This is a genomic window from Actinopolymorpha cephalotaxi, assembly GCF_013408535.1.
In the GTDB taxonomy this organism is placed as follows: Bacteria; Actinomycetota; Actinomycetes; order Propionibacteriales; family Actinopolymorphaceae; genus Actinopolymorpha; species Actinopolymorpha cephalotaxi.
The window spans coordinates 4,710,729-4,768,399 of the sequence record NZ_JACBZA010000001.1 but is presented as its reverse complement, the minus strand read 5'-3'; the positions used below and the strand labels follow the sequence as shown (position 1 = coordinate 4,768,399).

Here is a 57,671-nt window from a genome sequence, read left to right as displayed (position 1 = left end):
AGTAGAGCGCACGCAACAGCCCGCTTGCGCAGATGCTCGGCACGGGAACGAACGTTCGCCGGGGCTCGCAGGTCGGCCCGGTCGGGTCGAAAAGGGCCCCAGATTCACGATCCTGGGGACCCAGTTCTTTTGAGGATTGGTCAGTGGGTGACTTCGACGGTGAGATCGTGTTCGGCGGCCGGATGGTCCGGGTCGAATGTCCGGGCCAGTCGTAGGCGGTAGGTCGTGACGCCTACGGCGCGGCCGATGATGACTAGCCTCTCCGGGGCGAGGGCCATGGGGGGGTGGCTCGGTGGTGCCGTCAGTGCCCTGGGTGGTAGCGGGTAGCTGGCCGATGTCGACACGAATCTCGGCCACCTCGGCTTCGCTCAGTGGTGTCGCCGTCCAGTCCAGCCCGGCGACTGCGTAGGACGGGAGAGATACCGCCTGCTCCTTGCCTACGGCCAAGGTCACGTGGGTGGGCAGGTCACCGGTGTCGATGGTCATTGTCAGGCTGGTCCGATGACAGGGCCTTCGTGCCAGCCGAAGCCGTCACGCCAGTAGTGCTGCATGGTGCCGTCAGTGCGGACTGCGACGCACTCGAGATTGCCGTGTGGTGAGCCGTAGCCTCCCTGCACGAGGGTCGCGCCGGACCGGGCGATGTTGTGGCCGAACAGCGGCCCGTTGTGCCATCCGCCCCCGTCACGCCACAGGTGCTGGAGCTGGCCACCGCTGACCGAGACGACGACTTCGAAGTTGCCGGCGAGTGGCGTCCAGTTGCTCCTATGTCAAGCGGCGGCCGTCACGGCCGGGTCGTGGTTGATGTTGGCGTCGGCTTGCAGGGCACGGTAGACGACGTCGGAGAGTCGTCGTTTGAGGGCACGGATCGACTCTGTCTTGGTATCGCCTTGAGTCCGTCGTCGTTGGAGAAACTCTCGTGCCTGTGGGTGGTAGTGGGCCTGGGTGATTGCGATGCGGTGCAGAGCGGCATTGAGTTGTCGGTTGCCGATGCGGGATAGCCGATGCCGTTCGTGGTTGCCGGACCAGACCGGGACGGGGGCGGTCCCGTTGTGGCGTGCGAAGGCGTGCCGGGAGCGGAACCGTGTGACGTCGGCGGTCTCTCCGATGATCTTTGCGGCGGTCAGGATCGCGCACCCGGGCAGCTCAAGCAGGTTCGGCGCCAGGCGGGATACCAGCGGTTCGAGTTCACGGTCGAGCGCACGGATCTGCGCGGTGAGGTCGCGGCAGCGGTCCACGAGGTCTCGGGCAAGTCGGGCCACCAGCCCATCGATGCCGATCAGGCGAGCGGTGACGCCGGCAAGGTTCTTCGGCCTCCACAAAGTGCGGGGCGGGAGCTGCCAGGACGGGTCGATCTCGTGGAGGTGCCAGCGAAGGCGGTTGATCACACGGGTCCGTTCGGCGACCATGTCGTCGCGGTGGCTTAACAGCAGCCTGACTTCGCGTGCAGGCCCGTCCAGACGCGCGGTCGGCAGGTTCGGCTCGCGTAGGGCCGCTCGCGCAACCGCCAATGCGTCGATCGGGTCGGACTTACCGTAGCTGCGGGCGCTGTCGCGGACATGAGCCATCAGCTTGGGAGGGACGCGCACGATGCGTTCCCCAGCACCGAGCAGGTCACGTTCGAGACGTCGGGACAGGTGTCGGCAGTCCTCAACCGCCCACATCCTCTCGTCGCCGAACTGCTCTGCCCACGTCAGCGTGGCCAGGTGATCGTCGGTGGTTGTTCCGGTCGTGCGCTGGCCGAGCTTACGACCGAGGTCGTCGACCGCGACGACGGTGTGGCTGCGCTTGTGAGCATCGATTCCGAGTACGACCATGGAACCTGTCTCCCTCTTCATTCGGTGATGGGTGACAGGACCGGCCGGTGGGCACAGCTCAGTTGGGGCGACGCCACGCTCCTATCAAGCCACGCCGGTCGGTCCAGCAGGTCCCGGCCGGCCGCACAACTGGACATGGCCACCAACGGCACAGAGTGGTGGAGCGAGCCAGCCGAGCCCTGCACGTCACCTTGACACTGAGCAAGGTGGTGTACGGCAGGCGCTTGTTGATGGGCGTGTCGTAGACGCGTAGAGCGGCGATCCCTGTCGACTACGTGGAAGCGCACCGCCGGCTTGTTGAACAGTCCGCGCTCGACTTCGCGGGTGTTCAGATCTTCGTGGATCAGCCAGCAGACACGGACACCTCTACCCCCACGCGCCGCAGTCCGCTGCTCGAAGTCCGTTGGTGTCAACGCTTCGCGGAAACTGACCCCGGGCGGGGGTTGCAGTGGTAAGTCACTTCGGCCTCAGCTTGAACATGACAAGGCTGATCCCGGTGGCGACGTAGAGGCTTCCGTCGTTCGCGGTGAGATTGCGAGACTCGTTGAGCATCGGAATCATCTCTACACACCGGCCGGTGGCGACGTCCCACAGCCGCACGGTCTTGTCCCAGCCGGCGGAGGCGAGTAGCCGTCGACCGTCGGGGCCGGTTCCGAACGCCACCGTGGTCACCTGCTCGGTGTGCTCGGCGAGGGGGTTGCCGAACGGTCTGCCTGTGTCGACGTTCCACAGGCGGACCGTCGCGTCCTGACCGGCGGAGGCGAGCAGTCGGATGCCGTCGGGGCCGGTCCCGAAGGCGACCGCGGTCACCGGTCGGATGTGTTCGACCAGGGGAGTGGCGAACGGTCTACCGGTGTCGACGTCCCACAGCCGCACGGTCTTGTCCCAGCCGGCGGAGGCGAGTAGCCGTCGACCGTCGGGGCCGGTTCCGAACGCCACCGCGGACACCCGTTCGGTGTGTTCGGCGAGAGGGTTGCCGAACGGTCGGCGAGTGTCGACGTCCCACAGTCGTATCGTTTTGTCGTTGCCGGCGGAGGCGAGCAGTCGTAGGCCGTCGGGGCCGGTCCCGAAGGCCACCGTGTTCACCTGTCGGGTGTGGCCGGTCAGGGCGGCACCGAACGGCTCGCCGGTGTCCACATCCCACAGCCGGACTGTCGTGTCCCAACTGGCGGAGGCGAGCAGGCGCCGGCCGTCGGGGCCGCTTCCGAAAGCTGCCGCCGTCACTTGCCGGGTGTGGCCGACCAGCGGCGAGCCGAACTGGCGGCCGCTGTTCGCGTGCCAGAGCCGGACCGTATTGTCCCAGCTGGCGGAGGCGAGTAGTGGTTGGCCGTGGGGGCCGGTTCCGACGGCTACCGCGTTCACCTGTCGGGTGTGCCCGGTCAGGGTGGTGTCGAACGGTTGCCGGCCGTTCGCTACGTCCCAGAGTCGTACTGTCATGTCCCAGCTGGCGGAGGCGAGCAGTGGTTGGCCGTCGGGGCCGGTTCCGACGGCTACCGCGTTCACCTGCTGCGTGTGGCCGGTCAGGGTGGTGCCGAACGGTTGCCGGCCGTTCGCTACGTCCCAGAGTCGTACTGTCATGTCCCAGCTGGCGGAGGCGAGTAGCGGTCGGCCGTCAGGGCCGGTTCCGAACGCCACCGAAGTAACAGGTGCGGTGTGGCCGACCAAGGGCCTCCCGAACGGTTCGCCGGTGTCCACGTCCCACAGTCGAACCCGCTTGTCACTGCTGGCGGAGGCGAGCAGTCGCCGGCCGTCGGGGCCGATTCCGAACGCCACCGCCTTCACCGGTGCGGTGTGGCCGGTCAAGGGCCTACCGAAGGGTCCACCGGTGTCCGCGTCCCACAGCCGGATCGTCTTGTCGTCGCCGGCGGAGGCGAGCAGCCGTCGGCCGTCGGGGCCGGTTCCGAAGGCCACCGCCATCACAGGTGCGTGGTGGCCGGTCAGGGGTTCACCGAACTGCCGGCCGGTGCCCGCATCCCAGAGCCGTATCGTCGTGTCCCAGCTCGCGGAGGCGAGTAGTTTCCGGCCGTTGGGTCCGGATTCGAAGGCCACCGAAGTGACAGGTGCGGTGTGGCCGGTCAGGAGAGTACCGAAGGGTTGTCCGGCGTCGACGTCCCACAGCCGGACCGTCATGTCCCAGCTGGCGGAGGCGAGCAGTCGCCGGCCGTCGGGGCCGGTTCCGAAAGCCACCGCGTTCACCTGTCGGGTATGGCCGGTCAGAGGAGTACCGAAAGATCGGCCGGTGTCGACGTCCCACAGCCGGACCGTCTTGTCGCTGCTGGCGGAGGCGAGTAGTCGCCGGCCGTCGGGGCCGGTTCCGACGGCCACTGCGTTCACCTGTCGGGTGTGGCCGAGCATTGTCCGATGCGGGGTACCCAGACTGTGCGCCCATTCGGGCTGCGAAAGCCCATGACGGGCGCTGTTGAATCTGTTCCGGAGATTCTCCAGCCCGAGGTGAGCTGCTGTGAGAGCGAGGAGGGCGAGCTTCTGATCGGCGGTGAGATCGACGGCGCGGTGGGTGCATGTACGTACGACGACCGCCGCCGGCGGGCGGTCGTATGTAGGCGTCGCCTCGACAATGGCTGCGAGCCGGGCGATATCTGCATTGGCCAAGTAGTCGGTGCGATCGAGTAGGTCGCCGAGTTCCGAAGCGCGGGCCGCATGTTCGGCCGCGTGATCTCGGGCGTACGCATCATGAGCCCACCCACCGCTGTCGTTCACGCGAGCGAGTAGCGCCCGGTACACCGCCTGATGGTCGGAGAAGCTGCGCTGTTGCAGCAGCTGGTCTGTAAGCGCCTGGTGGAACAGCCGGGTGGTACGGCCGGCCTGTTTGCCGGTTGTGCTCAGGAGATAGTCGGTGGCCGCGCTGTCGCGCAGCATGTCGATATCGTGCTGACTCACCTGATAGCCGAGCGCTGCGGTGAACCGCAGCCAAAGCTGGTCGCTGACGCCAGCCCCGTGGGCGAACGCCAGACCGGTGAGCAGTGCCTTGAGGTGGGCCTTCCGGTCGGATGGGAGGAGGTCGAGGTACTTGGTCAGTGCCTCTCCGACGCTGGTGGGCAGGTGGTCCGGATCGAACCCCGGCGCAAGAGGGTCGACGAGTTCGTCCTGCTGAGAGAGCAGGTCGGCGGTCAGTGCTGCGACGAGGAAGTTGTCGCCGGCCTGGGCCGCGATCAGTGCGGAGAGCCGTTCGCAGACTTCGGGATTCCGGCGATAGCCGGTCCAGGCGGCCTCTGGTGGGCCAGGACGCTTGACGCCTTCCTGGCCCAGCAGCGCGGTGGCGAAGTCGCGCAGCGCCTGCCGGTCGCGGTAGAGGGGGCCGTCGAGGTCGATCAGGTTCTGTGCCTTCTCGTCACGCACGCCCAGGCTTGACAGTAGGCCACCTGGCTCGTACCACTCGACGGCGGCCAGCGGGCGGGTGGCGACCACGACCCGCAGCCACGGCAGGCGGGCCAGCTCGACGAGCAGTCCAGCGATGGTCCGGCGATCAGCTTCACTGGCCGCCTCGTCTAGCGCGTCCACCATGACCGCCAGGCGCGCCGGCTCAGGAGACAGGCCGTCGAGTGCGGCCAGCAGGCCGATCGCGTGGTCGGGGGTCCTCAAGCCGTGAGCGTCTGATATCGCGTTGATGAACATCGGAGCGTCGGCTTCCCTGGCATGCACCACGACCCCGGAGGCGTGCGGAGAAACAGGCGGTGCGGCTTCGGCAGCCAGCGCGGCGCGGGACAGCACGGCGGACTTGCCGGCGCCGGGCTGGCCGGTGATGACCAGGACTCGTCCTGGTGACCGTCCATCTTCAAGCCAGCCGCGGACCTTCTCCAGTGCGTTCTTGCGCCCGCGGAACATGTCCCCGCCGGCGAGCCGGCCTCGCTGCCCCGCCGCCCGGGCCTGCACGTGCGAGCGGGCACCCTCGCCCGCGAACAGCCACGGTCGGCGAAGCGCGGGCCACACACTCTCGATCGTGGTCAGCGGCAAGAATCGATCGAACCTCCCGGCCTGGGCGCCTTCCACCAGAATCCCGGCCAGCGCCCCGTCCGGATCGACCACGGGCCCACCGCTGTGTCCTGGCAAGGTGCCGAGGTCTCGCCAGTCCAGCTGCACCGTTCCGGCGGTGGACGGGCCCGAGACGTCGAAGTCTCGCCACACCCCTTTCGGCACCTTCTCCGCCCGCGGGTAACCGAACACCTTGACTCTCGTGGGCATCCGCCGCCTCGCCGCCAGCCCGATCGAATCGGCGGGGGCTTCCCCATGCCGCAGCCGCAGTACCGCGAGATCGACCTGGGCAGGTTTCGGGAAAGGCACCAGGTCCACCGGCAGGTCATGGGACGCCGATGGAAACGCGACCATCAATTGTTGTCCCGAGACCGCCTGCTGCACGACGTGGGCGGCGGTCAACAGATGCTCCCCGTCCACCAGGACCGCTGATCCGGCACGACGTCCGCCGACCCACACCTCCGCAGTCGCGGCAACTACGGCATCGAGATCTGCCGTCATGACCGTCGTACGTCCGGTTCCGCCGGCGTCCCCGGTTCCGCCGGTGGCTCCGGCTTCCAGGCCAGTTTCAGCTTGAGGCTTCCCGACGCCGACGACTTCGCCACGAACCAGCCAACCTCACCGGACAGCCCGATCGAGATTTCCATCTCCACCGTGTCCGGTTGCAATCGCGCCCTCAGTGACCGGTACACCTGTTCGGCAGCGGCCCCGATCGCCTCCAGGTGCCCCGCCGTACCGGCCGCCAGTTCCCCTACGTCCGGCCGGCCACCATGGAGCTCCACCAGGTCAGCTTCCGCCGTTTCGAACAAGACCAGCGGTGGACCTTCACCGGACCGCTCGTCAGGTGCATCCTCGGCAATCGGCACGGCCACAAAGTCCGCCATCGGCACCCCCCGGGACACTGGCGTGTGGCTTTGCCTGTTCAGCTGGGCTCAGGCCAGCCATGCGCATTCTTGAACGTTAGCGGGGCGCCACCCGGACTGCAGTACTTCAAGCGGACTCATCGGAAATCGGCCGAACGGTCGAATGTGCGCGTGGCACGTACGGCGTCAACTGTCCGCGACCCGCCGCGCCCTCCCATACTCGGCGTGACTCTCCGACCCTCGTGCCACCCAAAGCGCCTGGCGGACAGCCAACCGCCGGTGTCGTCAGAACCTGTTTGGCGCCGACCGTCTGCCGTCGAGGCGGCGCAGGGCCGATCCGCTGAGCGACGCGATCTTCTCGAGTACCGCGAGGCAATGTGCGCTTGGAATACCCGACTGCGGCCAGCATGCACCGATCGCGCCGACCGGTTCGCCATCGATGATTGGGCACATCATCATGCTGTGGACCGGCGTTGGTAGATGTGCTACCTTCGCGGCCCGGCTGTCTTTGTGAATGTCAGGCGCCACCGCTGTTGTCGCATGAAGTATTGCCCAGCCGCTAAGGCATCTGTCTATCGGGAAACTCTGGTCAAGCCACAATGGGATGTCCGAGTCCACTGCCACGTGGCGGCATTGATCCTCTTCTTTGAGGACGAAGCATACACCTGAGGCGCCGGTGAGTTCCCGAGTGGAGTGACACACTTCAGCTTGTAGATCCTCATAGGATCCACACCTCTCGAAGCGTGTTTCAAGGTGACGGAATGGGTTCGCGCGATCCATGACAACCTCCCGTTCCTACTCGGAGTGTCGGTTGGAATAGCCGCTGCGCCGGATGTTGCGATCCGGCCGAACGTCCCATGCGGACATGCTTGGCGGGGCTCGCGCCGAGGGCACGGTCTTCATCGGCATTGTAGAAAGCCTTGCGACAGGGTCGCATCGTCTGGGCCCAACAGCCGTCAGTGACTTCACTTGACGACACAGTGACGCCTTGGACGCTGGCGGAGTCCCTTTGGTTGGGCGGGGACGTCACATCAACCAGGTCTGGCTCGCAGGTGGGAATCACTCCCATCAGACGGCCGGGCCATCAACCTGATGTAGTTCGACCGGCCCTGAACCGGCAGGCCCGGATGCGATGTTCCGCAGTCGGATAGCCGACCGTCAATTGGCATCCATGAACCTCAAGCTAGGCCAGTGGGAAGCGGACACGCATCGCGGCTCCCGCGTATTGCGCCAATCTTGAGCGCCCCCACGCGGACTCCCCGGAAACCGGTATGTCCAATCACGACTGGTTCGCTCATGAGGTTATTGACGGTACTTGACCGTCGTTTGACTTAGAAACCTTCTTAGCCCGCGATAGTCGCCCCCATATGTCGGCTGTGCCCGGCCTGGCGCCGGTGCGAGGTATGCCCCGCGATGAAGCGTCTGGCAACAAACCCGTCGCCGACCGGTCGGCGGACCTCAAGGGCTGAGGTCTACTCGAAGGAGATCGCCTCCTGCGAAGGTGAAGAGATGGTCACCATTTTCGCTGCACATCCCGGGCAGATCGTGGTCGAGGATGAAGAACCTGCTACGGCCTGAGGACCAGGAGGTCATGCCGAGATGACCCTGGCCCAAGCGGTTCCGCGGGGCTGTTCCCGCGTCGGGTGTGGTCACGTCATGAGTCAATGGCAGCGAGCGCCGATGAAGGAGGAGCGAGATGACGGAGGTCAGACAGCCACCGCAGCCGCGCATCGTGGTCGGTGTTGACGGCTCGGAGGTGTCTGTCGACGCGCTGCGTTGGGCACTGAGACAGGCCCAGATCAGCGGTGGGGTTGCGGAGGCGGTGTGCGTCTGGGACTTACCGACTGCCTACACGGTTGGGCCGACCGTGTTTACCGGCGAGGACTTCGCTGACGCTGCCGAGCGCTCGCTTGCTGCTGCCGTCGAACAGGTTGCTGCCGTATATCCCGATGTCCTGCTGGAGAGTCAGGTACAGCGTGGTCATGCCGCCGAAGTGCTGCTGGATCGGGCCAAGAACGCGGACCTGCTTGTGGTCGGCAGCCGTGGGCACGGTGGGTTCGTCGGTACGCTGTTGGGGTCGGTCAGCCTGCAGTGTGTCCAGCACGCGCCGTGCCCGGTCGTGGTGGTCCGCTCCGGAGCAACATGTCGATCCGATAGGTGACGGTCAGGGGGCCGGCATTGGACCGGGTCGTCAGCTATGCGCGTCGCAGGTCGTTTGGACGACTGCCTCCTGCGCCCGAATTGCGAGATTGCCGTTCTTGTTCCTTGGGTGCTCAAGGCTCGATGGGCGGGGTCCACGGAGACCATTCGCCCGTGTCCGGGTCCTGGATAAGCCAGTTGTCGGCGGGGCGGCTCGATGCCCACTTCAGGACGGCGTCCTTCTCGCGGCTTCGGAACGAGCTACCGATGTCCCCGCGTTCCCAGCGTGCCTCCCATCCCTGCCCGGGCTCGCTGCGGCGGATGCGGACGGTGCCTCCGGATCCAGTCATGAATTCCCCCAAGACACCAGTCTGCTCCTCTCAGGCGGGTATGAGGACGGACTCTTGCAGCGTGCCTCATATCTTTGAGGTGTGAGCGCTCACGAGCACTGGGTCAGCGTGTGGCCCCGTTTGCCGAACGCCAGTTCGCGCCGGCCAGCTCGGTCTACAAGTCGGCGATCCGCTTCTTCGCCGCGGCCGGCTCCGCCTTCTCCTTGCTCGTCAGACCAGCCACGAGCCCCTTGTCGATAAGTCTTGGTGTCGCCAGGCGTAGATCGACTGATGTCGAGCTCCACGAACCGTGGCGCATCCTTTGACGCTGGCGGCAAGGGATGCAGCTGCAACTACCTCGGCGGCAGAGCAGGCTCCGACGGCCAGGGCTCATACTGACTTACAAGAGTGTTTGTGCTCCACGCAATGACGGGCTGACGACGGATCCCATGCATGCGGCAAGGTCGTACAGATCTCGACGGACCAGTGTCCGATCATGGACAGGCCACCCATCGCCCATTCCCTGAGCGTGAGACCCGTACGACATTCACGGCTCACGCAAGGTTGGTCCTGAGCAGCCGGGCCTTGTGTGAGAAATTTGCAAGGTCAACCGGATTCGCCGGATGAGCCTTCGGCCACCTCCTTCGAACACCGCGCATGCAGTCAGCTTGGGGCCATGGGCGAATCGAGTAATCGGTGGATCCGGCCGACGCGCAGGGATCTGGTCAGCGCCGTGGTGTTGGGAGCGGTCGCCGCACCGTTGACCTACGCGGCCTCCGCACGACAGAAACAGGAGAACGAGGAACCCCTCGTTCACAGCGAGGACCTGGGCCTGGAGCTCGTCCAGTGGTCGCGGAAGATGCCGCCCACGCCTTCATTCCCGGCGAGGATCGACGCGTACGCCGCCTACGACGGGGGGACGACGTGTGGCACTGCGTCGAAGCCCGGCGTCGTCGACGTGAGGAACCTCATCCTCCGTACGTACGGCAACCGTGCCTGGAGCATCGGGCATCCCTGTACCGGTGGCGTCAGCGAGCACGCCGAGGGCCGTGCTTTGGACGTGGCGTTCAACGCGTACTCGCGCTCGTCCCGCAAGGCTGCCAACGACTTCTTCTGGTGGCTGCTGCGACCGGACAGCCACGGCAACCGGCACGCCATGGCCCGCCGGTTGGGAATCATGTACGCGATCTGGAACCGCAAGATGTGGCGCGCCTACCGTCCCAACGAGGGGTGGCTGCCGTACACGGGGACGTCGAACTCGCACACGAACCACTTCCACCTCAGCTTCAGCTGGGCCGGCGCACTCCGTCGCACGACCTGGTGGACCCTGCAGTAGTCCCGGATGCCATCTGCGTTCTACGGGCGAACTGGTCCCGCTGGTCGTTCACAAGAACGCGCGTCGGCAGCTAAGGCGTCGTGATCAGATCTCAGGGTCGAGGTCGCGCGGGACCTCGTCGGGGGCGATGTCGCGGGCGCGGAGCATTAGGACGGCCACATCGGCGCTGCCTACGACCTGGAGCTGGAAGCCGACGTCGGACCTCACCGCGGATGCACCGGCCGCATCTCCGCGACCGCGACCTCCGCCACCTCACGAGCCTGATGCGGACACGAGACCGACCGATGCGACCGAACCGCGCGCCGTTCCTTGCCTGCGGCGTAGTCGTGGCGGTATTGACACCAGCCGGCAAAGCTGCAGCTCGGCGCCCGGTTGGGGCCTTCCTGTAGAACCGTCGGCTCAGCCGACACTGGTTCGAATCCAGTACCTGCCACACGAAGATGCGGCCCCTGACCTGCGCAAACAGGTCCGGGGCCGTTGTCGTTGGCGCCAATCACATCGAGCCGGGATGTCGGCGGATTCTGTTCGGAGTCAAGCGAGTTCCGCGGCACCCTGACGCCCATCGAGAGCTGGTACGGCAGCATCCGCGAGGCGTATCGCTCCCCTCTGCGCTTCGCCAACTGGCAAGCCAGCGGCGAGCGCGGGTGTCCGGCGAAGATGGCCGGTCCGGGTGATCTGGCTAGCCCGAAGTTGGTCGATAGTGATCACTGCCCACATTGCCTACGGCGCATGAGTAACCTGAGGTCTTGATCATGACGATTGCTTCCGAGGCGGTGGCATGGACATCGGGTCGACGAGGACATCGAACGAACGGCAAGGCTCATCCGGACAGAAGGTCGTACTCCCGGCAGGGCGCAGTTCAGCCTCGCTGACCTCGGAGGAGTCCGATCGGGAGGCGCTCGACTGATGGAACTCAAAGCCGAGAAGCAGACACTGAAGGCGCTCCTGGCGGTCGACGAGCAGCAGTTCAGGATCCCTCCGTACCAGCGGCCGTACTCGTGGACCCGTGAGCAGGTCGACGACCTGTGGAACGACCTGAGCGAGAACGTGCAGGCAGGTCACTTCATCGGCTCGGTCGTTCTGGCGGCCGAAGATGATGCTCGGCCACTGGTCATCGACGGCCAACAACGACTGACCACGCTGATGCTGATACTGGGCGCTGTTCGCGACGCGTGTCATGCCCGTGGCATGACCAATGACGTCCAGCAGATCGAGAAGCGGTTCATCGCGGACGATCTTGCGAATGGCGACGCACAGTTCAAGTTCAGAACCGGGAACGCAAACTGGGCTGTGTTCCGCGACTTCACACTTCGGTCGGTTGGTGACCCGCTTCGCAAGACCGGGTCCGACGTTGGGGTGCTGGACAAGGATTTACGTGCGCGAAACAGGGCTCTGCTCAGCAATCGTGACCGGATCATCGCACTCCTCGCGTCCCACCTCGACCGTCTCCCTGAGCTTGGGCAGGAGAAGTGGCTTCGAGACTTCTGGAAGGGACTGCTAGGCAAGGTCGAGCTTGTAGTCATTGCGGTACGAGACCTGGGAGACGCGTTCCTACTATTTGAGACTCTCAACGACCGAGGTTTGCAATTGTCGGCAGCCGACCTGCTGAAGAGTCACATGCTTGGTGAGATCGCCAAGAGGTCCGCTGAGGAGGACGTCGACCAGGCCGCGTCGTCGTGGGACGAGATGCTGGACGACCTCGGCGCTGGTGTCGACGTCACACGGTTCCTTCGGCATTACCTCTTGGGCTACGTCCCGAAGGTGAAGAAGGACAGCGTCTTCGACCAGTTCAAGGAACTGGTGAGAGACCGCGGCGCAGAGTCTGTGCTTGCCGATCTTCGGACTGCTGCCGGCGCGTATGGGGAGTTCGAGGCGCCGTCCAAGGCGGGGCACGAGCCAACCAGCGCGGTACTCAAGGACCTTGCCACGCTTCGGGCAGTCACCTGCTACATAGCTCTGCTGCCGGCACGTCGGTACCTGGCGGAGAAGGACTTCGTCGAGTTCGCGCGGTTGGCGGAGGTTCTCACCTATCGATACAGCAGCGTGGTTGGTCGAGGGACCAACGAGATCGAACCCGTTTATCACAGGGCGGCCAAGATCCTCCATGACAGCCAGGGGACGCATTTGGCGGAGGCGCGCGAGACCCTCATCGCAGCCATGCCCGATGCCGAGCAGTTTCGGGTAGCGTTCCAGCGCCTGGAGATGGGGCGGCAGTACCTCGTCCGCTACACGCTCCAGCGGATAGAGCAGGCACTGCATCCGGCGTTGGAGAAGATGGTCGACGTGTCCACCCTCGTACACATCGAGCATGTCATGCCGCAGACGCTCAACAAGGAGTGGTCCGCCAACCTAGGATCGTTTGCCGATCAGCACCAGGAGTACGTGAATCGGTGGGGGAACCTGACCCTCTTGTTCGCGGGCCTGAACATACCGGCCAGCAACAAGGTGTTCGAACAGAAGACGCGGTACTACGGCGACTCTCAGGTGAGGATCACCCAGGAACTATGCCAGTACGGGACCTGGGGACCAGAGCAGATCGATGCCCGCCAGCGTTGGCTCGCGGAGGTGGCGGAGAGCATCTGGCGCGTCGATCCAGTCCCACACGACCAATTGCCTGCACTCCGGTACGAGCACAAAACATCGCTCGACGACTTCCGAGAGAGGGTCGGCGCGCTGTGGCCGGCGATTGAGCCGTATGCCACCGACACCACGGCTCAGGAGATCCGATCGCTGGCAACTCGTCTGCCTGCCCACCTTGCCGGTCATGCCGAGCATTCGTCTCTCGCGGGCAAGATCGCTGATGGATTGACCGAACTCCTCCAAGGTTGGGAGGGCTACAGCCACTCGGATCGGAGGTTTGTCCGCGCGGTGGCGGAGTACTTCCTGGAGCCCGAGGACTCCGTTCCAGACGAACTTCCAGGTGGCCTGGAGGATGATCGGACGGCACTAGTCGCCGCGTTCGCGGCGCTTGATCGTCAGGTACCTTCCTACCTGCAGTCCTGACGACCTACTGCGCCTCGTCGGCAGCGCGCGTTTGATTCACCTGCTGGCGACCGCGTGGCGGCCGGCCATGTGGTTCAGCCAAACGTGGCAGCGAAACAGGTCGGGAGCTCGAACCGATGCTTGACGAGTCAGACCCGCCTCCGCCGATCCGCAAGGATCGCGTAAACATACGCTGGCCCTCGCGCCATCGAATTGATCTCGCTTGATTCTGCTAGCGGCATGAGGTCATATGCTTTCCGGAACTGACTCTTATGGATCGTGTACTCGGTTCTGTCTGGAATCACGCTGGTCCCTTCTACGCGGTAGACAAACGGGAGCCCGGTCTTCGTGTGGAACTCCTGTCCAGCGCTGGCTTCAATGCGTGCCCACACTGCGTTAAAATTGCCCATATTCTGCCTCCTGCGCCGAACGCCGATCCGTGATCCTAGCGGCTGTTTTTTCGCCCATCGGAGTAGAGGATGCGGAAACCGAGCTTCCGTGTTACTGCGCTCCAGTGTGGAGTCGTCAGCAGATCTTTCTGTGCACCGCTAGCCAAGTGCCCTAGGAACGCCACATCGAAGGCGGCAGTGTCGAGCCAGTCAACATCCTTCGTATACCCGCAGATAAGTTCGGCGCCTGTCAATTTTAGGAAGTCTTTTAGTAAGGTATCAGAGGCGCTCATTACTGAGCAGCTTCCAAAGTACAACCGTCGGCCTCCGCATTTTCCTTCTAGGCGCTGCCCGATGTGATGGAGGGGAACAATCTGGCGGCTGGAAAGCTTGAGTCTCCCGGATTCTCCATGCATCGCGAAGTACCCTACTTCAAAATCGCTGTATGCCTTCTTGGCCCAGCTATCCAAGAAGTAGTCCAGCTCGGCGACTGTGGCGACGTCCTTATGAATGAACTGTATGTAGCCGAGTCGCTCTAGTAGCTCAAGCGCCGGACGTACGGAGCTGGTGTCGGTCAGGTTCTCGTCCCATTGACCCTCGAGGCAGAAGACTCCACGTGGCGCGGGCAAGGCATCTCCAGTAGTAGATCGCTAGTTGGCGGTCGAGCTCAGCGCCGACGGGGCGTGGAGCTGGAACGGTGATGATCACTGAGGTTACGTGACCGAGGAGACACTCGGATCGAACTTGTCACAGCCGGGCGGGCGGTGGCTACCCAGTCGCGTGCCGGGGCGGGCAACTCATGGCTATGGCTCCTTCTTGGGGGCAGGTCCGTTGGTGAGCAGCGAATCTCTTCTGCAGATCTGGTCAGACCAGATGGCCGACGGGGGACATGCTCGCGAGACCGGCGTCACCAAACGATCACGTTCTTGGTTGTGCACTGGCGAGCGCTTTACGCGCTGCTAGGGTGACCGCGCGAATGATCTTGGTCGCGAGTCCAACAACTCGACGGCGGGCGCGTTCGCGTGTCCAGGCCGTCGGGGAGGGGGGCGATGGACGTCGGACGCTGGGTTCAGTGCACGCCGTCGGAGTTTTCGTGGGAGCGCGCTGCGCTCGCATATCTGCGCACGCTCCTGCCGGAGAAGGAGCCCTACCGCGCCTGGGCCAACGCCGAGTTCATCGGTACGGACGGGTCGGTCAACGAGATCGACCTGCTGCTCGTCACGCCGCGACGCGTCATCGTCCTCGAGGTCAAGTCGTGGGCGGGCATCCTCGTCGGTGACGCCGGCACCTGGCAGCAGACTCACCGTGCGCCCGTCGACAACCCGGTGATCGGCGCGACCCGCAAAGCCCGCAAGCTGAAGTCGCTCCTCGCGACCCAACCCGCGATGCGTGCTGCACTGGGCGTTAAGCGCATGCCGTGGGTCGAGGGCGCGGTCTTCCTGTCCGACGCCAGTCTCGACGTACGCCTGAAGTCCGAAGGCCTCGCCCACGTGTTTGGGCGCCAGGATCACGACGGTCTGCCCAGCGTCCTTGCCCACATCACAGAGCCCGGCGACGACGTCGACGCCACGATGTCGGCCGCGATCGCCAAGGCGGTGGACCAGGCTGGCATCCGTCAGTCCCAGCGCGGACGCAAACTTGGCACCCTCCGCCTGGATATGCCTGCAATGCATGAGGGCCCGGGCTGGCAGGACTTCCTGGCCCGCCACGAGCGCTTCCAAGACGACCCGCCTCGCCGTGCGCGCATCTACCTGGCAGGTGAGGCGGAGGCGGGCGACCGCCGGGCGCAGCTCGTACGAGCAGCCGAGCGCGAGTACCGCGCACTTCGCGGCATCGACTACAGCGGCATCGCCAGCCCGATCGACTTCGTCGAGCACGACCTGGGCCCGGCGCTGATCTTCCCGCACGATCCGAGCTTGGTACGCCTCGACCATTTCCTGCAGCAGGAAGACGCCAGGCTCGACCTGGACGCCCGCCTGTCCCTCCTGCGAGCGCTCGCGGAGACCATCTCCTACGCACACCGCCGAACGCTCGCCCACCGCGGGCTGAGCCCTCAATGTGTGTGGGTACGCCGCGACGGCGACAGCTTCCATCTCCAGGTAACCGACTGGCAGACCGCGACCAGAGGCTCGGAGTCGACCACGGGCTCGTCGGTGAGTTCGACGCAGACCTTCGCCGAGCTGGCCGAGGAAGGCGCGACCGCCTACTTCGCTCCGGAGTGGGCGTGGGGGAGCCAGAACGGCGTCACCCTGGACGTGTTCGGCGTGGGTGCCATCGCGTATCTGCTGTTCGCAGGGAATCCACCGGCGTCGTCGTTCGGCGCCCTGGCCCGGCGGCTGTTGTCGCAGGGGTGCCTGTCCCTGAGCGCCCAGGTCGACAATGTCGGCGACCGGCTGGACACGCTGGTCGCCAAGGCGACGACAGCCGACGTGGCCAAGCGGACACAGGACATGGCCGCGTTCCTGCTCGACCTGGACACGCTCCGGGAACAGCTCGCGGCCGAGGCAGCGGAGCAGGTTGTCGCCGTGGATCCGCTCACAGCTGAGGCGGGCGCAGAGCTGGAGGACGGCTTCAGGGTCGTACGACGGCTCGGCCGTGGCTCCACCGCCCTGGCGCTGTTGGTCGAGCGGGACGACAAGGAAGCGGTCCTCAAGGTCTCGCTGGCCCCCGAGAAGGACGCCCGCATCCGGTCCGAGGCCGCGGCGCTCGCGCTCCTCGGCGAGCACCCGGGCATCGTCCAGCTGTTGGATCCGGATCCGGTGCAAGTAGGCGGCCGCCTGGCGATCCTCCTCACGTACGCCGGAAGAGGCACCCTCACGAGAGAGCTCCGCGAACGCGGGCGCCTGCAGCCGGAGTGGCTGCACGACTGGGGCACGGACCTGCTCACATCCGTCCACCACCTCGAACGCACCGGCGTGGCGCATCGCGACATCAAGCCGGACAACCTCGGGATCGGCGAGGTCGGCGGCAAGGGTAAGAAGCGGCGTCTGGTCCTGTTCGACTTCTCCTTGTCTCGGGAGCCGCTGGAGGCGGTCGAGGCAGGCACCCCGCCCTATCTCGATCCCTTCCTCGGCCGCGGGGACCGTCGTCGCTGGGACACCGCGGCCGAGCGGTACGCCGCGGCGGTCACGCTGTACGAGATGGCCACCGCCCGGCGGCCGACCTATGGCGCCGGTGGTGGGCACCCGGGCTACGGCGACGCGGACGTGACGATCGACCCGGAGCTGTTCGACCGTTCCTACGCAGTCGGCCTGGCAGACTTCTTCCGGCGAGCGTTGCACCGCGAAGCCCGCAAGCGGTTTGACACCGCCGAAGAGATGCAGCGCGCCTGGGACGCGGTGTTCGCCAAGCCCTCCACGGTCGTGCCGGACCAGCCGGCGGCACAGCGGGTCAGCCGGGAGACCCCCATCGGCGCGGTGGGTTTGTCGCCTCAGGTCCTCGCCGTTCTCGAACGACTGAACGCCACCGACGTGGGCGCCGCACTCGACTTGCCCCCGGCGCAGCTCACCTGGCTGCCCGGCATCGGCACAAAGACGCGGGAGCGGCTGCACAAGGAACTGAGCGACCTCGCCGACCAGGTCGCCGCGTCGACACAGGAACGGCCCACCGAACCCACCTTGCTGGACAAGGTGGCCGACGCGCTGGTCCCCGACTCCGCGGACAGAGCCGTAGCGGAGGCGCTGCTCGGCCTGGGCGAAGCCGGTGGCACCGCGTGGGCGAGCACCCGCGATGCGTCCAAGGTGCTCGGCCGAGACCAGCGCACGATGCGCCAGGCGGTCCAGCGGCTCGAGGATCACTGGGTCGGCTTGGACGGCATGCGCGTACTCCGCGACGTTGTGGTCGAGGTCGTGGAGTCGGTCGGTGGAGTCGCGTCCGCTGCGCACTGCGCTGCCAGGCTGCTGGACCGGTTGGGCAGCACGGTGGAGGAGCCGCTGCGGTCGCGGCTTGCCGAGGCGTTGGTACGGGTGGCGATCGACGCCGAGCTCGCCGACGAGCACCTGGACGGCGACCCGCGCCTTGTCTACAGCCGCCAGACCCACGGGATCCTGGTCGCGGCGGGTCCGCTGGAGGTCGGCGAGGGACCGTCGACCGCCGAGCGGCTGGAGTGGGCGTCGGGACTCGGTGAGGCCGCGGACACGATGGCGGCGGCGGACCCGCTGCCCGTGCCCGCGCGCGTGGTGGAGACGCTCCGCGAGGTCCCCGCACCGGACAGCACGGACCCGAGCCTGCTGGCACCTGATCGGCTGGTCGAGGTGGCTGCGCTCGCCGCGGAGATTGCCGCCGTCACACCGCGCCTGGAGATCTATCCGCGCGGCTTGGACGCCGGCCGCGCGGTGCGGCTTGCGGCGGGTGCGCTGTACGGGGTCAGCGAGCTGAGCCCGGGCGAGGTGGCCGAGCGGGTGATGTCGCGGTTCCCTTACGCCGCGCCGCTGCCGGGTCGCCCCGAACTCGACACGCTGCTGGAATCCGCCGGCGTACCGCTGGTGTGGAACGCCGATCAGTCGAAGTACCTCGCCCGCAAACCGGAGGGCGCGGGGCTCACCTCGGCGTTCCTGACGACCGGGCGTTCGACACCACAGCGGGGTACGACCGGCGGCACACTGTCGAAGGCGGACTGGCGTCGGGTCGAGAACGCCGTCGTGGCTGCCGACGACCGGCTGGCGCGTTCGCTGGACGACGGCGGCTGGGTAGTCCTCTCCGTACGCCCGAGCAGGTTGGCCCGCGCGGAGGCCTGTCTGTCGCACCAACAGGTGAACACCGTCGACGTCGAACGCGAGTTCCTCGCCGGCCTGCGCGCGTACTGCAAGGAACGCCGGGTGAAGTGGGACGTCGTGCTTGCCGCCGACGCAGCAGACCGCTCGTCGCGTGACTGGTCGCGGCTGTCGAGTGTGGTGCAGGGCGGCGCGCTGACCCGGGTGCGCGAGGCGATCCGGGAGGCGGGGCCGTGCGTCCTGCTCACCCACGCCGGTGTGCTGGCGAGGTACGACCCGAGCCTGCGCATCCTCGACGAACTCCGTGACGAGGTGTTCCGGGCGACGGCGGACTCTCCGGTTCGCACGGTGTGGCTGGTGGTGCCGGGGCCCGACGACTCGCCCCCGAAGTTGGACGGCGTGGCCGTGCCGGTGTTCGGGTCGCAGTGGATGCCACTGCCGGAGGAATGGATCAGCAAGCACGAGTCGGTACTTCGGGAGGGTGGGGCCGCATGATCGACGCGAGGCGACTGCTGGCAGACCTGCAACGTCAGGTTCGGTCGATCGAGGCCGATCTCCTGCGGCTGGCCGAGTCCGACGGCTCGGCGGCGAACCGGTTGGAGAAGCGGTACGAAGCGGCGGTCAAGGGCAACCGGACGGGCCTGCCTTTCGAGACCTGGCGCGGGCAGCAGCTCACCCAGGTGGCAGCCGGCTGGGTGCTGGCGTGCGTATTCGCGAGATTCTGCGAGGACAACCGCCTGCTGGAGCAGGCGATGCTGGCCGGACCAGGTGAGCGACTGGCCGAGGCGCGCGAGCGTCAGGACGCCTACTTCCGCGAGTACTCCTCGCACTCCGACCTTGACTACCTGCGTGCGGCGATCAACCGGCTGGAGGATTCCGAAGTCACCCGTGCCCTGGTCGAGCGGCAGAACCCCTTGCACGTCATGGATCCGTCCCCGGACATGGCCACGGCGCTGCTGGACTTCTGGCGGCGGATCGACCCCGAGACCGGCCTGCTCCTGCACGACTTCACCGACCCGTCGCTGTCGACGCGGTTCCTCGGTGACCTGTACCAGGACCTGTCCGAGCAGGCCCGTAAGGACTACGCACTGCTCCAGACGCCGGAGTTCGTGGAGGAGTTCATCCTCGACCGGACGCTCGACCCGGCGATCGAGGAATTCGGGCTGGCGGACGTACGGCTGATCGACCCGGCGTGCGGATCGGGGCACTTCCTGCTGGGTGCGTTTGCGCGGTTGCTACGGCGGTGGCAGCACCTGGAGCCGGGGGCGGACGTGCGGGTGCACGTCGAACGCGTGCTGCGTCAGGTCAACGGCGTCGACATCAACCCATACGCGGCGGCGATCGCGAGGTTCCGTCTACTCGTCGCGGCGCTGACTGCCTGCGGAATCGACCGCTTGAAGGATGCTCCGGCCTGGCGGGTGCGGGTCGCGATCGGGGACTCGCTCTTGTTCGGTACGCGGAACGGCCAGGCTGCGATCGCGGGCGTCACCGAGGCTGCGATGGCCGGGCAGTCCGGTGAGGGCGAGTTCGTCTATGAGTACGAGGACGCCGCCGAACTGGAGGAGATCCTCGGCGACCGCTACCACGCCGTCGTCGCCAACCCGCCCTACATTACTGTCAAGGATCCGCTACTCAACAAGCTTTACCGACAGGCCTGGAGTGCCTGCGCTGGCAAGTACGCATTATCGGTACCTTTCGCGCAGCGCCTCTTCGACCTTGCCGTGCCAGGCGGATTCACCGGGCAGATCACGTCCAACTCATTCATGAAGCGCGAGTTCGGCCGGAAGCTCATTGAGGAGTTCTTCCCCACAATCGACCTCACATTAGTCATCGACACTAGCGGCGCCTACATTCCTGGCCACGGCACTCCCACCGTGATTCTGTTTGGTCGTCAGAGACCTCCGGTCGTGGAGACGGTCCGTGCCGTCCTCGGAATCCGTGGGGAACCGAAAGCTCCTCCTCAGCCAGCGACGGGGCTTGTCTGGTCCTCGATCGTGGACAACTTCGAAGTGGCTGGATTGCAAACGGCATATGTCTCGGTCGCAGACATATCCAACTCAACTCTGTACACCTATCCATGGAGCCTCTCCGGTGGAGGAGCGGGTGAACTACTTGCGCACATAGACTCCACCGAAAGGGAAACTCTTGACAGCGAGATTGCATACTCTGGCTTCGTTGCGATCACCGCTGAAGACGACGTCTTTCTCGCTGACGACATTCGCGGCTTAAGTAGGCCGTTCCAAGTACCAGTGCGTGCGATGGTTCTTGGTGATGAGGAGCGGGACTGGGGTCGTCTCGGCGGCACGGTGGCAACGTGGCCGTATGGCGCCGACCTTTATCCACTGTCGGGGATAGGTGCGGAGCCAATCATTCGGCGATGCTGGCCTTACCGAACTACATTGTTGAACCGAAAACGCTTCGGTCGTGTAGTTTCTTCGATTAAAGGATTCGTGTGGTATGAGTACGGGGAACTCTATCGCGAGAAGCTCCAATGGCCACTTACGCTTAGCTGGGCAGAGGTGGCTACGCACAATCACTTCGTGCTGGACCGAGAAAGGAGAATCTTCAAGCAGACGGCGCCGGTGATTAAGTTGCCAGTCGAGTCGTCGGAGGAGCAATACTTGGAATTGCTCGGGCTGCTGAATTCGTCCACCGCATGCTTCTGGCTCAAGCAGGTCAGTCATAACAAAGGTGTCGGCGGGATCGGTGGCGGTATCGGCGACGAAGAGTGGGAGCCCAGGTACGCGTTCAATTCAACCAAGGTGTCGAAATTTCCGCTGCCAGATGGGGCTCCGCTGGGCCGCGCCACTCGCATGGATTCCCTTGCCCAGGAGTTGCATGCGACGACTCCGGAGGCGGTTGCCGAGAAGGGGGTGCCCGACTGGGAAGTGCTCAGCGCCGCGCAGGCGGAGTGGTTGCGGATCCGGGCGGAGATGATCTCGGCGCAGGAGGAGTTGGACTGGGAGGTCTACGGCCTTTACGGGTTGCTCGGCGACGACACCAACGACCTGGTGGGCAACGATGTCACCAAGCCGCAGCTGAAGCTGGGCCAGCGAGCGTTCGAGATCGCGCTGGCCCGGAAGATGGCCGCCGGTGAGGTCGAGACGCAGTGGTTCACCCGTCATGGCTCGACTCCCATCACCGAGCTCCCCGACCACTGGCCGGCCGACTATCGCGCGCTGGTTGAGCGTCGGCTGGAGAAGATCGCCGACGACCCATACCTCCATCTGATCGAGCGTCCGGAGTGCAAGCGACGCTGGGCAACCCGCTCGTGGGAGGACATGGAGTCCGACGCGCTGCGTGGCTGGTTACAGGACCGGCTGGAGGATCGGGCGCTGTGGTTCCGTCCCGAGCCGACCCTGCGAAGCGCGGCGCAGCTTGCCGACGAGTTGCGGACCGACGAGGACTTCGTGTCCGTCGCCCAGCTGTACGCCCGCGACCTGGACCTTCTCGACGTGGTGCGGGACCTGGTGCGTGATCAGCACGTCCCTGGAACCTCCGCCTGGCGCTACACCGACTCCGGAATGCGCATTCGCAAGGCGTGGGAGCAGACCTGGGTCCTGCAGCGCCGCGAGGACGCCGGAGAGAGAGTCGGCAAGATCGCGGTGCCGCCGAAGTACAAGCAGGGCGACTTCCGCTCCGCGACGTACTGGCGTAACCGCGGCAAGCTCGACGTCCCCAAGGAGCGGTTCACGTCGTACCCGGAGGCGTCCCGTGACGGCACGCTGCTGCTCGGCTGGGCCGGGTTCGACCACCTGCAGCAGGCGCAGGCCCTGGTCGCCTACGTCACCGAACGCCAGGAGCTCGACGCCTGGGGCGCGGAGCAACTCGTCCCGCTGCTCGCCGCCCTGGCCGAACTTCTGCCGTGGATCCGTCAGTGGCACCCCGACGTCGACCCGGAGTTCGGGCAGGCCCCTGCGGACGCCTACGAGGGCTACCTCGACCAGGTGCTGCTCCAGCTCGGCCTGACCCGAGACGACCTCACCGCGTGGCGGCCACCGGCCCCGACCCGCGGCCGCCGACGCAAGACCACCTGAGGGGAACCGCCACCATGACGCTGATTTCCGAAGTCATTGAGGTCCCCGATGCTGTTCACAAGGGCGACTTCGTACTCGACCTCTCCCAAGGTGTCGGTGACGTCGACCGCACCCTGGACAACTACGTCGTCACACCGGAGCTCGCGCAGCGCTTTGACGAGGCGCTGTCGCTGATCCGGTCCGCGCTCGCCGATCGCAGCAGCAAGGCTGCCTACCTCAACGGCTCGTTCGGTTCTGGTAAGAGCCACTTCATGGCCGTTCTGCATGCCCTTCTGGACAACCACCCCAGGGCGCGCGCCATCAACGACCTCGCGCCGGTGGTGCACAAGTACGACAAGCTCATCGGCAGCAAGCGGTTCCTGATGGTGCCGTACCACCTGGTCGGTAAGGAGTCGGTTGAGGACGGCGTTCTCGGCGGCTACCTGTCGTACGTGCGCACCGTGCACCCGGACGCACCGCTGCCCGCCGTCCTCATCGACACGCCGCTGTTGGACAGCGCGAAGGCCCTGCGTGAACGGCTCGGCGACGAGTCGTTCTTCGCACTCCTCGGCGACAAGGACGAGGACTGGGGTGAAGAGGCTGCGGGCTGGGACGCCAAACGCTTCGACGCGGCGCTGCGAATGGGGCCGGAGAACAAGGAGCGGGGGAAACTGGTCACCGCGTTGCAGGACGTCCTGCCCGGCTTCGCCGAGCTCGCCCGCGGTGCGCGATCGTCGTACGTCAACATCGACGACGGACTGGCGGCGATCAGTCAGCACGCCGCCCAGCTCGGCTACGACGGCCTGGTGTTGTTCCTGGACGAGCTGATCCTGTGGTTCGCGACCAGGATGGGTGACCACACATGGGTTGCCCGCGAGGCGCCGAAGGTCGGCAAGCTCGTCGAGGCCTCCAACGCCAACCGCCCCGCGCCGATCATCAGCTTCATCGCCCGCCAGCGTGACCTGCGCGAACTCGTCGGCACCAACCTGCCCGGCACCGAACACCTCGCCTTCGCCGACAGCCTGAAGTGGTGGGAGGGCCGGTTCGGCACGATCAGCCTGTCCGACAACAACCTTCCGTTGATCGCCTCCCGGCGTGTTCTCAAGCCCGTAAGCGATTCGGCTCGTGGACAGATCGACGCTGCATTCGCCGCGACGGAGCAGGTACGCCAGGACATCCGCTCGGCGCTGATGACGGAAAACGCCGGCCGCAACGAGTTCCGGCTGACGTACCCCTTCACCCCGGCGTTCGTGGAGACGCTCGTCGCGCTGTCCGGCGCGCTGCAGCGGGAACGGACCGCGCTCCGGGTCATGCGGCAGATCCTGGTCGAGCAGCGCAGCACCCTCCAGCTCGGGCAGCTTGTCCCGATCGCGGACCTGTTCGACGTGCTGGTAGCCGGCGACGACCCGCTCACCGGCGAGCTCGGCAACCTGTGGCGCAGCGCGCAGAAGGTCTACGGCGATTTGCGTCGGCTGATTCTGGAGATCAACAAGGTGAACGAGGACGACGTGCCGGGCCTGCCGGCCACGCACGCGTTCCGCCGCGACGACCGGATCGCGAAGACGCTGGTACTGGCCGCGTTGATGCCGGAGGTCGAGTCGCTGCGCGACCTGACCGCGCGCAAGATCGTCGCCCTCAACCATGGCTACATCCGATCAATGGTGCCCGGCCGGGAATCGGCGATTGTGCTCGATGTCGTCCGCCGATGGGGCGGCCGGTTGGGTACGGTGCAGATCACCGGTGACGAGACCAACCCGCTGATCTCCGTACGCCTCGAAGGCGTGGACATCGAGGGGATCCTTGACAACGCCAAGTCCGCGGACTCCTCCGGGGCACGCCGTCAGGTCATACGGCTGCTGCTGTTCGACCTGCTCGGCACCCGGGAGAGTCTCGGCATCGACGGCGTGACCGTCACCTCCACGACCTGGCGCGGCACCCGGCGTACCGTCGAACTTCTCTACGGCAACGTCCGCGACCCCGCGGACCTCGGCGACAGTGCCTTCCAGCCCAGCCACGACGGCTGGCGTGCGATTCTGGACTACCCATTCGACGAGGAGGGGCACTCGCCGGTCGAGGACCTCGAACGCATCCGGGCCCTCCGCGACCGTCGGCCGGCGCACACCGTGTGCTGGGTGCCCCGACACCTGACCTCCCAGGCCGTCAGCGACCTCGGTCGCTATGTGCGCTTGCAGTACGCGCTGGGACCGAGCTTCGACCAGCTGGCCGGGCACCTGTCCGACAACGACCGGGCTGTCGCGCGCCAGCAGATGGACGCCCAGCGGAACCAGCTGCGAAGCAGGCTGGAGAACGCACTGCTGCAGGCGTACGGCATCGGCACTCCTGACGAGACGCTCGTCGACACCTCGCACGGCGGGATCGACATGTTCGCCAGCCTCGACCCGAGCTTCGAGCCGAAGGTGCCGGCTGGGGCGAGCATGAAGCAGGCGTACGAGAATCTGCTCGACCAGATGCTCGCCTCGGACTTCCCGGCGCACCCGATGTTCGGGACAGCCGAGGTGCGGACCCCCGACCTGCGCAAGGTGCACGCCCAGGTGCGCCGGGCGATCGAGGATCCCGGCCACCGCATCATGGTCGAGACCGGTGAACGCGGTGTGATGAGCCGGATCGCGATGCCGCTGCGCCTCGGTGAACAGCACGCCCAGCACTTCGTCCTCGGGCACCACTGGGTGCAGCACCTCAACCGGAGAATCTCCGACGCCGGGCTCGGCGGGAAGCCGGTGAGTGTCGGCCAGTTGCGCGCGTGGCTGGACGAGCCGCAGCGGATGGGGCTCCCGCAGGACATCGCGGACCTGGTGTTGCTGGTGTTCGCCGAGCAGACCAACCGCAGCATCGTCAGCCGCACTCGCCCGCCGATCGACGTCGGACTCCTGCAATTGCTGCCCTCCGACGCCGAACTCGTCGAGCAGGAACTCCCCGGCGAGGACACCTGGCGGGAGGCGCGCGAGCGCGCACAGGCGATCTTCGGAATCGGAGACGTCACCGAACTGCTGACCGCCCGCAACGTCAGCGTGCTGGCCGAACGGGTGCGGTCGAAGGTCGCGTCGTATCGGAGTGCGGCCGAGCAGTTGGTCAGCGCGCTGGCGGAGCGAGGACCGACTGTGCTGCGCGGAGTCGACCCGACGTCGACCGAGCGGTATCAGATTGCCGACGGTGCCGGCCGGCTGTGTGAGGAGTTGGAGGCGGCCACAGGTGACGTGGCGCTCGTAGAACGTTTCGCCGGCGCGCACCTGCCCGCGCCCGGCCTACATGTCTCCCGGAGCCTCGCGATGGCCGGCGACCTGTTGAGTGCCATCCGCCGGCTGGACTGGAACATCCTGGCCACAGTGGCGAGCTGGGGTCCCGAGCACCCGCTCGGGCTGCGGGCAGCCGGCATCGTCGACGACCTGGCGCAGGTGTGGGCGGCGAACGAGTTCAGTAAACATCTGCAGCCGGCGCTGGGGTCCGCGGACGCGGGAGCCCGGCAGCTCGTCCTGCAGGCGACACAGCGGCAGCCGGCGTCCATCCCCGACGTTCTTCCGCGGCCTACGCTGTCGGACTCACCACCCCGGCCGGACGTCAGTGCAGCGCATGGGGAGCTGAGGGCCGACGCCGCCTCGGTACAGGAGGTGCTCACCACGATCGAGAATCTCGTCCGTCAGCACCGCCGGGTGCGGATCACCTGGGAGGCGGAATGAGCCTCCTCGCCACCCCGGCCCTGGTGCGCTCCAAGGTCGTCGACGTCCTCAAGGCCGACAACGCGGCCCGCGTGGTCGCGCTGCTGGCCAGTCCGTCGTGGACCCACGACGAACGGGTGGAGCTGTCCAACGGACGCGGCGCGGTCGTCCGCCCGTGTGTCTCCACCCTGGCGATGCGGGATGCCCTGGACCAGCTGGACGACCTGCCGAGCTCGGATCTCCTCGTACTCCTCACCGACCAGGAGAGCGCCGAACTCGGTGACAGCATCCGCGCCCGGATCGCCGGAAACAAGGTGCTGCCGCTCGACCGGTGGTACCAGCTGACCAGCCTGTTCCGCTGCCGCGAGATCGCACCCGACCTCACCCGGATGAGCTGGGCCGTGGACACCCTGCTGAAGTACGCGCCGAGCGAGGGATACGAGCCTGTCCGAAGCGGCTACCTCGACAAGGAGGCCGCGCTCTCGGAGCTGTGTCACCACCTGGCGGGACTGGATCGGGCAGATCTGGACCTTGCCGCGATGCTGCAGTGGACGCTCGACCCCGCGCACATCGAGCGGTGGCGGGCGGTCGAGGAGCCGGTTCGCGCCGGTCTGTCGGAGTGGCTGGTCGGGCGCAGCCGGGACGGCCGGGTCATCGACGCGGTGGTGCGGTGCATGTCTGGCGAGCACGGTGAGGACACCGTGGCGGTGGGGCTCGTCCTGTCCGCACTGACGCAGCCGGGTGTGCTGAACGACGGCAAGGTCCCTCGCACGATGCTGGAGACCCGCACGGTCGGGGGTGCGCTGGCCGACGAGGTCGCCCGCGAATGGGGCAAGGCCGCCGACGCGCTTGTCCAGCGGCGGTTGACAGCAGGCGGTCGGGCCGGTGTGGGCGAGGTGATTCACCAGGCCGAGGAGATCCTCGCCGAGCAGAACGCCACGGCTCTTGCATACGCGAGCGTCATCCTTGAGGTCGGGCTCGGCCAGCGCATCGCTCGCCTGGGAGCCGAGATCGCCCGGCTGCTTCGTAAGCGGTCACTCTCGCCCGCGCATCTGGGGCCGATGGAGGAGGCGCTCGGCGACGTTCTCTCCCACGCGCTGGTGGGTGATCACGCCGAACGGTGCCGGCGGGCGGCCATGGCCGCCCGGCTGGTGCGCTGGGTCGCCTTGCAGCGAAGCGCTCCGCCCAAGCCCGCCCCCGATCTGGCCGAGGCGGCGCGCCGCCAGCAGAGCGGCGACGCCTGGGTGGACGTGGCGAGGGCCCGCGTATGGGAAGGCGACGTCGACCAGGCGGTCGCCGACGCGTATGCCGCGCTGTGTGAGGTTGTCGACGGGATCCGAGCGGAGCACGAGGAACGGTTCGCCCGCCTCCTTGCCGATCACGTCCGCACCGGCTCGACGCTGACGGACCTGCTGCCGGTCGAGGACGTCCTGACCGACGTCCTCCTTCCACTGGCGGAGCAACAACGTGTGCTGGTGCTCGTGCTGGACGGCCTGTCCACCGGTGTGGCGCGCGAACTCGTGGAGGACCTATCCACCCGGGGATGGTCCGAGCACACGTTGACGCCGGAGCGTCCGGTCATCTCGGTGTTGCCGTCCATCACTCGCGTCTCCCGGACGAGCCTGCTGACCGGTCGTCTCGCGGACGGGTCGGCCGGTGCGGAGCGGGCCGCGTTCGGTGAGCGGGGGTGGCCGCTGTTCCACAAGAGCAACCTGACTGCGGCGAAAGCCGGCAGCGCACTGTCGACCGAAGTGCGCGAGGCCATCAGCGGCACCGCGAGAGTGGTGGGCGCGGTCGTCAACACGGTGGACGACACGCTCGACAAGGGCGGCCGTACGCCGTGGACCGCCGACTCCGTGGACCGTTTCGTGGAGCTGCTCACCGCGGGCCACGACGCCGATCGGGTCGTGCTGCTGGTCAGTGACCACGGCCATGTCCACGAACGCGGATCGCGACTGGAGTCCGACAGCAGTGGGGGAGCGCGGTTCCGTACGTCCACGCGTCCAGTCGAGGTTGACGAGGTGGAACTGTCCGGGCCGCGGGTGCTGCTCGGTGGCGGCCGGGTGGTCGCACCGTGGAACGAGAAGCTGCGCTATGCCAAACAGCGCAACGGCTACCACGGAGGCGCGAGCGCCCAGGAGGTCGTCATCCCGCTTGCGCTGTTGGCTCGTACGGCACTGGACGTGCCTGGTTGGCGCGTACGGCATCATCCCCAGCCGGACTGGTGGGTGGGCACGACGACCGGGGCGGAAGCGGACCGGCCTGCGGCCGAGCGTGCGCCGTCGAAGCGGAAGAACGGCGGCAACGGCCGCCGCGTGGCCTCGGTCCCGACTCTCACTTCGGCACCTGCCGAGGATGCGCTCTTCGGCGCAGAGGAGGTTGCGGCTGAGAGCTGGATCACCCGAGTGCTCGCCAGCGACGCGGTCACGGCGCAGCTGCAGCGGGTCCGGCGCGGTGGCATGCCGGCCGAACGTCTCGAAGTGTTGCTGCGGGCACTCGATGCTCATGGTGGTGCGGCGACCCGTGCCGTCGTGGCGCGGGTGCTGGACATCCCGGACGGACGGGTGGCCAACCAGGTCGCGGCTGCCCAGCGGGTTGTGAACCTGGACGGCTATGAGGTACTCACGATCGAGGGCGACACCGTGCGGCTCAATGCGGCCCTTCTCAGGACGCAGGCGGGAGAGACGTGAGCATCAGCGAGCAGCGGCGGCGGGAGATCATCGACGCGCTGCGCCGTGGGACGGTTCCGCAACAGGGGCTTGACGTCCTGGCCGTCGGGCTGGGGCGGTTCGAGTCCGCCGTGGGGGAGGAGCTTGGCCGGATCACCTCGGGCCAGGCTGTCTTCAAGGCGGTGCGCGGTGAGTACGGCGCGGGCAAGACCTTCTACAGTCGCTGGCTCGCCGAACGCGCGAAGCGTGCTGGGCTCGCCACCACCGAGGTCCAGATCTCGGAGAACGAGACTCCGCTGCACCGGTTGGAGACCGTCTACCGACGGCTCACCGAGCATCTCGCCACTGCCGAGTTCACCCCGAGCGCTCTGCGTCCCATCGTCGACTCGTGGTTCTTCGCGCTCGAGGAGGACGTGCTCGCCGAGGGCCAGGTCGACGATGACGAGCTGGAGCAGCGCGTCGGGGAGCTGCTGGAGCAGCGACTTGCCGCGGTCAGTCGTGTGGCTCCGTCGTTCGCTGCCGCGCTGCGCGCCTACCGGCGCGCGAGTGTCGCCGGTGACGTCGCCGTGGCCGAGGGGTTGATGGCCTGGCTGGGTGGACAACCGCACGTGGGCGCGTCGGTCAAGCGGGTCGCTGGGCTTCGGGGCGACCTGGATCATGACGGCGCGCTCGGGTTCCTGCAAGGACTGCTTGCGGTGCTGCGGGACAGCGGACACGCGGGGCTGCTCGTCGTGCTGGACGAGGTGGAGACGCTGCAACGTGTTCGTTCCGACGTACGTGACAAGGCGCTCAACGCGCTGCGACAGCTCGTCGACGACGTTGACTCCGGACGCTTTCCCGGACTGATGCTGGTGATCACCGGTACGCCGGCGTTCTTCGACGGGCCGCAGGGGATGCAGCGGCTCGCCCCGCTCGCCCAGCGGTTGCATGTGGACTTCTCCAGCGAGCCGACGTTCGACAATCCGCGCGCGGTACAGATCCGACTGCCGGGCTTTGACAAGGACTCCTTGCTCGAACTCGGGTCGCGGGTGCGGGATCTCTACGTGGCGGGGTCGGCGCATCGCGACCGCCTGACCGATCTGGTCGACGACGCCTACATCGCCGACCTCGCGCGGGCTGTCGCCGGTCATTTCGGCGACAGGGTGGGCGTGGCTCCGCGGATCTTCGTCAAGAAGCTGGTCGACGTCCTGGACCGCGTGGACCAGCACGCTTCGTTCGATCCCCGGCGGGACTACTCGGTGCGGGTGTCGGGTTGGGAGCTCACGGATGCCGAGCGTGCGACTATGCCGACACCACCGCCGCTAGCTTCCGCCGCTTCCGTCGACGAGATCGACCTGAGGCTGTGAGCGGCTTCGACGATCTGCACCAGGCCGTTCAGTACCACGTGGTGAACAGCCTGGGTTGGTCGTCGCTGCGGCCGTTGCAGGAAGCCGCCGTGGCGCCGGTCCTCGCCGGCGAGGACTCGTTGCTGCTCGCTCCCACGGCCGGTGGGAAGACCGAGGCGGCGATCCTGCCGCTGCTGTCCCGGATGGCCGCCGAGGGATGGCGGGGGTTAAGCGTTCTGTACGTGTGTCCGCTCCGGGCACTGGTCAACAATCTCGAGCCTCGTCTCTCGGCCATGACGTCCTGGCTCGGCCGTCGCGCAGCGGTGTGGCATGGGGACGTGCCGGACTCGGTTCGTCAGCGGATCGCCAAGGACCCACCCGACGTACTCCTGACCACGCCCGAGTCGCTGGAAGCGATGCTGATGTCCGCGCGGGTGGATCACCAGTGGCTGTTCGGTGACCTGCGCACGATCGTGGTTGACGAACTGCACGCGTTCGGCGGCGACGACCGTGGCTGGCACCTGCTCGGAGTTCTCTCCCGGCTCACCCGGCTTGCCGGCCGGCCCGTGCAACGGATCGGGCTTTCGGCGACCGTCGGCAACCCAGACGCTTTGCTGGACTGGTTCGCGGGGGACTCGCCCGCGGTGCGGCAGGTGGTGAACCCGCCTGTGGCCGCTTCCAATGCCGTGCCGGAGGTAGAGCTGGACTACGTGGGCTCGGTGCAGAACGCGGCCCACGTGATCGCGCGCCTGCACCAAGGTGAGAAACGGCTGGTGTTCTGCGACTCCAGGACTCAGGTGGAGGACCTGGCGGTCGCTCTTCGGTACAACGGCGTGCAGACGTTCGTCTCGCACTCGTCCCTTTCGGCGGCGGAGCGGCGGCAGTCCGAGGCCGGATTCGCCGTCGCATCCAACTGCGTCATCGTCGCCACCTCGACGCTCGAACTCGGGGTGGACATCGGTGACCTCGATCGCGTGATCCAGATCGACGCGCCGTCGACCGTCGCGTCATTCCTGCAGCGGATGGGTCGTACTGGGCGGCGACATGGGACGACACGGAATACGTTGTTCCTCACCACCCGTCAGGAGTCACTGTGGCAGGCCGCGTCGATCCTGCTGCTGTGGGACCGCGGCTACGTAGAGCCAGTGCGCCCGCCTGTCCTCCCGCTGCACATCGTCGCGCAGCAGATCCTCGGCCTGATGCTGCAGGAGAGGCAGGTAGTCCATCACGATCTTTGGGCCTGGCTAGATGGACTGGCCGACGTGCCGGGTGCCGACAAGGTGCTTGCCCATCTCGTCGCCGAAGGCTTCGTGGTCGATGACGGTGGCTTGTTGTCGATCGGTCCGCGGACGGAGCAGGAGTATGGGCGGCGGCACTTCCTGGAGTTGACCTCCGCCTTCACCAGCGAACCACTGCTCCAGGTGCTCTTCGGTCGGCAGGTGCTTGGGTCTCTGTCCGCGCTATCCCTGGTGGCGCGATCTGAGGGTGGTCCACGGTTGGTGCTGCTCGGCGGACGTTCGTGGATTGTGAAGCACGTCGACTGGAGAAGGCGGCAGGTCTTCGTAGAAGCGACCGATCTGCGTGGCCGCTCCCGGTGGAACGGAGGAGGGCGGACCATGTCCCACGAGCTGGCCCGGGCACACCACGATGTCGTGGCGGGCCCATCGCCTGACGGGGTCCGGCTTTCCCGTCGAGCACAGGACGCGCTGAGCGAGCTGCGCGAAGACCACGCCTTCGTGAGCGCCGGCGACCGTACTTACGTGGTCAACGATGCGTCGGGGACGGTGCAGTGGTGGACCTTCGTCGGCTTCGCCGCCAACTCGGCACTCGCTCAAGGCCTAGGCGACCTGGTGGACGACACTGCAGCGGTTGGTGATCTGAGGCTCCGGCTGAAATCACACGTGCGCGCCGCCGACCTACGCTCAGCTTTGAGCGAGCGACACGAAGCCCTACTCGAAGCCCGCCCCCACGTAGACGACGCAGCCCTCGCCGGGCTCAAGTTTTCCTCCGCCGTCCCAAGTCACCTGGGACGGGACACCTTGGGTGAGCGACTTCGGGACCCGCTCGGTATTCGGAACACGCTTGACGGCTTGCTCCGAGAAGTCATTAACCATTAGGGATGCAATCATGGATTCCTCCGAGCTCCGACTTGAGCAGACATACTTCGATCGGGCATGGGGCGAACGAGAACGCAAGCGCGAAGTCCTTCGATCTGCGCCGATGGCCGCAGCTGGACCAATCTCCGGCACTGCCCTTATCAAACGGGCGGCCGAGCGTGCCATCGAGGCACTAGGGGCGCCAGGGGACTCGGTGGCATTTGGCCGGTTTGATGATTCGGCTGGTGACACCTACTACATCGGTAGGCACCTAATTAATACAGAAGACCGTGACTGCCTGGTCATCAACTGGCAGTCGCCGGCCGCCATGCCCTATTACAAAGCGACCCATGATGATCCCTGTGACGTCCGGTTGAAGAGAAGCTTCAACACCCACGCCAATAAGGTGTTGAACTATGAAGACATGCTGTTCGCTGACCTCGCGCAGCGCGTGGAGGAGCTTTCGGGGTCAGAGCGATGGGGTATCGACGACACGGTACTGAGGGATCTCGATGCGCATCGCACGGGAGAGATGCGCGACATCGTACAGACCATTCACGCTGCCCAGTACGAGTTGATCCGATCGCCCTTGGAACAGTTGCTCATCATCCAAGGTGGGCCGGGAACCGGTAAGACGGCCATCGCCTTGCACCGCGTGTCATGGCTTCTTTACAACCATCAGGGGAAGGTCGCTCCATCTGATGTACTTGTGGTGGGTCCCAACCCAACCTTCACCCGCTATATCCGCTCGGTCCTGCCGGGACTGGGCGACGCCGACGTCGAACATCGTGACTTGAGTTCTCTCGGTCCCCAGGCGAGTACCGGACGGAGTGAGGACCCAGAGGTCACCCGCCTGAAGGGCGAGGCCCGGATGGGTCGACTGCTTACACGTGCGCTACAGCAGCGAGTCAGATTCCCCGAGCGATCCGACGTGTTGGACATCGGGCGGGGAGTGGGTGCACCGCGACTCGGACGGAACGCCATCCAGAGCGTCCTGCCGCGATTCCTCGCGGCGACCACCTACAACGATGGCCGGGGACAGTTTCGTGCTTGGCTCTCGGAGCGGGTTCAACGAGGAAGGCTTAGTACGGTCGCTCTGAGTGCCGGCAGCTTGGATGCTGCTGTCGAGCGGGTGTGGCCATCCCTCACGCCGCAGAGCTTCCTGCGGGACCTTCTCGGATCTCGAGAGCGCCTTGTCGCTGCTGCCGGCGACGACTTCACCGCCGGCGACATAGGCCGACTCCTGCGTACTCCGGCGGAACGAATTTCTGAGGAGCGTTGGAGTGATGCCGACGTTGCGTTGCTCGATCAAGCCGACTACATGATCAGCGGCCGTTTCCCGACCTTTCATCATATCGTCATAGACGAAGCGCAGGATCTCTCTCCCATGCAGTTGCAGTCGGTTCGATTGCGGTCGAGAACGGGATCGCTCACAGTTGTCGGAGACCTAGCGCAATCGACTGGACCTTGGGCTCGCGATTCGTGGGCGGACATCGAGGAGACGCTCGTCCGCCGCCATCCGTCCAAGGTCGAAGAACTCACGCTGGGATACCGAGTACCCGAGCAGGTCTACGCCCTTGCTGCACGACTCCTGCCGATAGCTGCGCCAGAGATTGTCCCTCCTCGCGTCGTACGACGAGGGCCTGCTGACCCCGAGCTCACCCAGGTCGAGCCTGAGGACGTTGCCGGACAAGCAGTTGTCACAGCTCGGGAATACGCCGGACGAGGACTCTTTGTGGGAATCGTATGTCCTGACGATGTCCGAGAGGATGTTGAGGACTCGCTGAGGCGAGCCGGAGTGGCGTACAGCGACGTCGGCAGTGGGAAACTCGGCGCTTCCATCAATCTCGCTCGTCCGGTCGAAGCGAAAGGCTTGGAGTTCGACGCCGTAGTAGTGGTCGAACCGGAGTCAATTGTCGCGGAGTACGAACGTGGTCATCGTATGCTCTATGTGGCGCTGACCAGAACAACCCGCTATCTGTCGGTCGTATTCAGTCGCACCGCATTGGCGCTCCCTGTGGACTCAGCTGGCGGCGCGACGCCGGTTGCTGACGTACCTGTAATACGTACAGTCGAAGAACCGCCGGAGGAAAGCCCGACGCCAACCAGGCGGCGCCCGGAAGTGGACACGGGACCGTCCCGTGTCCGCACGGACCACTCGTCGAAGGACGGCGTAGGCTCCGATATTGCTGATACAGTCAGTCAAGCTGTCGCGGTTACCATCGCTGCGCATATACGCCACTCGGTCGGCGAACCGCTTTGGGCAGATGTGATCGACAGGATCCGGCTAGAGCTCGGCGTCAGCCAAGAAGATCTTTTCGATCGCTTCGAGTAACTTCCCACTTCCGTTCTCCGCCCGGTCGAGTCCGAGGTGTGAGATCTCCAATGCCGGTAAGCCCCTGGACAGGTTGTGAACTGTTGCTCGCGGCGATCCCTTACCCCTCACTGAGGGGAGGTGCGGCTGGGCGAGGCGCCTTCGGCCTAGCTGGAAGAACCATGCAACCGGTGACGACCGTGGGGGGTGGTAGTGCCGAGGTAGCCGGTCAGAGAACCAGAATTTCACGGCCGGTTGATGGCGGCGCGATGGAGTACGTGCCGGACAGGTTGGCCGTGACAGGTGTGGGGGGACCCGTGGAAGTGGTAGTTGGTTTGCTGGTGCTGCTTGGTCTTGCCTGGTGGCTCTGGCGGAGGCACGCCGCGAAGGCCAGGCCGGAGATCTCGCCGACGCGCGAGGCTGCGGAGGTCGGCCGCCACGCGCTACGTGCGGCTCCACGACCTGCACCGGCTGCCGAGCAGAGTCCGCGCGCCAGTAGCAGAGAGGTTGAGACGTCTGCCAGGCCGGCTGCGCGGGGTTCGCTGTTCGTATACGGCGGTGCGGCCGGCAAGGCCTGGTATCGGCACGACGGTGTGTACGCGGTGATCGACGTGGAGACCACGGGCTTCTCCCCTGAGCGAGGCGACCGGGTGATCGAGATCGCGATCGCCCGGGTGGACGCCGCGGGTCGAGTTCTGGACGAGTACGCCACGCTGTTGAACCCCCAGGGTCGCGACACCGGGCCGGTCTTCGTCCATGGCATCACCAACGAAGCGGTTCGCGACGCCCCGACGTTCGCCGACGTTGCCGGGGACATCCTGGCCCGCTTGGACGGTGCGGTGATCGTGGCGCACAACGCGTCGTTCGAGGAGCGCTTCCTTGCCGGGGAGTTCGCCCGCGCGGGTGTCGTGATATCCCCGCTCCCAGCACTGTGCACCCTGTGGCTCGGGCAGCGAACGTTCGACACACCGAACCACAAGCTCGCCACTCTCGCCCGCCACGCCGACATCCCGTTGGTCGACGCGCATGCCGCGCTCGGCGACGTACGCGCCGTTGCGGCCCTCTTGCCGCACATGCTGGCGCGTCACGGTGCGCCGATTCGCTACGGGTGTGCGCCAATGATTGGTGCGCACCTGGTGCGATGGCCCGCTGGACTGGTCCGCCCCAAGACTCGTGCGGTGGCGATGCGGAAGGGCGCCGACGGTTGGATGGCGTCGCTGGTCGCGCGGCTGCCCTTGAGTGGCGCGGAGGTGGTGGACGCCGATGCCGCGGCATACCTGGACGCACTGTCAACGGTGCTCGAGGACGGGAAGATCATCGGGGACGAGGCGAAGTCACTCGCCCGTCTGGCCGGCGCGGCAGGCTTCGGTGCGGCACAGGTCGCGGCACTGAACGAGCGCTTCCTGGAGAGTATGCGGGAGGCGGCACTGGAGGACGAGGTCCTCACTATCTCGGAGCTACGTGACCTCAACGCCACCGCGAAGGTGCTCGGTGTGCCTGACTACTTCGACGATCTCCCACCCACCGGAGGTTCATCACTGTCCGTTCCGGTCGTGGCGGTGAAGAGGTCCACAGCGGTCGCGGTTCAGCAGCCACCTGCTGTACAGACGGCGGCCAAGCGCCGGTGTGGTCACTGCCGCGAGGTCGGTCACTACCGACCGACCTGCCCGCAGCTGGTTGAAGTATGAGCTCTCGACGCTGCATCGAGCGCAGGTCGGCCCGATGCACGAGTAGCGGAGCATGTCTGAGCAACATCTTCGGCTGCTCTCCGGTCTCATCAGGTTTGAATCGACAGGGCCGCACAGTGTCCCGGAAGGACGGTTGTGGACATCACTAAGGCCGAGGTGGCCGAGCATCTTGAGCAGCTCGCCGACGATCCTGATTACGCACTCCGTGCCTCCGATCTGCGGTCGCTCGCTTCCGCCGTCTCCGACGCCGACGACGACAGCTGGACGGGGGTGGACCTGTTTGCTGCGTTCCCGGCTTCGTCTACGGTGTCTGTCTGGCGTAGCGGCTCCTTTGAGCGGTATCTGGGGATCCTTTCCGGAATCTCCGTCTTCCTTCCGGTCGCATGGACCTGGTGGAGTCTGCATGCTGCCACCAGCGCCTACCACAGCCTCCTCGGTGCAAACGGCGAGAAGGGACGGACCTTCCTGGCCCTCTGGACCGAGGGCTTCGATGGCCGGCTAGCAAGCGACCACCGGCTTGTCCCGATGGCCAAGGTCTCCGTGTGGCTCATCGTCGTCGCCGTGGCGCTCATCGTTCTCCATCGACTCTTTGCCCAGGCGGGTCTTCGCCGTGAGGACGAGCAGTCCGCTCATGCCGAAGCCGCCTTGGTCTCCGCTCTCTCAGGAGCGCAGCGCGTCCTCAACGAGCGTCGCTCTGACGACCCAGCGCGGATCGAGTCGCTGGTGAAGCGCTCCGTCAAAGAACTCCATCGTGCACACGAGAGGACTCGCGAGGGCTCTGATCAACTCCATCTGGCCAGTGAGCGGCTACGGGACGCCGCGTCGAACGCCGGGCAAGCAAGCGGCAATCTCGCAGCATTGGTGGCGGGAGCTCAGAGTGCGCAAACAGATCTGACCGCCACGCTGGCATCGGTCCACAAGCAGTTGGATGTGAGCCTCGCTGAACTTCGTGCGGGGCTCAGTGCCAGCACCCAGGATCTCCAGACGGCGACTACGAAGGCTGTCTCCGCCCTCGCGGCAGAGGTTGGACAGGTTGCCGACACACATCGTGCGCTCAAGACCGAGGTAACCGCAATCGGTGCCAACCACGCGAGTGTCGGTCAAGTAATCGGCCAACTCGATGACTCGCTCGAGCGGCACGAGAGCGCACTCCAGGGTCAGGTGTCCGAGCTGACGGCAGCGCGGGATGCCGCGGAGCGGATGCTCAGTCAGCTGGAGCGGATCATCAGTCCTTCACCGCAGAACGGCGTGAGGGTCTAGTGTCTCGCCGCCGAGCAGCATCGGGAGGTGGCCGCGGTGGCCTCCGCTCCGTCGAGGGTTTCGCCGGGTGGGTCTTCGCCGACCTGCTCCTCGTTCTGGTCTTGGTCGGACTCGGAAGCGCGATCCCACACGAGCCGCCGAAACCCAAGCCGGTCGCCAAGATCACGAAGACCGTCCACAAGAAACCTCCAATGATCGTCGGGATGGCCACGAAGCCTGCTGCCGTCTCCATCGGTTTCGACGCGGGCGCGCTCGTGACGCCCGGCGCGGCTGGAAAGGCGGAAGGCCGTCGGGTCTGTTCCACAATCCGGCAGCGCAGCAAGGCATTGACGGGAAAGAAGGCCGCACTCGTGCTCATCTTCGGCGGAGCACCGAAGCCAGGCCTCGGCCAGCAGGTCGCGAGCGCAATCGGAAAACAATTGCACTGCGCAAACGCTGACATCTTTGCCCCGAAGACGCCATTTCGTGCATTCTGGGACGGTGGTCTTGATTACGGTCAAGCCCGCCTCGAGGTCTTTGTTTTCAATACCAAGCAATCCGCAAGTGCGGGTTGATAAAGGAGTAGATATGGCTCAGCAGATCCTTCCCTTCTATCTCGTCTGCGACGAGTCGGGGTCGATGTCCGGCCCTCCGATCGATGCGATCAATACAGCCCTTCCTGAGTTGCACCAAGAGATCGCGTTGAACCCCGTCGTTGCAGACAAGACTCAGTTCGCCATCATCGGCTTCAGTGATTCTGCCGACATTGCGCTCCCTCTGTCGGACCTGAGCCAGGTAGAGAATCTGCCGGTTCTTACGACGAAAGGCGGCACCGATTACGCCACGGCCTTCCGTTGCGTCAAGGGCGAGATCGAGCGGGACGTTTCCCGGTTGAAGTCGCAGGGCCATCAAGTCTTTCGCCCCGTGGTGTTCTTCCTGACCGATGGCCAGCCGACTAGCGACTACCGCGCCGAGTGGGAGGCCCTGACGGCTCCATCGTTCGCACTACATCCAAACATCGTCGCGTTCGGGATAGGGTCAAATGTAGACGCCGCCACGATCTCGGCGGTGGGGACGTTCAGAGCCTTCGTCTCCGATGGCACCCTGTCGCCGGCGCAAGCACTCCAGGAATTTGCCGTAGCGCTGACCAAGTCCATCGTCCGAAGCGGCAGCACGCCAGCTGTTGATGGCGGGATGACATTGCAGACGCCGGACACAGTGCCGGGATTTACGGCCATGCCGGTGGACAGGGTCTAGTGGCCAGCCAGAGTGACGCCGCCGAGCCCCTCGAGCTCAACCCAGACCGGACCTCAGGTGACAAGCTGCCTGTCGCCGCAGTGGAGCTTGCATCTTCCGAGTCGGCAACGGGGTCGGACTTCGCGCCCGGCGTAAGCAAATTGTCAGAGGAAACTATGAGCGTTCAGCCCGCTGCCACTGGGGATCAAGAGCCCGCTCAGGCTGAAGATGGCCTGGTGACCTATGGTCCGCCGGCGCGACTGGGGCCGGTGCCCCAGCAAATCGGGGAGCAGCCCCGCAAGGCGCTTGAACACGTACCCGACATCGCGTTGGACTGGATCGATCTCGACGATCAAAATGGCAATATGGCTGTGCGCGCAGTATCGGCGCGCGGGCACATGCACCGTTACCGCGGGGAGATCCGGCAAGATTCATTTGCGATCGGCGTCTCTCGGGACGTCGTCGTGATTGCCGTCGCCGATGGAGTCGGAAGCTGTAGCGGCTCGCACGTAGGTTCTGCGCTGGCTGCTAGAAGAATAGTGGGCGACTGGGACCTGATCGAGGAGATCCTTGGTGGCGTAAAGGCCGGTGAAGTGTCGTTCGAGGGGATCGCCACTTACCTACGGGACGAATCTTTTTCCCACTCATTTACACCTCGGGATGTGTCGACTACGCTCGTCGTCGCAATCGTCCATCGTGAGCCTGAGACTAACGGACATCATGAAGTAGTACTTGCTCAGATTGGCGACTCGGATGCATGGCACACAACCGGCGGTGGGTGGGCGGCACTAGGTCCGGGTGGCGACACCAATGGCGGGTCTGCGATCTTTACTACTTTCGTAGAACCGCTACCCGATCACCCAATAGCGAGAGTCTGGCAAGAGTCATTTGCTGCAGGTGAGACACTCGCGCTGGTTTCGGATGGTGTTGGGAATATTTTGCGCATGCAGCCCGCTTACGCAAAAGCTCTTGCGGCTCTTTGGTCCGAGACCTCCCCGTCACCGGCCAGCCTGCTGAAGGTCGTCGACGCGACAGTCAAGAGTTTCGACGATGACCGCACTTTCGTCGGAGTGCGGTTCTCGTGACTGCGACGGTTCAACTCTCCAGCCTGCAGATTGGCAAGGAGTTGGCGGACGGGGGCCAGGGGCGAGTTTTCGAGCTCCTCAACCGTCCCCATCAGGTACTCAAGATGTACCACAACCCCGCACACCCAGGTTTCGATGCAGGAGGCCTTGTCCGGCTTGTCGCCGAACGCGACACCATCAGCCATGCAGGTCGAGTAGCCGATGACTTCGCAGCCTGGCCGGCAGAGGTCGTACTCAAGGGGGCGCGGACCGTAGGGTTCTTGATGCTGCGCGTTCCGAAGCAGTTCAGCCTGAGAATTGGGCGGGGCGAGCGGCTCGCTGACTTGAGCTACCTCGCGACCGCACCGAAGCCCATCTGGGGACCCGTCAGCCTGCCCTCACACTCGGAGAAGCTAGGCATTCTTCGCGACCTCGCGGGCGTCGTCGACGCCCTGCATGGACGGGGAATCGTACTCGGAGACATCTCCTTTGCGAACGTGCTGTGGACCGTGATGCCCAAGCCCCGGGTCTTGCTCCTCGATTGTGATGGGATGCGGCTAGAGGGACGCCGCTCGGTTCTTCCTCAGGCTGACACACTCGACTGGGAGGACCCCTACGTAGCGCGTGGAGCGGAGCCGACTCGCGACCAGGACCGGTACAAGCTCGCGCTTGCTGTGCTGCGCGTTCTGAGTAGTAGCTTGAACAGGCGGCTGGACGGCCGCCCGTTGGAACCAGGTCTCCTCGGAGCCAACCCTTCCGGAGTCCAGGATCTGCTGGGCAAGGCGGCGGGAGCGGCGGGTACTCGTCCGGCGGCCTCTGAATGGGTGACAGCGCTCTCGGATCGTGCGATGCAGCCAGTCCTTGCGCCTGGATCGCGACGCCGGATCGACATGCCGAAACCGAAGCCGGGTCTTCTCGCGAGTGGCGGTCCCAGGCAGTTCCGGCCCGTACAACCTCCGAGCTGAGACATGACTCTTTGGCGCTTATTAAGGCGGATGTTCATCCGCCTTCGCGGTGCATTCGCCCCCACTCCACCCTTGCCGCCACCAGCAGCCAATCCGCTGCGGCCAGGTCACCCCCCGAACACCACCGTCAACGCTGGCCAGCGAGTGGCATGGCGTCGCTCCTCTGTCGCTCGCGCCCGGGTCCGTGGCCGCGGTGGTCAGGTCGGGAGCGGCGGTCAAGGGACGATACATGAAATTCCCGGACGGCCAGATGCCGTGATGAAGCGCTTTTCTGCTCCAATACCTGGTGCAGTCTCAGGCTTCCGGCAGGTCATGGTGCGTGGCGACAGCGTTCGAAACGCAATAGGAACCACGCGAGTGCAACTCTGTTGGCCCGAAGAGGTCGAAGCATCTGGATCCGAACTTCGTGGATACGTTATGCCGCGCATCCAATCCGAGTTCTACTTCGACGTCAAGGGTCGCGCGCGGGAGCGCTCGCTCGACTGGGCCGTCTCTGTGCAGAAAGCGTTCGTGATCCCCTTCTCGGTGACCGGCCAGGATCGGCTGGAACTCGTACGTCTGATTTCCCGATGGCTGAAGTCAATGCACGACCATAATCTCGTCTATGGCGATCTCTCCTGGAAAAATGTTGCGTTTTCCGTCAGTCCAGAAATCCGAGTTTCGATCTTTGACTTCGATTCAACGAGGCTGATTGGTGCGCCATCCTTCACGGGGCATGGCGCCCTCCACACGATCGACTGGACCGATCCTGCGGCGGTTGATGGCCCGCCGACGCTCGACAGCGACCGATACCGGTTCGCCGCGCTGGCGTTCCGTTTGCTGGTCTCGAAGGACCTTCGAGCGAGTATCGACCCGGAGACTGTACCCCGTTCGTTGCCAGGATTACATGACACCGACGTGCAACGACTTACTCGCCTATGGCGCCGGGCATGCGGGCCGAGTGGTACTCGGCCCACTCTGGTGGAATGGTGTAGCGCTTTGGACGTGCCTGTTAACTGAGGCTGGGCTGCTCAGGCATTTACTCCTCGCGACACCTCCGAGCCGCGTTGGACCGGTCACGCGAGCCGGGTCTAGGTGAGGGCGCCCACGATGGCGGCGACACCTCCCGCGACGGTGGAGACGATAGCCACCACCGCGCCGACCGTCGCGAGACAGTCCTTGGGGCTCGCCCAAAGACCCCTGTTGATTGCTCGCCAGCGGTGCGTCACAAAGATCATCTTTAGTTCTGCCGCTTGTGCTCTCTGAAGTGGCAGCCCAGTAGGAGTCCGTATGCGTTGTTGCGGCACAGCGTGTGCTGGCGTGTCTCTGCTCCGCACCACCCTGGTGCACGAAAAAGGAAGTAGAGCGTCACGAGCGCCGACAAGATGACCAACGCGACCGGTCCGACCTCCTTGCTCCACCAGGCTGCTATGAGCAGCGCGAAGATCAGGTACCCCCAGTACTGACCCAGCTTCTTCATAGAGCCGAACGTAGGCCGACCACATGATGAGGTCAACGAATCGCACGGTGTGACACCTGCCGGAAATCTCTAGGCGGATGCAGCCGATCCGGATTCATCGCACGGCGGCACCAGCCGATGAGGTCGGCCAGGTCCACCTTCACCCCTGCGGCGAGTCCGACGTGGTTGGGACCGGTGTCGAGCAGCTCCGGACACGGATGCCGATCCCGAGGAGGGTCGAGCGCAGACTCATCGCGCCCTGCCGCTTGGTGACGTCCGGCCACAGATGGGCCGCGATGATGCTGCGGCCGATCCTTCCCCCTCGTACCGCGAGGCACGCGACCAACCGAGCCGCCGCGTGGTCTCGAAGGGCACGGAAGACGATCTCGCGTTCGGCGTTGGCGCATCCCTAGGCGAGGCTGACGCCGGCGCCCCGTGGCTGTTGTGAAGGAGGACGCCGCCACCTCGGCTTTCGGTATCGAGGCGAACCGCTGGCCGGGTCGGGCGAAGTCGGACGCGATGGCCGTCGGCTGTGTCGACGTCTTGGTGAAGCCGGGGTTGGTGGTGACGATGTGGTAGCCGGCGATTGGGTGGAGTCTCGCGTATCGAGCGACCTCCTGGTTGCTTGGGTGTGGAGTTATGTGCGCAAGGAGGATTCGATGAAGTAGTCCAGGTTCGTATTGGCTATCCGTTCCGGGAACTCTTCTGCGACTGCCAACTCGTCGTCACTGTCAAATGCAACAAGTTCCCGTATGAGTAGCATAGTCCGTCTAGCCTGCATCCCACGCCTCAAGGTAGTACTCGAGGTCCGGCTTGAGAGCGATCCCCAGAATGGCGGCGACTCGGTCGCCGTTCACTTCAGTGACCTCGTACGACCCGCCACACATCAGTTCGTCATCTCCGTAGTCGAACAAGGGCCGAAGTTCAGGCAGCTTCTCCTCCGGAAACTGCTGTGAGAATGCGAGCTTGTCATTCGCGCCGAAGCCGATGATCATCCGTGTGACAGCCATGGTTTCCTGTGCGGTCTAGGGAATTCCTTCCTCGGCGACACAGCCACCGCGCGTACCAGTCCGTCGAGGGCGGATCCTTGGCCGGAAAAGGGAGTCGAGAGGCCTCCTTGTCCCGAGCGTGCTTCTTCGAAAGCGCGGCGCGTCCGGGACAGGAGATCCGCGATCGCGGAGGTCGACAAGTTGTCGGTCATCAGGCTCCCTGCTCGGAGGAGGCGTTGGTCCGACGATGCTGCCACCTTTGCTGGACACCGTGCCTGAGTTATCCACATGCCCGCGAGTGAAGGTGTCCGCCAGGGAGATGCCGTAGGCGTGGCCATCTGCGCATCGGCCCGAGGCGCTGATTGCCGTGGCGTGGTGTCCGACGGCGAGCGGACGGGGACGCGTTACGCCGGTGAAACACCTTTGGATCTTGCGGGAAACGCGGCCTGTCTAGCGTCGGTCGCCTGCCGCCTCGAAGCCCACCACGAGATGCCGACCCAGCGAAAGGCTGGCCGCCGATGCACCTGACCTCGTCAGACCAGGAGAAGCTCCTGCTCGCGACCGCCGGCATGGTCGCCCGCGACCGGCTCGGCCGGGGCGTACGCCTCAACTACCCCGAGACGGTGGCGCTGCTGAGCACCTGGGTCATCGAGGGTGCCCGGGACGGCCGTTCGGTTCCGGAGTTGATGGAGGACGGCCGCCACGTGCTGACCCGCGACCAGGTGATGCCGGCGGTGGCGGAGATGCTGACCGACGTCCAGGTGGAGGCGACCTTTCCGGACGGGCGCAAGCTCGTCACGTTGCACCATCCGGTGATCTGAGGGGGCGGCGACATGGCAACCGAGACTGCGGGACCAGGAGCGATCCGAACCCAAGCCGGCCACCTGACACTCAACGGCGACCGCCGCGACGACGAGCGCGCCACGCTCGTCATCCTCAACACCGGTGACCGCCCGATCCAGATCGGCTCTCACCTCCACCTCGCCGACGCCAACGCCAGCCTGGAGATGGACCGTACCGCCGCGCGCGGCTTCCGGCTCGACATCCCGGCCGGGACGTCCGCACGGTTCGAGCCCGGCGCCTCCAGGACCGTTCAGGTGGTGGCGCTGAGAGGCGGCCGACGAGTTCCCGGGATCCAGGTCAAGCACGTCGGAGCAGAGATCGATGGCTGAGATCTCCCGCGCCGCCTATGCCGCAATGTACGGCCCGACCACCGGCGACCAGGTGCGCCTCGGTGACACCGACCTGTGGATCGAGGTCGAGGAGGACCGTACGTTCGGCGGGGACGAGATGGTCTTCGGCGGCGGCAAGTCCATCCGCGAGTCGATGGGCCAGTCGGCGCGCACCCGCGAGTCCGGCGTTCCCGACACCATCATCACCAACGCGGTCGTGCTCGACCACTGGGGAGTCGTACGCGCCGACGTCGGCATCCGCGCGGGCCGCATCGTCGCGCTGGGCAAGTCCGGGAACCCCGACATCATGGACGGAGTCCATCCCCAGTTGGTGATCGGCCCGTCCACGGACGTGATCGCGGGCGAGGGCCGGATCCTCACCGCCGGCGCGATCGACCTGCACGTGCACTTCCTGTCCCGTTCCCAACTGGAGGAGGCGCTGGCCACCGGGACCACCACGGTCGGCGGCGGCGGTACGGGACCGTCGGAGGGCAGCAAGGCGACCACCGTCACGCCGGGCGCCTGGCACCTGGAAACCATGCACCGCAGCCTGGACGACCTGCCGCTGAACGTTCTGCTGATGGGCAAGGGCAACACCGTCGGAGCCGAGGCCCTCAAAGAACAGGCACTCGCCGGCGCGGCGGCCTACAAGGTCCACGAGGACTGGGGATCGACGCCCGCAGCCATCGACGCGGCCCTTCGGGCAGCAGAGGAGTACGGAATCCAGGTCGCCCTGCACGCGGACAGCCTCAACGAGGCCGGCTACCTGGAGTCCACCCTCGCGGCGATCGGAGGCAGGTCCATCCACGCCTTCCACGCCGAGGGCGCCGGCGGCGGGCACGCGCCGGACATCATGAAAGTGGCGGGAGAGCCGAACGTCATCCCGGGGTCGACCAACCCCACGCTCCCGCACACGGTCAACACCGTCGCCGAACACCTCGACATGCTCATGGTCTGCCACCACCTGAACCCGCGGGTCCCCGAGGACCTGGCCTTCGCGGAGTCCCGGATCCGGGCGACCACGATCGCCGCCGAAGACGTACTCCACGACCTGGGCGCCATGTCGATCACCTCCTCCGACGCCCAGGCGATGGGCCGCATCGGCGAGGTGATCTGCCGTACCTGGCAGGTGGCCCACGTGATGAAGCACCGACGTGGCGCGCTGGGCGGCGGCCTGCCGGCGGACAACGAGCGTGCCCGCCGCTACGTCGCGAAGTACACCATCAACCCGGCCGTCGCGCATGGCATCGACCAGGAGGTCGGATCGGTGGAGCCCGGCAAGTTGGCCGACCTGGTGCTGTGGGACCCGCGGTTCTTCGGCGTACGGCCGTCGGTGGTGATCAAGGGCGGTGCGCTGGTGTGGGGCGCACTGGGCGACCCCAACGCCTCCATCCCGACGCCGCAACCGGTGCTTATGCGTCCGGCGTTCGCCGACCGCGTCGGCGCTGACCTGTCGGTCAGCTTCGTGGCACCCGCGGCCATCGCCGACGGACTCGAAGGCAGGTTGGGGTTGCGCCGACGGCTGGCGCCGGTGAAACCCACCCGGCACATCGGTAAGTCCGACATGGTCAACAACGACGTACTGCCACACATCGAGATCGACTCCGAGACCTTCGACGTCACTGTGGACGGCGACCGGATCGATCCCGCCCCCGCCGACCGGCTGCCGCTGAGTCAGCTGTACTCCCTCTTCTGACCATGACCGCGCCGAGCTCGTACGCATGTCAACCGGCGGTTGCCGCCGTCCCGCCGACGGCGTCCGCCGACCTGCTGCTCATGCTGCTCGCGGACGGCAGGCTGCCCACCTCCGGCCACACCCAGTCCGGAGGTCTCGAACCCGCACTCGCGAACGGCCTGCATCCGCACGAGATCCCGGCCTACTGCCGCAGCCGGCTCGCCACCGTGACGCTCGTCGAGGCCGCCGTCGCGGTGGTGGCGCGGGCCCAGGTGCTCGCCGGCAACGGCGTGGACGAGACGGAGAAAGCGTGGGCCGCACGGACACCCAGCCGGGCCCTGCGCCACGCGTCCCACGCGCTCGGCCGCGGATACCGACGGCTTGCGAGGCAGGTGTGGCCGGCTGTCAACCCGGACCTGACGGGGCGGCGTGACGTCAGCCGTCCAACGGTCCTGGGAGTGATCGCCGCGGTCACGAACCTTCCCGCCGACGCGCTGGCGCGACTGGTGGCCTACGACGACGCCCAGACCGTCGTCGCCGCCGGGCTGAAACTCGCGCCGTCCGACCCCGCCGTGGCGACGCTGCGGGTCTACGCCCTGCACGAGGAGATCGAGGCACTGGCCACGCGGGTGGCCACGCTCACCGATCCCGACGACATCCCGGCCTGCTCCGCACCGCTGATCGAGGCCTGGGCCGAACATCACACCCGTACGACAAGGAGGCTCTTCCATGCCTGACACGCCTTCCACCCAACGCGCGTTCCGGCTGGGCGTGTGCGGACCCGTCGGCACCGGCAAGAGCTCGATCATCGCCCTGCTGTGCAGGGAACTCGCCGGCGAGCTCGCCCTGGCTGTGGTCACCAACGACATCTACACCGACGAGGACGCCCGCTTCCTGCGGGCGGCGGGCGTGCTGGCGCCGGACCGGATCCGGGCGGTGGAGACCGGCGCCTGCCCGCACACGGCCATCCGCGACGACATCACCGCGAACGTGCTGGCGATCGAGGACCTGGAGGACGACTTCTCACCGCTGGACGCCGTACTCGTGGAGTCCGGAGGAGACAACCTCACCGCGACGTTCTCGCCCGCCCTGGTGGACGCACAGATCTTCGTCCTCGACGTGGCCGGAGGCGGTGACGTCGCCCGCAAGGGCGGACCCGGCATCACCGGCGCGGACCTGCTGGTCGTGAACAAGACCGACCTCGGCCCGCACGTGGGCGTCGACGTCGAACAGATGGTGGCCGACGCCGCCGCCTCCCGCAACGGCCGGCCGGTGGTGGCGCTGTCCCGGCACGACCCCGACTCGGTGCGAGCGCTGTGTGGGTGGGTACGCCTGACCCTCGCGCGGTTTCGTACGGAACTTTTCGTGGCAAGCGATCCCGGCCCGATGGCACCGCACAGCCACGGCTTCACCGTGCACACCCACACGCACGCTCACCCGCACGCGTCCGTCGTCGACCCCGAGTACCGGTCCGGGGCAGCGTGAGCCCGACCCGGATCGTGCTGTCCGCCGACCGCAACGGCGGCTTGCCCCGGCTGGAGCTGTCCACGCCGAGGTCGTCCGGAGGTGGTGGGACCTTACGCACGAGGCTTCTCGACCTCAGCGCGAACGGCGCGCGGGTGGCGCTCGTCCAGGACGGAGCTTTGCTGCTGCGCGGTGACGAGGTGGAGATCGACGTCGTGGTAGGCCCGGGCATGCGGCTCGAACTCGTCGAACCCTCCGGCACCGTCGCCTACGCGATGCGCGGCGGCTCGGCGTCCTGGCGCGTCGACGTCACGGTGGAGTCCGGCGGCACGCTGCTGTGGCAGGGAAAGCCGTTCGTGGTCGCCGAAGGAGCAGACGTACGCCGATCCACCCACGTGCGGCTCGCCGAGACAGCCGCGCTGGTCCAGCGCGAGACCCTGGTGCTCGGGCGGACCGGTGAGGCGCCCGGTGCCCTGGTCAACAGCTGCCGGATCCGGCGGGGGAGCACGCCGGTGCTCGCCGAGGACCTCAGGCTCGGGCCCGGCGCTCCGACAGTGGGTGTGCTCGGACCGCATCGTGTCGTCGACACGGTCCTCGCCCTTCTGCCTGAAGACGCGACTGACGCGGCCGGCCTGTCAACCGCTGCTGACGTACCGACTCATCCAGACGTGCAGGCGTACGACCTGGCGTACGGAGGAAGGATATGGCGAGGCGTGGCCGGGTCGGCCCACACGGTGTCGCTGTCCGCGGTGTGGCAGGCCCTCACCGCGGACAGCGTTGCAGAGAACGGCTACGCCTGTGTCGGCAGGTCACCGACCGGGCAGTCCGCTACACCCACCGTGTCCCTCGTCAGCGCCTCCACCTGCTTACGTGCCAGCCCGGGATCGGTGACCCAGGTGCGGTAGAAGTCGAACGGGCAGTCGGCCACGCCACCGTCACCGTCACCCGCCGCGTGCACTCCGGTGTAGCCGCGGTGGAGCAGCTTGAAGAGGTGGTTCTGGGATTGATCGTTGCGGCGGGCGTCGCGGATGGCGGACACCGACAGCTGGGCGTACTGGATGCCGTAGTCCTCCTCGCCGCACTCGCCGAGGGTCCGGCCGTCGAAGCCGATGATCGCGGAGTGGCCGAAGTAGGAGTACACCCCGTCGAACCCGCTGGCGTTGGCCACCGCGACGTAGCAGTTGTTCGCCCAGGCCATCGCCTTGGCCATCAGGACCTGCTGCTCCGCGGCGGGATACATGTATCCCTGCGGCCGGACGACGAGCTCGGCGCCCTTCATCGCGCAGTCCCGCCAGATCTCCGGGTAGTTCCCGTCGTCGCAGATGATGAGCGAGATGCGCAGACCCTTCGGTCCCTCGGTGACGTAGGTGGTGTCGCCGGGGTACCAGCCCTCGATCGGCGTCCAGGGCAGGATCTTGCGGTACTTCTGCCTGATCTGTCCCTGGTCGTCGATGAGGACCAGCGTGTTGTACGGCGGCTTCACGGGGTGGTCCTCGTGCCGCTCGCCGGTGATCGAGAACACTCCCCAGGTACCGGCCGCCCGGCACGCCTCGCCGAAGATGTCGGTCTCGCGCCCGGGAACGACACTCGCGGTCGCGAACATCTCCGCCTCGTCGTACATGATCCCTTGGGTGGAGTACTCGGGGAAGACGACAAGGTCCATGCCGGGCAGGCCCTTCTTCATGCCGACCACCATGTCGGCTATCCGGCCGGCGTTGTCGAGGACCTCGTCGGTGGTGTGCAGGCGGGGCATCTTGTAGTTGACGACCGCGACACCAACGGTGTCGGGGCTGGAGGCGATGTCGCCGTGACGCATGGCTGTCCTCTCCGGTGGGGCTCGCAGGTTGCGCGCTCAGGTGGGGCTGCCCACCTTGGGGGTTCCGAGCAGGACCGGGCCCGCCGAGGGAGTGTCGGACCGCTTGCACTCGTCGTGGCACTCCTTCTCCAGGCTGCAGCACAGGCTGCACACCAGCGAACTGTTGAAGGAGCAGTCCGCCACGTCCGGCCGCTCGTAGGCGTGCCCGCAGGTACCGCAGGTGAGCGCCTCGGCGGAGTCGACGTCCCCGGCCGCCGGGCCGACGACGAGGTTGGTCCTGGCGAGGTAGTAGCGGCCCTTGGTGATCCAGGCCAGCAGCGGCGACAGGACCAGTGCGGTGACGAGGGCGATCAGCGGGCTGAACGCGTACGTCCAGCCGTCGCCGAAGACCTTGAAGAACGCGAGTACGGAGATGATCGAGGCGACGGCCATCGACCCGAAGCCCACCGGGTTGATCGCGTACAGGTAGGCGCGCTTGAACTCGATGTACTTCGGGCTCCAGCCCAGCGGCTTGTTGATCAGCAGGTCCGCGCACACCGCGCCCACCCACGCGATGCCGACGTTGGAGTAGAAGCCGAGGATCGTGTTGAGGAAGCTGAACATGTTCAGCTCCATCAGCAGCAACGCGATGCCGACGTTGAGCCCGACGTAGTAGACGCGGCCCGGGTGCCGGTGAGTGATGCGGGAGAAGAAGTTCGACCAGGACAGCGATCCCGAGTACGCGTTGGTGGTGTTGATCTTGATCTGGCTCATGATGACGAACACGGTCGCGACCGCGACGGTGGCGCCGCCGAGCCAGGGCTTGATCGCCTCGGCGTACTGATGGATCGGTTCGACGGCATCCGCCGCACTCGAGCCCAGCTTCAGGGCCGCCACCGCAAGCAGCGCTCCACCGAGCTGCTTGGCTGCCCCGAGGACGACCCACCCCGGTCCCGCGACGGTCGTGGCGATGTTCCAGGCGCGCCGGTTCTGCGCGGTCTTCTTCGGCATGAAACGCAGGTAGTCGGCTTGCTCGCCGATCTGTGCGATCAGGCTGAGCGCCACGCCCATGCCCAGACCGAAGGCGTGCCAGGAGAATCCGCCGTGCGCACTGTCCAGGCCGGCGAAGGAACCCAGCTCAGCGAAGGCCGACGGATGGTTCACCGCCACCACCACGAACGGCAGCACCAGAAGGACGAGCCACAACGGCTGCGTCCACACGTGTAGCTTGGCGAGGGCCTTCATCCCGAAGACCACGATCGGCACGATCAGCAACGACGAGATCAGGTAGCCGACGGGAAGCGGAATCCCCAGGGCGTACTTGAAGCCCTGCGCCATGATCGAGCCTTCGAGGGCGAAGAAGATGAACGTGAAGCTCGCGTAGATCAGCGAGGTCAGCGTCGAACCCAGGTAGCCGAATCCGGTTCCCCGGGTCAGCAGGTCCATGTCCACGCCGTACTTCGCGCAGGCGCGCGCAATCGGGACGCCGGTGACGAAGATGATGGCCGCCGCGGCGAGGATCGCGGTGATGCCGGACGCCGCGCCGTTGGTGAGCACGATGGACGCGCCGATGGCGAAGTCGGCGAGGTAGGCGATCCCGCCGATGGCGGTGGTGGCGACAACGAACGGTGACCATGTGCGAAACGACAACGGTGCGTATCGCAACGAGTAGTCCTCGAGCGACTCGTTGGCCGCCGTCTTGCCGTAGGTCCGCTGCCGGCCGACGTGCGCACCTGCCGGTACCAACGGTTCGGGCGAGAGTTCCTCGGCCGCTTCGGCAGCCTCGGTCGGGTCCGGGATGGAGGACATCGAAGTTCCTCTCGGATGTGCCGCCTCGAAAGGGTGCGGCGAACTGTCGTACGGACCTCCAACGACGCGACCCTGCGCCCCTGTGGTGGCACCACCGTCGTGCAACATCCGCTCAGGCCGGTGACGGCGTGATTAACTGCTCGTAACGTGGTTCCGGGGTGTGCGGGAGCCGCGGTCACCAAGGGCATCGCGTCGCGGTCGAAGAAGCCGAGCAGTAGCGCTCGCCGGACTCCCCACACGCCCGGACCACCGCGCGTTCGGCGGACATCGAGGCGGCCGCGCCCTGGTTGGCCGCCTCGACCCCTGTCAGCGGCAGGGTGCTGGACGGCTCGGCGTGGGCGACGAAGGCCTCCGGGGCACCCGGCGCCGGCCTGACAAGTGTCACTTGACGGATGATCCCGAACACGTCGTCGACCAGTCCGTCGAACGCGCCCAGCGCCGGCGCCAGCTCCCTTCTGAGCGCCGCCGTGCCGGTGCCGGGCCCGGTGCCGGGCCCGTGCCGCTCATTCGTCGTCTCCGGCGAGGACGCGGGACCGGAACGCGGCGTCCCAGCCGAAGCGACGAGGTCGGGCCGGGTGGCAGGCCGGACAGGTGGGCACCCGCCGTACGGACCGCAGCCGGGTCTGGGCCTCTCCCTGCACGAGCTCGACTACGGCACCCACCGTCTGGGACGGAAGGGACAGAGCGACGGTGCCGGCCTCGAGGGAGAACAGAGACGTCGCCGCGCGCAGGAACGCCGGGTGCACCGGTGCGGGCGACGGTACCCCGTCGGTGCTGCGGCGCAGAGCTTCGAGCACCCTGTCTCGGCGGCACCGGCGCGCGAGCATTCGCAGCACAGTGCACTTCAGACAGGCGGTCGCGCCGGGAAGCACGAGCGGCCCGATCCTGGCGACCGGTCCCGACACCTGGCCGAACAACATCGGCAGGCCGGCCTCCAGGCCCGTCTCGCTGACGACCCGGCCGAGTGAGGCAGCCCGGATTGGAGAGGAGTTCGATCCGTCAGGGGTCGTCGCGTGCCGGCGTCGGAGGAGTCGCCGCCGTAACCAGGTCGCCCACAGTTCAAATCATTCTCATTGTGGCCTTGGCGTTTCTGGCATCGGTGCCACTCGCCCCACCGCATTCGCGGCGAAGTCGTCGACCGCATCGGTGACGGTGGCGGCGTCGGCCGATGGCACTTCGACCCTCATCGGTGGGGTGACGATGAGCGGGAAGGCCGCCGTCCCAGCGGGCGGCCCTGTAGGTCACGGTCGACGGAACCGGCGTCAGCGGTGCGGTGGTCGTCGAAACGCGGGGTACATGGCAGCGGTACGTCTACGTGGGGGCCGTGGGAATGTTCCGCGTCAAAGAGTCTTGGCCGGGGAGTACAGCATGTACTTCCTTTATCCTGGCCCATTTGTCTTTTTTTGCCCCTTCCGGCTGTGCAGCGAACATTGGCGTACCTACTACTTTGGGAGGTGTCGTCGGTTCGTCGGTTGGGTACGTCGCATAAGCGTATGAAATGCCGTACGGCCAGGTGGAGATCAGTGTGGATGCCCAGATCACTGTCCGGGTCGATGGCGAGTCCCGATCGCTGATTGTGGATACGCGGACGACGTTGTTGGATGCCCTCCGGGAACGGCTTGGTGTGACCTCGCCGAAGAAGGGTTGTGACCACGGTCGGTGTGGTGCGTGCACGGTGCGGAGATGGCCCGTTCTGCTCGGCCCACCCTCGACGACCTGGCCGCCGCCGCCAACGCCCGCCGCGGCGGAGTCTTCCCCCGCCGCATCACCATCTGGGTCACCGACGAGCGCGTCGCGCGGGCCGCCGCCGCAGCCATCCAGGGCACCAACCCTGATCCGCTGCGTAACCCCGGCCGCCACTGACGGCGTTAACCAGGAAACAACCGCACCCAACTCCAGCCCGCGGCTGGCGGCCGTGACCAGCGAACACGGCCGCCACGTCGGGGTGCCCTGGCGGGCCCGGTGAGCAACACGCTCAAGGTCGGCACTCCCTCAAGAAGTGGGCCGACGAGCTCACGGCCCTCGACGAATTCGCGGGCGCCGGCGGCTCCAGCCAAGGCATGGGCCGAGTGCCGTGTCTCCGGCTGATCTTCGCCGCCAACCACAACAAGGTGGCCATCGCGAGCCACCAGGCGAACTTCCCCGACGTCGAGCACTACGACGGCGACATCCGGCGCACCGACCTCACCCGCTTCCCGTACGCCGCGTTCTTCTGGGCGTCCCCGGCCTGCCCGGACTGGACGAACGCGAAAGGCAAGAAGCGCACCTTCGACAAGGCCAACCGGGTCAGCATCTTCGGCGACGAGGAAGTCACCGAGGAGGAGGCCCGCGCCATGCGGTCCCGGGCCCCCATGGACGAGTTGCCCCGCTACCTGCGTCACTGGCACGACCGCGGCCGACCCGTCCTCGCGGGCGTGGTGGAGAACGTCATTGAAGTGCGCCACTGGGGGAACTGGAAGGCGTGGGTCGGCGAGTTCCACGAGATGGGCTACGAGACCCGTGTCATCGCCTACAACTCGATGCACGCGGACGCGCCCAAGTCGAAGCGGGCGCCGCAGTCGCGGGACCGGGTTCTACTTCGCCTACTGGCACAAGATGCTGGCGCGCAAGCCCGACTGGGACAGTGGCTCCGCCCGTCCGCGTACTGCAAGAGCTGCGACACCAACGTCAAGGCGATGCAGGTCTTCAAGAACCCGGGCCAGGACATGGGCCGGTACGGCATCCAGTACGTCTACCGCTGCCCGCACAGCACCTGCCGCAACCAGATCGTGGAGCCCGACGTCATGCCGGCGCTCACCGCGATCGACTGGAGCATCCCGGGCATCCCGATCGGGCAGCGGAAGAAGCCGCTCGTGCCCGCGACCATGGCGAGGGTCCAGGCCGGCCTGGACCGCATCTACGGCGCCGAGCTCACCCTCGACATCCCCACCACCGGTGGTGTCGACGAGCTCAACCTGGCCATGTCCCCACCGATCCCCATGCCAGTGCAACGCGCGGCCCGCGCCGACGGCAAGCTGCCGTAGCTGCCGTTCATCGTGGAGAACCGCAACCACGGCGAAGCGCGACCTGTCACCGAGCGATTGGCCACCATCACCGCCGGAGGCAACCACCACGGCCTGGTAACCCCGCCCGCGGGAATGGTCGTCCGCAACAACACCGCCGAAGGTGGGGTCGTGAGTGCACACCCGCTGCAGTCAGCGGCCACCGAGCCCGCCATGCCGGGCATGGAGGCCATCACCCCGAAGGTCGCGCACGAGGTCCGCTGGTGCCGGCAGCGGGCCACCGACCACATGGTTGGCGGGCCGATCCCGGAAGAGTTCGAGCGTCGGATTCCGGTTCACCTGGCCGAACGAGGCGCAACTGCAGGAAGGGATCGCCGCGGCGCTGGCCAGCCGTGGTGTCCCCGCCGAGCGCGAGGTACGCCTGTCCGGCCGTGACCGGATCGACCTGGCCGTCGGCAACGTCGGCATCGAAGTCAAGGTCGCCGGAAACGCCGCCAACGTCCGCAGGCAGCTCACCCGCTACGCGGCCAGCGACCAGCTCGAGGAGCTCGTCCTGGTCACCACCAAAGCCGCGCACCGCGGCATCCCCGAGGAGATCGGAGGCAAGCCTGTGCACCTCGTCTGGCTGTCGGGGGTGATCCAGTGACCGCCACCGTCACCCACATCGACGAACAGGTGAAAACCTACGGTGAGCTCCGCCACGGGGATGGCCACTGGGGTATCCGCGCCGAAGCGCACGTGATGATGCGGCTCAAGCGGATGTTCCCGTCCGCGAAGGGCGCCGGCGCGATCGCGTACCTGTCGGACACGATGGAGATGGCCCGCGACATCCAGTGGTTCACGATGCGCTACCCGCTCGTCATGTCCGACGAGACCCGCTTCTACCTCGAGCAGCGGGCCGACCAGCACCGGTCGTCAGACCGAGCCGGTGAACGCTGAGCAGCAGGCGCCGCGGGTTCCTCGACACCGCGGCGGGCGGGCTGGTCCAGCAGCTCTCCGCCGCCACCAGGACAGCCACCCCCGACAGTGGTTCTGCCGAGGTCGAGCCGGCTCCGCCCGGCCCGGCCGGGGTGGAGTCGGTCGATACCGGGTCGGCCGAGCTGGAGGCGGGTGGCGGGGAGCCAGGCGAGGCTGCCCGGCCCGCCGTACCTCGCCAGACGCGCGCAGACCAGGCCGGGCAGCGCACCCACCGCTGACACGTCGCCAGTAGGCGCCCTCACGGCCGACCTCCGCCGCGGTGGCCCTCGCCGAACGGCAGCGAAAGTGACTCTTGACAAGGCATCCCGGCCAGCGGAAGCTACTTGAACCTGATCTTGCTGGTTCACGCCAGAGGGCGGTGGGGGATGCACCAAAGTGTCCTTGGCTTCATATTCCTGGAGAAATGCAACTTCCGCTGTCGCCACTGCTGTAACGAGTCGCATCCACGCGCCGAAGGGCGCATGAGCCCGGCCGAGATCGTTCGGCACATCAGAGAAGTCGCACCCACCGGTGAGTTCGCCGAGGTGGGTATCAGCGGCGGCGAACCGTTTCTCTTTCCCGGAGACCTCCACACCATCGTCGCCGGCGCCCACGACGTCGGACTCACCTCGTCGGTGACGACGAACGGTTTCTGGGGTGTGACTCCGGATGCTGCGGCACGGGCCCTTCGGCCACTCGTCTCCCGCGGGCTCGCGGCGGTCAGCATCAGCGTGAGCAGGTTCCATCTCGAATACGCCAACACAGGAAGGCTTCTCAACGCCGCCGGGGCCGCTCTGGACGCCGGTCTGGAGGTCCGTGTCAACGTGGTCCGAAGCCGCACCTTCGGGGTCACCGACGCCCACCGACTTTTCGGTGACCTGAGCAGGCGGCTCACGTTCGTCACGATGCCGCTGATTCCGGCAGGGCGGGCTGCGCGCGAAACCGAGACCGAGAACCTCCCGGCACAGCCAGGCGGTTTCGGCGGAAGCTGTGCGGAGTTCTTCACCAAAGTGGCGGTGACACCAAACGGTGACGTGTATCCGTGCTGCTCACCCGGTGGTTTCACACCCCCACTCCGCGCGGGAAATGTCGGCGAAGAATCACTGCCGACCATCATCGAAAAAATGCGATCCAGCACCCTTCATCGCGTTCTGAAAGGTGTGGGCCCCGCATTCTTCGTGCCGTTCATCGGGGCGCGACTTCAGCGGGACCTCGCCACAGAACCATTTGTCGACCAGTGCCACCTGTGTCAGACGATCATGTCCGACGCGGCGATGCGGGCAGTGGTCAACGACGCTCTCCAGCAGCTGGAGAGTGAACTCGGTGAGCTCGGCATCACGTTCGAGGAACTGGAGCGCGAGTCTCACCCGGCAACGGGTTGAACCCGTCGGTATCAGGGAGGAGCAAACGTCATGGCTGACAAAGCCACCCGCGACGTCGTGCGGAGCCTGGACCTGAACGCCGAGCAGCAGTCGGCGCTCGGAGAGGTCATCTCCGCCTCCGTGGCGGTCAACGTCTACCGCCAGCTCGGCACTCAGGCGGCCGACAGCAGCGGCTGCAACATCATCGGAAACTGCAGCTCGTGCTCGAAGCTCGTGGCCGACGCCATCAACGGCTGACCGGGGACTGAGCACAGGATCAGGCTGGCATCTCTGCGAGTCGGAAGTGCGTAGCCGGCACTTCCGAGGCGTGCCGCCGACCCGGCCTCTGCTGGGTCGGCGGCACGACGCGGAAAGGATGAGGATTCATGAGTGAGGACGTCATGCCCGACAATGCGGATGGCCCGGGCCTGGACCTGGTAGTCACCGATCTCAGCGACGCGGAGCGCGCGGTCGCGACCCGCGCGATCGAGATCTACCAAAAGTTGGAACAGTCACAGGGCTTCGACAGCGCGCCGGGATGCTGCTGCTCGGCGGTAGGTGAGACCGAGGCCGTAACCGCGGGGAGGTCCGGCGGCTTTGCCGAGGGAGGTTCCGCATGACGACCACGGACGGGACCGGCCGTCCCAAGCTCCGCGACTACCTCCACGCGAGGACACTCGACGACGCCCTGCTGATCCGCGGCGGCGCGACGACGGTCACCCTGCGGGGCCGATCGGTCTCCGAACTGCTGGTGCCCCTGCTGCCGATGTTGGACGGCCGACGATCGGTGGACGACCTGCACCGCGAGCTTCCCTGGGTCGAGCGCGACGTGTTGGTCGGGGCGCTGGAGATCCTGCGGTCCCACAACCTCCTCGACGACGCACGCCCAGTGGTCACGCCGGCGCCCCACGACGACCACGCCGGTCAGCGGTCGTACTGGACCTCACTCGGGGCGGATCCGAACACGGTGGAGAACGACCTGTCCCAGGCGACCGTCACGGTCGTCGGGCTGGGCGAGACAGGGCGTACGGTGGCGCGGGTTCTGGCCGCCTCCGGTGTGGGCACCCTCCGACTTGCCCACGACGGCATCGCCCGGCCGGAACAGGTGACGGGCGACGGACACGCCCCGCCCTCACAGGTGGGCACCTCGGTGGAGGTCGCAGCCGAGT

At 66.3% G+C, this 57,671-nt stretch carries 42 protein-coding genes and 3 pseudogenes (1 of these 45 only partly in view); 34 read left to right on the top strand and 11 right to left on the bottom strand.

Translation table 11 applies throughout. The annotated features are described in order from the left end of the window. Positions 1-767: 767 nt before the first annotated feature. The 4 genes from FHR37_RS21020 to FHR37_RS33505 all read right to left on the bottom strand — a co-directional run bounded on the left by FHR37_RS21020 (position 768) and on the right by FHR37_RS33505 (position 7,447). Positions 768-1,814: an IS110 family RNA-guided transposase gene (locus tag FHR37_RS21020; protein WP_179771016.1), complete on the bottom strand. Its 1,047-nt coding sequence runs from the start codon at positions 1,812-1,814 to the stop codon at positions 768-770. A gap of 456 nt (positions 1,815-2,270) precedes the next feature. After that, on the bottom strand, positions 2,271-6,305 hold the full coding sequence (locus tag FHR37_RS21015) for a trypsin-like peptidase domain-containing protein (RefSeq protein ID WP_238344804.1): 4,035 nt from the start codon (positions 6,303-6,305) through the stop codon (positions 2,271-2,273). Continuing rightward, positions 6,302-6,688 (bottom strand): CU044_2847 family protein, encoded by a 387-nt coding sequence (locus FHR37_RS21010; protein ID WP_139239149.1) that lies wholly within the window; start codon positions 6,686-6,688, stop codon positions 6,302-6,304. The genes FHR37_RS21015 and FHR37_RS21010 overlap by 4 nt, the downstream gene beginning before the upstream one ends. A gap of 264 nt (positions 6,689-6,952) precedes the next feature. Then, on the bottom strand, positions 6,953-7,447 hold the full coding sequence (locus FHR37_RS33505) for a GAF domain-containing protein (RefSeq protein ID WP_092888136.1): 495 nt from the start codon (positions 7,445-7,447) through the stop codon (positions 6,953-6,955). 633 nt (positions 7,448-8,080) lie between these two features. Here FHR37_RS33505 and FHR37_RS21000 point away from each other — a divergent pair. The 3 genes from FHR37_RS21000 (at position 8,081) to FHR37_RS20990 (ending at position 10,471) form a co-directional block, all read left to right on the top strand. Beyond that, complete coding sequence (locus FHR37_RS21000; protein ID WP_175542774.1) at positions 8,081-8,245, top strand: hypothetical protein; 165 nt, start codon at positions 8,081-8,083, stop codon at positions 8,243-8,245. 118 nt (positions 8,246-8,363) lie between these two features. Beyond that, a complete protein-coding gene (locus FHR37_RS20995) occupies positions 8,364-8,828 on the top strand; it encodes a universal stress protein (RefSeq protein ID WP_092888139.1) in 465 nt (154 codons plus the stop codon). A 983-nt stretch (positions 8,829-9,811) separates the two neighbouring features. Next, the gene (locus FHR37_RS20990; protein ID WP_139239150.1) at positions 9,812-10,471 is read left to right on the top strand and encodes a hypothetical protein; all 660 of its coding nucleotides are present in this window, start codon (positions 9,812-9,814) and stop codon (positions 10,469-10,471) included. 84 nt (positions 10,472-10,555) lie between these two features. Here FHR37_RS20990 and FHR37_RS32625 read toward each other — a convergent pair whose 3' ends face one another. Continuing rightward, positions 10,556-10,678, bottom strand: a complete 123-nt coding sequence (locus tag FHR37_RS32625; RefSeq protein ID WP_269086102.1) for a hypothetical protein — start codon at positions 10,676-10,678, stop codon at positions 10,556-10,558. A 699-nt stretch (positions 10,679-11,377) separates the two neighbouring features. On the opposite strand from FHR37_RS32625, the pseudogene FHR37_RS33500 reads away from it, so the two are divergent. Together FHR37_RS33500 and FHR37_RS20985 are read left to right on the top strand one after the other, a co-directional pair. After that, positions 11,378-12,079, top strand: a pseudogene (locus FHR37_RS33500) (DUF262 domain-containing protein); the annotation flags it as partial. A 9-nt stretch (positions 12,080-12,088) separates the two neighbouring features. Next, positions 12,089-13,474, top strand: coding sequence for an HNH endonuclease family protein (locus tag FHR37_RS20985; RefSeq protein WP_378079819.1), 1,386 nt, complete (start codon positions 12,089-12,091; stop codon positions 13,472-13,474). 424 nt (positions 13,475-13,898) lie between these two features. Here FHR37_RS20985 and FHR37_RS20980 read toward each other — a convergent pair whose 3' ends face one another. Next, positions 13,899-14,471 (bottom strand): DUF6642 family protein, encoded by a 573-nt coding sequence (locus tag FHR37_RS20980; protein WP_092888151.1) that lies wholly within the window; start codon positions 14,469-14,471, stop codon positions 13,899-13,901. A 420-nt stretch (positions 14,472-14,891) separates the two neighbouring features. On the opposite strand from FHR37_RS20980, the gene pglW reads away from it, so the two are divergent. The 14 genes from pglW to FHR37_RS20910 all read left to right on the top strand — a co-directional run bounded on the left by pglW (position 14,892) and on the right by FHR37_RS20910 (position 41,839). After that, complete coding sequence (pglW, locus tag FHR37_RS20975) at positions 14,892-19,049, top strand: BREX system serine/threonine kinase PglW (protein ID WP_092888154.1); 4,158 nt, start codon at positions 14,892-14,894, stop codon at positions 19,047-19,049. Then, a complete protein-coding gene (gene pglX / locus FHR37_RS20970) occupies positions 19,046-22,591 on the top strand; it encodes a BREX-2 system adenine-specific DNA-methyltransferase PglX (RefSeq protein WP_092888157.1) in 3,546 nt (1,181 codons plus the stop codon). Before pglW ends, pglX begins: the two co-directional genes overlap by 4 nt. Positions 22,592-22,605: 14 nt before the next feature. Beyond that, a complete protein-coding gene (locus FHR37_RS20965) occupies positions 22,606-26,265 on the top strand; it encodes a phage resistance protein (protein ID WP_139239151.1) in 3,660 nt (1,219 codons plus the stop codon). Continuing rightward, positions 26,262-28,934, top strand: a complete 2,673-nt coding sequence (gene pglZ, locus FHR37_RS20960) for a BREX-2 system phosphatase PglZ (RefSeq protein ID WP_092888163.1) — start codon at positions 26,262-26,264, stop codon at positions 28,932-28,934. The genes FHR37_RS20965 and pglZ overlap by 4 nt, the downstream gene beginning before the upstream one ends. After that, positions 28,931-30,259: a BREX system ATP-binding protein BrxD gene (gene brxD, locus FHR37_RS20955; protein WP_092888167.1), complete on the top strand. Its 1,329-nt coding sequence runs from the start codon at positions 28,931-28,933 to the stop codon at positions 30,257-30,259. The genes pglZ and brxD overlap by 4 nt, the downstream gene beginning before the upstream one ends. Then, positions 30,256-32,355 carry a DEAD/DEAH box helicase gene (locus FHR37_RS20950; protein ID WP_092888170.1) on the top strand — a complete coding sequence of 700 codons (2,100 nt, stop codon included), beginning with the start codon at positions 30,256-30,258 and terminating at the stop codon, positions 32,353-32,355. Before brxD ends, FHR37_RS20950 begins: the two co-directional genes overlap by 4 nt. 10 nt (positions 32,356-32,365) lie before the next feature. Continuing rightward, entirely contained in the window at positions 32,366-34,669 is a 2,304-nt protein-coding gene (locus tag FHR37_RS20945) for a HelD family protein (protein WP_092888172.1), read from the top strand. A gap of 581 nt (positions 34,670-35,250) precedes the next feature. Then, positions 35,251-36,336, top strand: a complete 1,086-nt coding sequence (locus FHR37_RS20940; protein WP_175542775.1) for a 3'-5' exonuclease — start codon at positions 35,251-35,253, stop codon at positions 36,334-36,336. Positions 36,337-36,471: 135 nt separating this feature from the next. Continuing rightward, positions 36,472-37,596 carry a coiled-coil domain-containing protein gene (locus FHR37_RS20935; RefSeq protein ID WP_092888178.1) on the top strand — a complete coding sequence of 375 codons (1,125 nt, stop codon included), beginning with the start codon at positions 36,472-36,474 and terminating at the stop codon, positions 37,594-37,596. A gap of 203 nt (positions 37,597-37,799) precedes the next feature. Further along, positions 37,800-38,150 carry a hypothetical protein gene (locus FHR37_RS20930; protein WP_139239152.1) on the top strand — a complete coding sequence of 117 codons (351 nt, stop codon included), beginning with the start codon at positions 37,800-37,802 and terminating at the stop codon, positions 38,148-38,150. A gap of 13 nt (positions 38,151-38,163) precedes the next feature. After that, the gene (locus FHR37_RS20925) at positions 38,164-38,832 is read left to right on the top strand and encodes a vWA domain-containing protein (RefSeq protein WP_092888181.1); all 669 of its coding nucleotides are present in this window, start codon (positions 38,164-38,166) and stop codon (positions 38,830-38,832) included. A 155-nt stretch (positions 38,833-38,987) separates the two neighbouring features. Further along, positions 38,988-39,896 (top strand): protein phosphatase 2C domain-containing protein, encoded by a 909-nt coding sequence (locus FHR37_RS20920; RefSeq protein ID WP_139239153.1) that lies wholly within the window; start codon positions 38,988-38,990, stop codon positions 39,894-39,896. After that, positions 39,893-40,840, top strand: coding sequence for a hypothetical protein (locus FHR37_RS20915; protein ID WP_139239154.1), 948 nt, complete (start codon positions 39,893-39,895; stop codon positions 40,838-40,840). The genes FHR37_RS20920 and FHR37_RS20915 overlap by 4 nt, the downstream gene beginning before the upstream one ends. 417 nt (positions 40,841-41,257) lie before the next feature. After that, entirely contained in the window at positions 41,258-41,839 is a 582-nt protein-coding gene (locus tag FHR37_RS20910) for a protein kinase family protein (RefSeq protein ID WP_139239155.1), read from the top strand. Positions 41,840-43,048: 1,209 nt separating this feature from the next. On the opposite strand, the gene FHR37_RS20905 is transcribed toward FHR37_RS20910, so the two are convergent. After that, positions 43,049-43,288 carry a hypothetical protein gene (locus FHR37_RS20905; protein WP_092888190.1) on the bottom strand — a complete coding sequence of 80 codons (240 nt, stop codon included), beginning with the start codon at positions 43,286-43,288 and terminating at the stop codon, positions 43,049-43,051. Between the two features lie 497 nt (positions 43,289-43,785). Here FHR37_RS20905 and FHR37_RS20900 point away from each other — a divergent pair, with 497 nt between their 5' ends. Genes FHR37_RS20900 through FHR37_RS20875 form a run of 6 tightly spaced genes read left to right on the top strand, consistent with a single transcriptional unit; the run spans position 43,786 to position 48,483 of the window. Further along, positions 43,786-44,088, top strand: a complete 303-nt coding sequence (locus FHR37_RS20900) for an urease subunit gamma (protein WP_092888193.1) — start codon at positions 43,786-43,788, stop codon at positions 44,086-44,088. 12 nt (positions 44,089-44,100) lie between these two features. Further along, the gene (ureB, locus tag FHR37_RS20895; protein WP_092888196.1) at positions 44,101-44,439 is read left to right on the top strand and encodes an urease subunit beta; all 339 of its coding nucleotides are present in this window, start codon (positions 44,101-44,103) and stop codon (positions 44,437-44,439) included. Then, a complete protein-coding gene (locus FHR37_RS20890; protein ID WP_092888199.1) occupies positions 44,432-46,135 on the top strand; it encodes an urease subunit alpha in 1,704 nt (567 codons plus the stop codon). Before ureB ends, FHR37_RS20890 begins: the two co-directional genes overlap by 8 nt. 2 nt (positions 46,136-46,137) lie before the next feature. Then, positions 46,138-46,851 (top strand): urease accessory protein UreF, encoded by a 714-nt coding sequence (locus tag FHR37_RS20885; protein WP_237769056.1) that lies wholly within the window; start codon positions 46,138-46,140, stop codon positions 46,849-46,851. Beyond that, entirely contained in the window at positions 46,844-47,599 is a 756-nt protein-coding gene (ureG, locus tag FHR37_RS20880) for an urease accessory protein UreG (protein WP_092888202.1), read from the top strand. Before FHR37_RS20885 ends, ureG begins: the two co-directional genes overlap by 8 nt. Then, the gene (locus tag FHR37_RS20875; protein ID WP_092888205.1) at positions 47,596-48,483 is read left to right on the top strand and encodes an urease accessory protein UreD; all 888 of its coding nucleotides are present in this window, start codon (positions 47,596-47,598) and stop codon (positions 48,481-48,483) included. The genes ureG and FHR37_RS20875 overlap by 4 nt, the downstream gene beginning before the upstream one ends. Here FHR37_RS20875 and FHR37_RS20870 read toward each other — a convergent pair. From FHR37_RS20870 to FHR37_RS20855, 4 genes are all read right to left on the bottom strand, one after another. Beyond that, positions 48,369-49,394, bottom strand: a complete 1,026-nt coding sequence (locus FHR37_RS20870) for an aliphatic amidase (RefSeq protein ID WP_092888208.1) — start codon at positions 49,392-49,394, stop codon at positions 48,369-48,371. The two genes, FHR37_RS20875 and FHR37_RS20870, sit on opposite strands and share 115 nt — an antisense overlap. 36 nt (positions 49,395-49,430) lie before the next feature. Next, the gene (locus FHR37_RS20865) at positions 49,431-51,182 is read right to left on the bottom strand and encodes a purine-cytosine permease family protein (protein WP_237769057.1); all 1,752 of its coding nucleotides are present in this window, start codon (positions 51,180-51,182) and stop codon (positions 49,431-49,433) included. Between the two features lie 175 nt (positions 51,183-51,357). Then, positions 51,358-51,567 carry a hypothetical protein gene (locus FHR37_RS20860; protein ID WP_139239157.1) on the bottom strand — a complete coding sequence of 70 codons (210 nt, stop codon included), beginning with the start codon at positions 51,565-51,567 and terminating at the stop codon, positions 51,358-51,360. Positions 51,568-51,685: 118 nt separating this feature from the next. Beyond that, positions 51,686-52,102 carry a TOMM precursor leader peptide-binding protein gene (locus FHR37_RS20855; protein ID WP_092888214.1) on the bottom strand — a complete coding sequence of 139 codons (417 nt, stop codon included), beginning with the start codon at positions 52,100-52,102 and terminating at the stop codon, positions 51,686-51,688. A 578-nt stretch (positions 52,103-52,680) separates the two neighbouring features. On the opposite strand from FHR37_RS20855, the pseudogene FHR37_RS31880 reads away from it, so the two are divergent. The 9 genes and pseudogenes from FHR37_RS31880 to FHR37_RS20810 form a co-directional block, all read left to right on the top strand. Further along, positions 52,681-52,851, top strand: a pseudogene (locus FHR37_RS31880) (2Fe-2S iron-sulfur cluster-binding protein); the annotation flags it as partial. 14 nt (positions 52,852-52,865) lie between these two features. After that, positions 52,866-53,045 carry a hypothetical protein gene (locus FHR37_RS31875; protein WP_175542771.1) on the top strand — a complete coding sequence of 60 codons (180 nt, stop codon included), beginning with the start codon at positions 52,866-52,868 and terminating at the stop codon, positions 53,043-53,045. A gap of 167 nt (positions 53,046-53,212) precedes the next feature. Continuing rightward, positions 53,213-54,205, top strand: a pseudogene (locus FHR37_RS20840) (DNA cytosine methyltransferase); the annotation flags it as partial. Positions 54,206-54,476: 271 nt separating this feature from the next. Further along, entirely contained in the window at positions 54,477-54,830 is a 354-nt protein-coding gene (locus FHR37_RS20835; RefSeq protein WP_092888220.1) for a hypothetical protein, read from the top strand. Continuing rightward, positions 54,827-55,123, top strand: a complete 297-nt coding sequence (locus FHR37_RS20830; protein WP_092888223.1) for a hypothetical protein — start codon at positions 54,827-54,829, stop codon at positions 55,121-55,123. Before FHR37_RS20835 ends, FHR37_RS20830 begins: the two co-directional genes overlap by 4 nt. Before the next feature lie 404 nt (positions 55,124-55,527). Continuing rightward, positions 55,528-56,523, top strand: coding sequence for a radical SAM protein (locus tag FHR37_RS20825; protein ID WP_092888226.1), 996 nt, complete (start codon positions 55,528-55,530; stop codon positions 56,521-56,523). A gap of 30 nt (positions 56,524-56,553) precedes the next feature. After that, entirely contained in the window at positions 56,554-56,760 is a 207-nt protein-coding gene (locus FHR37_RS20820) for a hypothetical protein (protein WP_092888229.1), read from the top strand. 128 nt (positions 56,761-56,888) lie between these two features. Next, the gene (locus FHR37_RS20815) at positions 56,889-57,122 is read left to right on the top strand and encodes a hypothetical protein (protein WP_092888232.1); all 234 of its coding nucleotides are present in this window, start codon (positions 56,889-56,891) and stop codon (positions 57,120-57,122) included. Next, positions 57,119-57,671: the 5' portion of a TOMM precursor leader peptide-binding protein gene (locus FHR37_RS20810; protein ID WP_092888235.1), read on the top strand. The gene runs 569 nt beyond the window's last position; the window shows 553 of its 1,122 coding nt (coding positions 1-553); the start codon lies at positions 57,119-57,121; the stop codon falls past the right edge of the window. Before FHR37_RS20815 ends, FHR37_RS20810 begins: the two co-directional genes overlap by 4 nt.

Coding starts and splice junctions, on each gene's coding strand:
- FHR37_RS21020 (WP_179771016.1), bottom strand. CDS start 1,814: ATGGTCGTACTCGGAATCGATGCTCACAAGCGCAGCCACACCGTCGTC.
- FHR37_RS21015 (WP_238344804.1), bottom strand. CDS start 6,305: ATGACGGCAGATCTCGATGCCGTAGTTGCCGCGACTGCGGAGGTGTGG.
- FHR37_RS21010 (WP_139239149.1), bottom strand. CDS start 6,688: ATGGCGGACTTTGTGGCCGTGCCGATTGCCGAGGATGCACCTGACGAG.
- FHR37_RS33505 (WP_092888136.1), bottom strand. CDS start 7,447: ATGGATCGCGCGAACCCATTCCGTCACCTTGAAACACGCTTCGAGAGG.
- FHR37_RS21000 (WP_175542774.1), top strand. CDS start 8,081: ATGAAGCGTCTGGCAACAAACCCGTCGCCGACCGGTCGGCGGACCTCA.
- FHR37_RS20995 (WP_092888139.1), top strand. CDS start 8,364: ATGACGGAGGTCAGACAGCCACCGCAGCCGCGCATCGTGGTCGGTGTT.
- FHR37_RS20990 (WP_139239150.1), top strand. CDS start 9,812: ATGGGCGAATCGAGTAATCGGTGGATCCGGCCGACGCGCAGGGATCTG.
- FHR37_RS20985 (WP_378079819.1), top strand. CDS start 12,089: ATGCTTGGTGAGATCGCCAAGAGGTCCGCTGAGGAGGACGTCGACCAG.
- pglW (WP_092888154.1), top strand. CDS start 14,892: ATGGACGTCGGACGCTGGGTTCAGTGCACGCCGTCGGAGTTTTCGTGG.
- pglX (WP_092888157.1), top strand. CDS start 19,046: ATGATCGACGCGAGGCGACTGCTGGCAGACCTGCAACGTCAGGTTCGG.
- FHR37_RS20965 (WP_139239151.1), top strand. CDS start 22,606: ATGACGCTGATTTCCGAAGTCATTGAGGTCCCCGATGCTGTTCACAAG.
- pglZ (WP_092888163.1), top strand. CDS start 26,262: ATGAGCCTCCTCGCCACCCCGGCCCTGGTGCGCTCCAAGGTCGTCGAC.
- FHR37_RS20945 (WP_092888172.1), top strand. CDS start 32,366: ATGGATTCCTCCGAGCTCCGACTTGAGCAGACATACTTCGATCGGGCA.
- FHR37_RS20930 (WP_139239152.1), top strand. CDS start 37,800: ATGGCCACGAAGCCTGCTGCCGTCTCCATCGGTTTCGACGCGGGCGCG.
- FHR37_RS20925 (WP_092888181.1), top strand. CDS start 38,164: ATGGCTCAGCAGATCCTTCCCTTCTATCTCGTCTGCGACGAGTCGGGG.
- FHR37_RS20920 (WP_139239153.1), top strand. CDS start 38,988: ATGAGCGTTCAGCCCGCTGCCACTGGGGATCAAGAGCCCGCTCAGGCT.
- FHR37_RS20910 (WP_139239155.1), top strand. CDS start 41,258: ATGCCGCGCATCCAATCCGAGTTCTACTTCGACGTCAAGGGTCGCGCG.
- FHR37_RS20905 (WP_092888190.1), bottom strand. CDS start 43,288: ATGGCTGTCACACGGATGATCATCGGCTTCGGCGCGAATGACAAGCTC.
- FHR37_RS20900 (WP_092888193.1), top strand. CDS start 43,786: ATGCACCTGACCTCGTCAGACCAGGAGAAGCTCCTGCTCGCGACCGCC.
- ureB (WP_092888196.1), top strand. CDS start 44,101: ATGGCAACCGAGACTGCGGGACCAGGAGCGATCCGAACCCAAGCCGGC.
- FHR37_RS20890 (WP_092888199.1), top strand. CDS start 44,432: ATGGCTGAGATCTCCCGCGCCGCCTATGCCGCAATGTACGGCCCGACC.
- FHR37_RS20885 (WP_237769056.1), top strand. CDS start 46,138: ATGACCGCGCCGAGCTCGTACGCATGTCAACCGGCGGTTGCCGCCGTC.
- ureG (WP_092888202.1), top strand. CDS start 46,844: ATGCCTGACACGCCTTCCACCCAACGCGCGTTCCGGCTGGGCGTGTGC.
- FHR37_RS20870 (WP_092888208.1), bottom strand. CDS start 49,394: ATGCGTCACGGCGACATCGCCTCCAGCCCCGACACCGTTGGTGTCGCG.
- FHR37_RS20865 (WP_237769057.1), bottom strand. CDS start 51,182: ATGTCCTCCATCCCGGACCCGACCGAGGCTGCCGAAGCGGCCGAGGAA.
- FHR37_RS20855 (WP_092888214.1), bottom strand. CDS start 52,102: ATGTTGTTCGGCCAGGTGTCGGGACCGGTCGCCAGGATCGGGCCGCTC.
- FHR37_RS31875 (WP_175542771.1), top strand. CDS start 52,866: ATGGCCCGTTCTGCTCGGCCCACCCTCGACGACCTGGCCGCCGCCGCC.
- FHR37_RS20825 (WP_092888226.1), top strand. CDS start 55,528: ATGCACCAAAGTGTCCTTGGCTTCATATTCCTGGAGAAATGCAACTTC.
- FHR37_RS20820 (WP_092888229.1), top strand. CDS start 56,554: ATGGCTGACAAAGCCACCCGCGACGTCGTGCGGAGCCTGGACCTGAAC.
- FHR37_RS20815 (WP_092888232.1), top strand. CDS start 56,889: ATGAGTGAGGACGTCATGCCCGACAATGCGGATGGCCCGGGCCTGGAC.